Origin of the sequence: Nocardia ignorata NBRC 108230 (genome assembly GCF_001612905.1) — a bacterium.
Lineage (GTDB): Bacteria > Actinomycetota > Actinomycetes > Mycobacteriales > Mycobacteriaceae > Nocardia > Nocardia ignorata.
The window spans coordinates 172,012-229,682 of the sequence record NZ_BDBI01000026.1 but is presented as its reverse complement, the minus strand read 5'-3'; the positions used below and the strand labels follow the sequence as shown (position 1 = coordinate 229,682).

The following is a 57,671-nucleotide window of genomic DNA, read 5'->3' as shown; positions in this document are numbered from 1 at the left end:
GTGACGTGGCCGCCAAGGCGAAGGCACTGGCCGACGCGGGCGCCGACGTCCTCGTTCTCGACACCGCCCACGGTCACCAGACCAAGATGCTCGAATCCCTGCGCACCGTCGCCGATCTCGGCCTCGGGCTGCCGCTGGTGGCGGGCAACGTGGTCTCCGCCGAGGGCACCCGCGACCTGGCCGAGGCCGGCGCGACCATCATCAAGGTCGGTGTCGGGCCCGGCGCGATGTGCACCACCCGCATGATGACCGGCGTCGGCCGCCCCCAGTTCTCCGCGGTGGCCGAATGTGCCGCCGCCGCACAGGAACTCGGCGTGCACGTGTGGGCCGACGGCGGTGTCCGGCACCCCCGCGACGTGGCTCTCGCGCTGGCCGCCGGCGCGTCGAACGTGATGATCGGCTCCTGGTTCGCCGGCACCTACGAATCCCCCGGCGATCTGCGCGTCGACCGTGACGGCAACGCCTACAAGGAAAGCTTCGGCATGGCGTCCAAGCGTGCCGTCGCCGCCCGCACCGCCGCCGACAGCGGTTTCGACCGGGCCCGCAAGGCGCTGTTCGAGGAGGGCATCTCCAGTTCGCGGATGCGCCTGGACCCCGAACGGCCGGGCGTGGAGGACCTGATCGACCACATCTGCTCGGGTGTGCGCAGCTCCTGCACCTACGCGGGCGCCCGCACCCTGCCCGAGTTCCACGAGCGCGCGGTGCTCGGTGTGCAGTCCGCCGCCGGGTTCGCCGAGGGCAGGCCGCTGCCGAGCGGGTGGTGATCGACCGGCCGGCCGGACGCCCACGAGCGCCGGTCGGCCGCGCCGCTGACACATCAACCGAGGCGACGGATTACTATGGAGTTGCCGATCTCGGCACAGCTCGTTTTCCCACCTCGAAAGGATCCAGTTGTCACCCGCGTCCAAGGGCGCCACACAGGAGGGCTCCTCTACGGAGCCGGGTGACAAACCCGGCGTCCTCCTTTCCGCAGCGTCCGTCCGATCCACTGGTCTCGCCCCCGCACCGCATGGGTGGTGCTGAGGATGTCCACCGTGCTGACAGTGCTCAGCCTGCTCGGTTTCGCCGCATTGACCCTCGGTACCGCCCTGTTCGTGGCCGCCGAATTCTCCCTCACCGCCCTGGAACGCAGCGCCGTCGAATCGGCCGCGCGCTCCGGTGACACCCGGTCACGACTGGTCAAACAGGCGCACAACACCCTGTCGTTCCAGCTCTCGGGCGCCCAGCTCGGCATCACCATCACCACTCTGATCACCGGCTTCATCGCCGAGCCCGTGCTGGCACGGCTGCTGGCGCCGCTGCTCGACGGCATCGGCCTGAGCGAGGCCGCCGCGACCGGTGTCGCGCTCGCGCTGGCGCTGATCCTGGCGACCTCGCTGTCGATGATCTACGGCGAGCTGGTACCCAAGAACATCGCCATCGCCAAGCCGATGGCGACGGCCCGGCTCACCGCGGGCCCGATGATCGGGTTCTCCGTGTTCTTCAAATGGCTGATCCGATTCCTGAACAACGCCGCCAACTGGCTGGTCCGCAGGCTCGGCATCGAACCGGCCGAGGAACTGCGTTCGGCCAGGTCACCGCAGGAACTCGGGTCGCTGGTGCGCACCTCGGCCCAGCGCGGCGCGATGGATCAGCGCACCGCGCAGCTGATGGACCGCTCGCTGGAGTTCGGTGAACGCAGCGCCGAGGACCTGATGACCCCCCGGGTGAAGGTGGAGTCGCTCGACCGCGACGACACCATCGCCGACCTCATCGCCGCCTCGGCGCGCACCGGGTACTCCCGGTTCCCGGTGATCGACGGTGACCTGGACAACACCCTCGGCGTCGTCCACGTTAAACACGCCTTCACCCATCCGGCGCACCTGCGCAAGCAGATCCCGCTCGGGAAACTCGCCGTCGCGGTACCGATCGTGCCCGCCAGTCTCGACGGCGACGAGGTGCTCGAACGGGTCCGCGCCGACGGCATGCAGGTGGCGCTCGTCGTCGACGAGTACGGCGGCACCGCGGGCATGGTCACGATGGAAGACCTGATCGAGGAGATCCTCGGCGACGTGCGCGACGAGCACGACGAGGAGGAACGCGATGTGCGCCGGGTGAGCGACGGCTGGGACTGCTCGGGTCTGTTGCGCATCGACGAGGTGTCCCGCGCGACCGGCTACGACGCGCCCGAGGGCGAATACGAAACCCTCGGCGGACTCGTCCTCACCCAGCTGGGCCGCATTCCGATGGGCGGCGACGAGGTCGTCCTGCCCGAATCGCGTGGCGGTGCGGGCGGCTGGGTGGCCAGGGTGGAACGGATGGACGGACGACGGATCGACCGGGTGCGCCTGGTGCCCGTCGACGACGCGAACCTCGCGGCACGGGAGCACAACCATGGGTGATCTGTTCGGAATCGTCCTCACCGTGGTGCTGCTCGCGGGCAACGCCTTCTTCGTCGCCGCCGAGTTCGCGCTCATCTCGGCCCGTCGTGATCGCCTGGAAGCCCTTGTCGCACAGGGGAAGAAGAAGGCCGCGACGGTGATCGAGGCGGGCGAGAACCTGTCGATGATGCTGGCCGCCGCCCAGCTCGGCATCACCATCTGCTCGATCCTGCTCGGCCGGGTCGGCGAACCGGCCATCGCGCACCTGATCGAGCGGCCGTTCGAACTGCTCGGGTTGCCCGAGCAGCTGCTGCACCCGGTCGGGTTCGCGCTGGCGCTGACCTTGGTGGTGATCCTGCACATCCTGCTCGGCGAGATGGTCCCGAAGAACATCGCGCTGGCCGGTCCGGAACGCTCGGCGCTGCTGCTGGTACCGATCCACCTGATGTGGTTGCGGATCGCGCGCCCCCTCATCGCGCTCTACAACTACGCCGCGAACCTCACCCTGCGAATGCTGCGCATCGAACCCAAGGACGAACTCGACGCGACGGTGTCAACGGTGGAACTGGCCGAGATGATCGGCGAGTCGCGATCGGAGGGTCTGCTCGACGAGGAGGAACACCGCAGGCTCACCCAGGCACTCGGCACCTCCGAGCGGATCGTCGGTGATGTGATGGTGCCGCTGGCCGACGCGCGTTCGGTGCCGTTGCGCGGTGACGGAACCACCCTCGGCGACGTGGAAGCCGCCGTGGCCGAGACCGGGTTCTCCCGGTACCCGGTCCGCGCGGCCGACGGTTCGCTCGTCGGCTACCTGCACATCAAGGACGTGCTCGACGAGGTCGCCGACGACAACGCGGGCCCCGACACCAAGATCCCCCGCACCGACATCCGCCCCCTGCCGACGGTCACCACGACCACCGCGCTCTACGAGGCGCTGGCCCGGTTGCGCCGCACCAGCAGTCATCTGGGCCGGGTGGTGGATGCCCGCGGAAACACCGTCGGCGTCGTCGCGCTCGAGGATCTCGTGGAGGAGTTCGTCGGTACCGTGCGCGACGGGACTCACCGCAAACCAGAATGATCGTGCCGCGCAGGATTGATCCATCCACCTGCGCAGTCCGCCGGAACGTCTGAGGAGCGCCGCCCTCTACCTCGATCGGACGCACGCGCTCGACTGACTGTGTGCGTCCGACGGCGAATCAGTCTCGGCGCCAGTCGCTTTCGCTTCCACACCGGTCGTGGTGCAGGCGGGTCGGGTATGTTGGGCGGGTTCCGATCCGCGGACTGGGAGGGCGAACGGATGGACCCCACGATCATGGCGACGGCGACGGCGGCCGCCTCGGCGGTGTCGGCAGGGCTCGTCGCCGGAATCACCGACACGTCGAAAGCGGCGATCGCCGACGCATACCGGGGATTCAAGGATCTACTCACCCGCAAGTACGGGTCGGTCGATGTCGAGATCGTCGAACGGCGGCCGGACGCGCCCTCGCGACAAGTGGTACTCGCCGAGGAACTCGATGCCGCCGGGGCCGACGAGGATCCGGAGCTGATCGAGGCGGTCCAGCGGTTGTGGCGGGTCATCGCCGAGCAGGCACCGGCCGTGGCGGAAACGGTCGGCGTGCGACTCGACCGAGTCGAAGCAGACGCGGACATCGAAATCAGCGATATCACCACGAGTTCCGGCAACGCCGCCCATCTCACCGACGTCAAGGCGGGCCGGTCGATCACGATCACCGGGATCCGAACCGGGTACACACCGGACCCTTCGACGGCGCCCGAGTAGTCCCCGGCTCCAGCGCGTCGTTCGCCCCGGGGAACGGGCCGATCTTCGACTTCGACGGCGTCACCGTCGGCGGTGATCTGCGGATCGAGCACACCCAGCGGTTCGAGATCGCCTCGAACGCGGCCCTGCTCACCGGGGCGTCGCTGTACGTCACCCAGGTACGCGAATTCCTCGCGCCGACAAGCGGTCTGCTCGAACGCGACGACGAGTTGCGGATGCTCGCCGAATTCTGCCGCGGTGACGCGCCGTACCTGTGGATTCGCGCGAACCCATGGGCGGGCAAGTCCGCGCTGCTCGCGTGGTTCGCGCTGAACCCGCCCGATGACGTCACCGTGATCAGCTTCTTCATCACCGACCGCCTGGCCGACCAGAACAATCACACCGCCTTCACCGACGCCGTCCTCGACCAACTCGCGGCCCTACTCCCCGAGCAGCGGGCCTTGATCGCCGCGGCAACGATCAACCGCGACGGCCTGCGAAACGAATTGCTGGCCACCGCCGCCCGCGAACTCGCCGCCCACGGCAGACGACTCGTCCTCGTCGTCGACGGCCTCGACGAAGACATCGGCAAGCCACCGATCGTCAACCTCCTGCCACGACTGCCCGTGGCGAATCTGCGGGTGATCGTCGCCGGCAGACACGGTCCACATCTACGAATCGTCGCGGGCCACCCACTGCACGACGCCCCGATCCACCGCCTCACTCGATCGAAACACGCGGCTGGGATCCGCGAACGTGCCATCGAAGAACTCGACCAATTGCTGCGCGGCCCTGAGAGATTCCGCCGCCTGCTCGCCCTCGTCACCGCCGCCAACGGCCTCACTGCCAGCGAACTCGCCGAACTCACCGACCTCGCTCCCTATGAAATCGACGACCTGGTCCGCGGTGTCTCCGGACGCAGTTTCCGCGCCAGTTCCCGCTCACTCGAACTCGACGGTTCCCTCGATCCGATCCACGCCTTGGCGCACGAGACCCTCCAGCGCACCGCGGAACAGCGCCTTGGAACGCGACTGCTGCGAGAGAGCCGGGACCGTCTGCACGCCTGGGCGGACGAATACCGGGAAGCCGGGTGGCCACCCGAAACCCCCGATTTCCTACTGCGCCGGTATTTCTCGATCCTGGACCGGGCCGATGATTACGCGCGGATGGCGGAGCTGGCGCTGGATACGACCCGGCACGATCGCTTGCGGGCGCACACCGGCGGTGACTCTGTCTCGCTCACCGAGATTCGCACCGTCCAGCGGCGCATCTGTGAGCATCACGATCCCGACCTCACCACGACAGCACACCTGGCTCGGCTGCGCGATCAGCTCCGGGACCGCAACGACAAAGTTCCCGCCGCGCTTCCGGCGCTCTGGGCGCACCTCGGTCGAGTTGATCGGGCCGAAGCCCTGGCGCTGAGCCTGCCAGACCGCGCACGACAAGCCGATGCGCTGGTATACCTGGCCGAAGAGATCGCCGAGACCGAACCGCGGCGGGCCGATCGCCTCATCGAGCAGGCGGAGTCGATTGCTTTCGATGAGAGGACGACGACTCGAGACGCCGACCACCGTGCACAACTGCGGGCTCGAATAGCCGCGGCGATTGCCCGCCGTGACCCGGATCGCGCATTGCGTCTCGTTACATGGATACCTGTCTCGAGTCGGACAACCGCGACGATCGAGATCGCCGAGATCATCGCGCAATCCGACGCGGACCGCGCGGAAGCACTCGCACGGACTGCCGAGCGACCCGACATCGTCCTGCCGCGGGTGGCCGCCGTTGTGGCGATCTCCGACCCCGGCCGTGCCGAAGCCATCGCCAACACCATCGTGGACCCCCACCGGCGGGTCGTGGCACTGACGCGTATCTGCCTGGCGCTGGGGACCATCGATCCCCGCCGCGCCGTCCGACTCGCCGAGCGAGCCGAAGCAATTGTCGACGACGTCTCGGACGGGACTACGCGGGTCTACCTCCTCGCTGATATTGCCGCGGCTGTCGCGTCGGTCGACGCAGAGCTGGCCACGCATTCGGTCGCGCGCGCCGAAGAGCTCGTGTCAGCGCTCCTCGATCCCCAACAGCAACTCCGCGTTATCCCCTACTTGTCCTCCGCGATGCTCGAGATCGATCCCGACTGGGCAGCTCGAAGGGTGCTGCACGCCGAAACCCTGGTCGGCACCGACAACATCGGGAGCAACGAACTCATGGAGATGGCCGCGGTGGTCGGTCGAACGGATCCGGAACACGCCGAACGGCTGGCACGGTCTCTCCCCGACCCTGGATTGCAGTCGCTTGCACTTGTCCGGGCGGTCCGGGCGGTCGCGCACACCGCCCCCGACCGCGCCGAGTCGATGGCCGAGGGGATCGCCGATTTCGAGCAGCAGGCCGCCGCCCTGATTTCGGTCGCCTGGACAGTCGCGGACGGTCGTCCGGAACACGCCGCCCAGCTCGCGGAGCGTGCGGGAAACGTCGCCGCATCAGCAGCCCACCCGTCTCGGGACGCTGATGCGGTTTGCCGTGCTGCTCGGGCGCTATCGCCGCAGGACCAGGACCGAGCCGAAAGACTCGTGCGCAGAATCAGCCATCCGCGGCTTCGTGCCGACGCGCTCATTTCGGTCGTCAGGGAAGCGAGCGCCGATCCGGATCAGTCCATCCGCCTCGCCGAGCGTGGCGATGACCTGGTGGCCGACATGCCGGATCCGGAACTGCGCGACGCCATGCTGGCGAGCGTCCTGCCCGCCATCGCGGTCACCGATCCCGATCGTGCGATCTATCTCGCTCTCGGCTTCGCGGACCGAACTGCGCGGGCGGACTCGATCACCCGAGTCGCCGAGCGGATTGCCCGGCAAGATCCAGACCACGCCACAGTCGTCGCCCACCTGTTGGGCCCGACGGATCGGGCACTCGCCCTGGCCCGCATCGCTCGGGCCGTCGCCCCTACCGATCCGGACCGGGCATCGCGGCTGATCGACGATGCCGAGGAACTGGCAAGCCGAAACCAGCACTCCGGCGCGGCGAATCGCATCCTCGCAGCTGCGGCCGACTCGATCGTCGATATCGACGCGACGCGTGCCGCTGCGCTCGCCGAGCGCGCCGCATACACCCCGATCGTCCCAGCGGATGCTGCGGTTCATCTGGTCGGTTCGACGTCCTTGAATTACATGATCGTGGCTTCGGCGGCCCGCACCGACACCCAGTACGCCGAACAACTCGCGCACCGCCTGCACGATCCGCTCCGCCAGACCACCGTCGGGTCGCTGGCCCGTGTCTCACCGCAGGAAGCCGGATCGCTCGCGTACCGAATCCGGGACCCGTTCTGGCAGGCACACGCGCTGACCCTCGTTGCCGTCGGCCTCGCCGAATCCGATGCCGCGCAGGCCGAATCGCTCGCTTACGCCATCCACGACCCTGAGCACCGTGTCTACGCCTTCACTCGCGTCGCCGAGGAAATCGCCGCACGCTCGCCCGCACAGGCCAAGCGATTGCTAGCACGCGCCTGGCTCACCGGCAGGTGGGCGATCCCACTGTCCGGGCTGAGGGTAGTGGACCAACTTACGCTGCGTGCCCTGGTGTCGGAAATCTACGGCGAGGAGTAGCCACCTGCATAGTCGCCGATGAATTCCTCCCTGCTGCAGGGCAATCGGTCAGGCGGAATCGCCGGATGGTTCTGGTGTGACAGCCGCTTTCGCCGCCGTCTCGCATTCCGGGGAGTCGGAGGGCCTGGTGACCGCGTCGATCTGTTCGCCGAGATAGCGCAGGACCACCGCGATCATCGCGACCACCGGGACCGCGAGGAAGGCGCCGGTGATGCCGTAGAGTGAGCCGCCCGCGGTCACCGCGAGCAGCACGATCACGGGGTGCAACTCCATGCTGCGGCTCTGCAGGACCGGTTGCAGCACATTGCCTTCCAGCTGCTGCACCGCGATCACGACACCGAGCACGATCAGCGCGGTGGTGAAGCCGTTGCCGACCAACGCGACCAGGACGGCGAGCGCGCCCGCCACGAACGCGCCGACCATCGGGATGAAACCGCCGACGAAGGTGATCACCGACAGCACCAGCGCCAACGGCACGTCGAGGATGAACAGGGCCGCGCCGATGAGGGCGGCATCGACGAAGCTGACGATCGCCTGCGTGCGGATGAACCCGCCGAGGGTCCCCCAGACCCGTTCGAGCACAGCCTCGATGTGACGGCCGCTGCGGTTGCCGCACACGACATGCATCCAGGGCAGCAGGCGCGGACCGTCCTTCAGGAAGAAGAACACCAGAACCAGCACCAGGAATATCGTGATCAGGACCGACGTCGCGGTGGATACGCCGGTGAAGACACCGTTGGCGATCTGGGTACCGCTGGACTGCAGTCGCGACACGATCGCGTCGACAGCGGAGTCGAGCTGCTCGTCGCGGATGTTCAGCGGCGGACCTTGAGCCCAGTCACGCACCTGGTTCACACCGGCGGTCGCCTTGTCCGCCAGCTGCGGTGCCTGATCGGCGACCGACGGCACGATCAGTGCGATCACTCCCGCCACCACCGCGAGAAAACCGACCAGGGTGATCGTGGCGGCCAGCGAGGGTCGCATCCGGTGGGCAGTGAGCCATCGGGTCGCGGGCCACAGGATCGTGGTCACCACAACCGCGAGCGCGACCGGCAACAGCACCACCCACAGTTTTCCCGCGATCGTGCCGAGCACCCACGCGCCCGCCGCGATCGCGACGACACACAGTGCCCATTTGGCCAGCCACAGCAGTCCGCCACCGATCACCTCGCCTCGGTCGCGGCCCTGCTGCCCATCCGTTCGCGCCTCAGCGCTCGCATTCCCCATCGCGCCCACGCCGCTAGTCTGGCATGCGCCCCGGCGCCGCCGCATGATGAACATTCCTCGTCGGCGCGCCTCGACGGTGGTGAGATCCGTTTTTGCGCGGTACGCATTCGCGGAGTTCGGCGAGGATAATCGAAGTGGGACGAAGTTGCGGCACCACCACCAGGAGCGAGCAATGATCCACAGTCATCGGGCGTTTTCCCATTTGGTCCGCGCCACGGGCGAAGAGAATTTCGGCGACGATCAGTTACGGCACGCGGCCTGGGTCGCGCGATGCGTGGGCCGCCTGCGCACCTGCCCGCTGCGTCCCGAGGACTACGACGAATTCGCCGACCGTTTCGAGCCGAGACACCTGGCCGCCGGGTCGTTGCTGTTCGCCGCCGGCGCCGCATCGGAGGGGGTGTGGTTCGTCCGGCAGGGCCTGGTCGAGCTGTCGGTCGGCTCGGCGCAAGAACAAACGGTCATCGACGTCCTGCGCCCCGGCGACCTCGACGGCGATCTCGCCCTGCTACTCGAAACCCCACCGCCCTACACCGCCCGCGCCCACACCGATGCGCACTGCCTGTTCCTGCCTGCCGCCGCTTTCGACGCGCTCCTGGCCGAGCACCCCGCCATCGCCCGACGCTGGCTCACGAGCGTGGCGAAGCGCCTCGCCGCCGGTCAGGGCCGCCTCATCAACATGCTCGGCCGCCCGCTGCCGACCCAACTGGCCCAGCTCCTGCTCGACGAGGCCGTCGACAACACCGTCGAGCTGCCCCACCGCACCCTCGCCGCCATGCTCGGCACCTCTGTCTCCACCTTGAACAAAGCCCTCAAAGAATTCGACCGGGACAACCTGATCACCCTCCACGACCCGACGATCGCCCTCGCCTCCCCCGAGCGTCTCCACCACCTCGAGTCGTCGCACTGACCCGGGGCGGTCCGGCCGCGTGCCGCCGAACGACCCGGCGGGCGACACTCGCGCCCGCCGGGGCCGGAATTCGGCTCAGATCTCCGCCAGCTGGTGGTCGGTGACGTGGGCGGTCAGGTAACGCAGGTGATCACTCGAGTCGCCGAGGGTGTGTTCGATGGCGGTGAGGCGGGCGGTGTAGTGGCCGACCGGGTACTCGGCGGTCATGCCGATGCCACCGTGCATCTGGATGGCTTCCTGGCCGATGTGCCTGCCGGAGCGGCCGATTCGCAGTTTCGCCCGAGCGGCGACCAGCGGGTCGGCGATGCCGTCGGCCAGTGACATCGAGGCGTACAGGCTCATACTCCTGGCCAGTTCCAGCGAGACGTACATGTCGGCGGCGCGGTGGGTGAGCGTCTGGAAGGCACGCAGTGCGACCCCGAACTGTTTGCGGGTGCCCAGGTACTCGGTGGTCAGGCGCAGCGATTCGCTCATGGCGCCCACCGCTTCGGCGCCGAGCGCGGCCTGGGCGGTGACGATCGTTTCGCCGATCACATCGGCGGCGTCGACCGGGTTGCCGAGGGGTTCGGCGGCGGCGCCGTCGAAGGTGAGGTCGGCACCGCGGCGGCCGTCGTGGGTGCGGAAGGCGGTGACCGTGACGCCCGGATCGGTCGGTTCGACCAGGAACAGGCCGGTGCCGCCGTCGGGCAGTGCCGCGCTGACGATGAACTGATCGGCCGAATCCGCGGCGGCGACCGGATGCTTGCGCCCGGTCACCCGCCAACTGCCATCGTCGCGGGTCGCCCGGGTGGACACCGCGGCGGACGGTGGCCGCATCCCCGGCTCGACATGGGCGAAGACCGGCCTGCGCTCGCCTGCCGCGATCCCGGGCAGCAGCTGTTTGCGCTGTTGCGCGGAGCCTGCCCGGGTGATGACGGCGCCGGGGATCAGCGCGCAGTCGAGCACCGGTTCCGGCGCGAGCGCACGCCCGAGTTCTTCCAGCACGAGCATGGTCTCGATCGGGCCCGCGTCGAGTCCGCCGTCGTCGGCGGGGATGGTGAGGCCGAGCAGACCGATCTCGGCGAAAGTCGACCACACCTGCGGATCCCAGCCGGGGTCGGTGGCGACGACCGTGGCGCGCCGTTCGTGGGTGTAGTGCCGGGTGAGGACGCTACGGACGGTGTCGCGCAGCATGTCCTGTTCGGTGGTGAATTCGAAATCCATTGCGCTGTCTCACAGTCCGAGGATCGTCGAGGCGATGATGCTGCGCTGCACCTCGCTGGATCCTCCGTAGATCGAAGTCTTGCGGTAGTTGAGGTAGGTGGCGGTGCTGCGCCGCGCCCAGTCGGGCTCATCGGTCTCGCGGGCGAGCGAGTCCGGACCCGCGATGTCGACGAGCAGTTCGGTGACCGCCTGCTGGAGTTCGGTGCCGCGCAGTTTGAGAATCGAGGACACCGGGTTCGGTGCGCCGTCGGCGGAACCCGCGACGACACGCGCCTGCACGAGTTCGAGTGCGATGAGCTCGTTTTCGAGTTCGGCGATGCGGGCGGCGAACATCGGGTCGTCGAGCAGGGTGCCGGATCCGAGCCGGGTCTGCTTGGCGTGTTCCTTGGCCAGCCACAGCCGCACCTTGGTCTGCCCGACGGCGGCGATGCCGGTGCGTTCGTTGCCGAGCAGGAACTTGGCGTAGGTCCAGCCCTGGTTCTCCTGGCCGACGAGCTGGTCGGCGGGCACCCGCACGTCCTCGAGGAATACCTCGTTCACCTCGAAGCCGCCGTCGATCAGTTCGATCGGGCGGACGGTGACGCCCGGTGTGTCCAGCGGGAAGAGCAGCATCGAGATGCCTGCTTGCTTCTTGGGCGCGTTCGGATCGGTGCGGGCCAGGCAGAACATCCAGTCCGCGCTCTGCGCGGCGGTGGTCCAGGTCTTCTGGCCGTTGATCACGTAGTCGTCGCCGTCGCGGACGGCGACCGTGCGCAGCGAGGCGAGGTCGGATCCGGCCTCGGGTTCGGAGAAGCCCTGGCACCACCAGATGTCGAGATTCGCGGTCGCGGGCAGGAAGCGCTGCTTCATCTCCGGCGCACCGAACTGCGCGATGACCGGCCCGATCATGTTGGTGTTGAAGGTGAGCGGTTCGGGGACCGAGGCGAGCTGCATCTCGTCGTGCCAGATATGACGCTGCACAGGGGTCCAGTCACGGCCGCCCCATTCGACCGGCCAGTGCGGCACCGCGAGCCCGTGCGCGTTGAGGATGCGCTGGGTGGTGACGATGTCGTCCTTGCTGACCTCGGCCATGTGCCGGGTGCGATTACGGATGTCGTCGGGGATTTCCTGCCGGAAGAAGGCACGCAGCTCGTCGCGGAAGGCGAGCTCGTCCTCGGTGAGTGCCAATTGCATGCTCGGGAATGTTACACAGGCAGCGATATGTTTCAAATACCGTCGGCGGCCTATGCTGTCCCCTGTGACGCGAACCGAAGGGACACGCGCGCCCGGACGACCGGCCGCGGCCACCCGCGACGATGTGCTGCGCGTCGCGATCGACACGTTCCTCGCGGGCAAGCGCGTCGACGTCAACGCCATCGCCGCCCAGCTCGGCCTCGGGCGCACCAGCATCTACCGCTGGTTCGGCTCCCGCGACGGCCTGCTCGGAGCCGCGATCGCCCACCAGCTCGAGCGCATGGTCGCCCACACCGCCCGGACGTGCCGGGCGACCGGCGGAGAACGCCTCAACGAGGTTCTGGACCGCTGCATCCACTGGCTGGTCGAGGACGATTCGCTGCGCACCTATTTCGACAACGAGTCGACCAGCGCCCTGCGTCTGATCACGCGCAGCGACGGCATCGTCCACCAGACCGCGGTCGCGGTCGTGGCGGGCCTGATCGAACGCGCCGAAGCCGAGGGCTACCAGCCGCCCATCGTCCGCGACACCTTGGCCTACGCCCTGGTGCGGCTGTGGGAAGCGTTCCTGTACAACGACGCGGTCGCCGGTTTCCGCGGCGATGTGGATCGGCTCCGACAGGTGCAGGTAGCGCTCCTACGAGCCTGACCTGCGCCGGGTCGTCGGTGCCTCCGGCTGATACGGGACAATGACAAAGGTGAGCACGCACTACGACCTGGACTCCGCTCTCGAACCGCGGGTATTGCCCGAGGCCGAGTGGCAGGCCGCCGCGTCCGCACACCGGGAGCGACTCGATCGGCTGGTCGGTCCGTATCTGGAGCGGCGGGCGGCGGGGACCACGCATCCGGTCATCGATTTCCTGTTCACCTACTACGGGAACAAGCCCGCGCAGCTGCGGCGGTGGCATCCGGGGTTCGGGATCGGTTTGCGGGGAGCACGGGAGTACGCGGGTGCCCGCGGCTATCACCGGCTGGGCGACGATGTGTTCACGGCCGACCCGGCGTATCTGGTGAAGCGGCGGGAAACGGTGGAGTTCGTCGGGCGGTTGCTGACCGCTACCGCGGCGCGGCCCGCGCAGCTGTCGTGCTTCGGGTTGCACGAGTGGGCGATGGTGTACCGCACCGACGAGGTGCGCCATCAGCAGGTGCCGTTGCGGTTGGGGCATGCCGGGACCGATGCGGTGGTGGAGTCGATGTCGTTGCGGTGCACGCACTTCGACGCGTTCCGGTTCTTCACCCCTGACGCGGTGGGGCGCAATTCGGAACCGCTGACGCGGGCCGATCAGGTGCACCGGGAGCAGCCGGGCTGTCTGCACGCGAACATGGATTTGTACAAATGGGGTTTCAAGCTGGCCCCGCTGATTCCCTCGGATCTGCTGCTGGATTGTTTCGAACTCGCCTGCACCGCACGGGAACTCGACATGCGTGCCAGCCCATACGATCTGCGCGAATTCGGCTACGAACCGGTCCGCGTCGAAACCCCCAACGGCCGTGCGGAATACGTGCGCGCCCAAGCCGCCGTCGCCGAATCCGCCGACTCGCTCCGCACGCGATTACGCGACGCCTGCACCGAATTGTCGGCCGCCTTGGAGCAGCTCGCCACCTAACCGCCGCGCCGCAGCACGACAGCGCTCGCGCACAGCGCGACCGCCACCGCGACCCACGGCGCACTCCCCCCGGGCACCAGATCGATCAGCACACCGGTGACCACGGAGCCGATCAGCACACCCACCCCGCCGATGGACGCGAGCAACCCGTAGTACGACCCGAGCCGCCGCTCACCGGCGATGCGCCCCACCATGTCCCGCGACACCGGCAGCACGATCATCTGCCCGAGCGCCAGCAGCAGCACGAACACCGCCGCCGGAATCAGCCCCGCCACGCCGTGCCACCGGGCGGGCGCGCACACCGCCATCACCAGGAACGCGGTCGCCATCACCAGCAGCCCGACCGGCAGGGCGGCGGCCGAACGCGCCCGCCGGGTCACCGGCAACTGCGCGACCACCACGAACAGCGACGAGAGCGCGAAGAACCAGCCGAGCGGCGCCTGCGAACCCCACGCCCGTTCCACCTCGAGCGGCAGCAGCAGATACAGCTGGTTGTAGGCGACCAACTGCGTGCTCATCGCCACCGCGAACACGAGAAACCGCTTGTTGGCGAGCACTTCCCGCCAGCCCTCGCGCCAGGTGCTGTGCGCACCGGGTGTGCGGGGCAACCACCGCAGATGCGCGAGCAGGATCACCGCGAAGACCCCGGCCGCGACCAGGCATGCCACCGCGAAGTCGGCGGCGAGCAGCAAGGCCCCGAGCAACGGGCCGGTGAACGCCCCCACCTGCCCGAATGCGGAGAACAACGCGAACGCCTCGGTGCGTGCCCGCCCCGCGCTCCCGGCCGCGGTGGCGAGCGCGCTCTCGACGGCGGGCGAGAACAACGCGCCGGCGAACCCGATCAGCACGGTCGCCACCACGATCCCCGGCACCGAGGTGACCGCCGCCAGGCCGACGAACCCTGTTATGCGACAAAGGCAGCCGGCGACGACCACGGGTCGCACGCCCCACCGGTCGGCCAGCGAACCACCGACGAAGAACATCCCCTGCTGCGAGAAGGTGCGCAAGCCGAGCACCGCCCCGACGAACGCCGCGCGCAGCCCGAGATCCTCGGTCAGGTACACCGACAGGTACGGCAGCACCATGAAGAAGCCGACGTTGAACGCCAGCTGGGTGAGCACGAGCAACCGCACCGCCGGAGTCGCGGCGACCAGATCACGCGACAGCGACCACCGGTCGAGCAGTGGCCGACCCGAACCCGGCACCGCGGATCAGGGTGCGGGGACCGGGACCGGCCCCGGTTCGAACAGGATGGACAGCCGGCCCTTCGCCGCGTCGGTGATCACCTCGGCGCGCACGTTGTACACCTCGGCGATCAGATCGGCGGTCAGGACGTCGACCGGCGGACCACCCGCCACGACCCGGCCCTCCTTCAACACGACCACCGCATCGCAGAACATGGCGGCCAGATTCAGATCGTGCAGGGCGATCACGCTGGTCACCGGCAGCCGGGTGACCAGAGCGAGCAATTCGAGCTGATGGTGGATGTCGAGGTGATTGGTCGGCTCGTCGAGCAGGAGTTCACGCGGTTCCTGCGCCAGCGCCCGCGCGATCTGCACACGCTGCTTCTCACCGCCGGAGAGCCGGTGCCACAAGCGGTCCGCCTTCGCCGTGAGCCCGGTGTGTTCGAGCGCGGCGGCCACCGCGGCTTCGTCGGCGGCGGTGTTGCCGCCGAAGGTGCCGCGATGCGGGATGCGGCCGAGCCGAACCACGTCGGCGACGGTGATGTCGACGTCGGTGTCGGCGTGCTGACTCACCACGGCGACCGCCCGCGCGATCTGCCTGCGTTTGACGGCGGTGAGGTCGTCCCCGTCGAGGGTCACCACGCCCGAGGTCGGCCGCACCACTCCGTTGAGCAGCCGCAACAACGAGGACTTTCCGGACCCGTTGGGCCCGAGCAGGCCGACGGTCTGCCCCGGCGACGGCGTGAGACTCACCCCGTCGACGACGAGCGCCCCGCCCCGATCCCAGGTGACGTTCTGCGCGTGCAGCGTCATCGCACACTCCTTCGGCGCGACAGAATGACGATGAACGCGGGCACACCGATCAGGGCCGTCCCCACCCCGACGGGCAGCGGGGTCGGCGCGAACGCCACCCGTGAGATCGCGTCCACCCACACCATGAACACCGCGCCGAGCAGCGCGGTCGCCGGAACCAACCGGCTGTGGCGGGGACCGACGAGGAAGCGCGCCGCGTGCGGAAGGACCAGCCCGACGAATCCGATCGCGCCCGCGACGCTGACCAGGGTCGCGGTGATGAGCGCGGTCACGATGAGCAACAGCATGCGCACCTTGGCGACGGCGATGCCGAGCGAGGCGGCCACATCGTCACCGAAGGAGAAGGCGTCGAGCACGTAGGCGAAGTACAGGCACACCGCCGCACCCGCCAGCACGACGATCGCGCACAGCGTCACATCGTCCCAGCGCACCCCTTCCAGCGAGCCGAGCAGCCAGAACATCACGCCGCGTGTCTCGTCGGAGTCGGCGAACGCGAAGATGACGAACGAGGTGAGCGCCGAGAACAATTGGGTGCTCGCGACGCCCGCCAGGATCACCCGGTCGTTGCTGCCGCCGGACATGCGGGCCAGTAGCAGCACCAGCCCGAACGCGACGAGCGAACCGAGGAACGCCCCGCCCGACAACCCGAGCGCCGCCCCGCCCACCCCGAGCACACCGACGATCACCGCGCCGGTCGACGCACCGGAGGAGATACCGAGGACGAACGGGTCGGCCAGCGGGTTGCGCAGCAGCGACTGCATGATCACACCGCAGATGCCGAGCCCGGCACCGCACGCGGCGGCGACCAGCGCACGCGGCAGGCGTTCCTCCCAGACGATCGCGTTCTTCGACACCCGCACGGGGACATCGGTGAGCCCGAGGTGGTTCAGCAGCACGTCGCGCACGTTCACCGGCGAGATGTCGGCCGGGCCGAGGGTGACGGCGATCAGGATCGACACCGCGAGCGCGGCGAACCCACCGACGACGATCAGCGTCCAGAGCACCAGGGGACGCTCCCGAACCGGACCGAGGGTGGTGCGTGCCTGCTCGCGCACGGTACTCAGTTGGGCACCTTCAGTTCGCGCAGGCCCGCGGCCACCTTCTCCAGGCCGTCGACGGCGCGGATGGACGGATTCATCTCGGCGCCGTGCAGCGTGATGTAGCGCTCGGCGCGGACGGCTTCGAGGTCGCGGGTAACGGGGTCGGATCCGAGGAAGGCGGTCTTGTCGGCCAGCCGGTCACCGGGGAAACGGTTGCGGAGCAGGTCACCGAGGACGAGTACGTCGGGGTTGCGGTCGACCAGGATCTCCCAGCCGACGGCGGGCCAGTCGTCGGTGAGGTCGGCGAACACATTGGTCGCGCCGACCGTGGTGGCGAGCAGGTTCGCCGAGCCGAGACCGCCCGCGACATAGGGGCTCTTGGTGTCGGCGAACCAGAACGCCATCGACACGTTCGTCTTCGTGATCCCCGATACGGCCGCGTCCGCCCGGGTGCGCAGCTCGGCGATGAGCCGGTCGCCGCGGTCGGTGACGTCGAAGACCGTCGCCAGCTCGCGGATCTCCTGGTACAGCGATTCCATGGTCAGCGGGTTGGTTCGCTTGCCGCCGCCGTTGATGCTCACCCCGTTGTCGCAATCGGTGGGCGAGAGGTAGGTGTCGATGCCGGTTTCGGCGAACCGGGCGCGATCGGCGACGCCGCCCTGCTTGAAGTGCCGACCGAACGACGCGGTGACGAAGTCCGGGTCGGTGTCGAGGACGACCTCGTAGGTGGGGGCGTTGTCGGCCAGGCGCGGCACCGACTTGTTCGCCTCGGCCAGGTTGTCGCGCACCGGATCGGTCCAGGACGCGGTGCCGACGACCCGGTCGCCGAGCCCGAGCGACAGCAGGATCTCGGTGGATCCCTGGTCCAGCGACACCACCCGCTGCGGCGGCGCGTCGAGGGTGACGCTGGTCCCGCAGTTGTCCAGCGTGAGCGGATAGCTGGTGCGGCCTTCGCCGCCTGCCGCCGCGCCGGGACCCGCGACCTGCTCGGATTCGCCGCAGGCGACGAGCACGCTCGCCACCGCGGCGGTGACACAAACCAGACCGATCCGACCCACAGACAATTTCACGAAAGGCAGCCTAACCTAAAGTAACTGGTCAGTCGCTGGCGTCCTTCTTTTTCAGATCGATGACGATCTCGCCGGTGGAGGGCTCGGTGACCAGCGCGAAGTCGCCCTCGTGCATCTCGGTGCCCTTGTCGACGGCGATCTCGATCAGTTCCGCGCCCCGGTCGGCCCGCACGATCAGCGGGTCGTCGCGCAGGTCCTTGTAGAGGGAGAAACACATCGCGATCATCACCACGAGGAACGGCAGCGAGACGACCGTCGTCAGCGCCTGCAGGCCGGTCAGCGCGCCACCGAGATTGTCGGAATCGGCGATGACCAGCATGATCGCCGCGACCGCACCCGTCGCCGCACCCCAGAAGATGACGATCCACCGCGACGGTTCGATGCTGCCGCGTTCGGACAGCGTGCCCATCACGATGGAGGCGGCGTCGGCACCGGAGACGAAGAAGATCGCCACCAGGATCATCACCACCACGGTGGTGATCGAGGTGAGCGGGTACTGGTCGAGCAGGTGGAACAGGGCGAAGTTCGAGTCCACCGAACCGTCCGCTTCGGTGAGCGCGCGGTCCTTGGTCTGTTCGGCGATGCCCGCGCCACCGAAGACGGCGAACCACAGCAGGCTCACCACGCTCGGCACCAGCAACACACCCGTGACGAACTGGCGGATGGTCCGGCCGCGACTGATGCGAGCGATGAACATGCCGACGAACGGGGTCCACGAGATCCACCACGCCCAGTAGAAGATCGTCCAGCTCGACAGCCAGGCCTTCATCGCCTCGTCACCGGCGCCGGTGCGTGAGGCCATGGTCGGCAGCATCTCGATGTAGTCGCCGAGGGCGATCGGCAGCAGGTTCAGCACGAACAGCGTCGGCCCGGCGATGAACACGAACGCCGCGATGGCAAGGGCCAGCACCATATTGATGTTGGACAGCCACTGGATACCGCGTTCGATACCCGAGACGGCCGAGAACACGAACGCCACGGTGAGGCCCGAGATGACGGCGACGAGACCGATCTTGCCGACACCGTCGACCCAGCCGTTGAACTCCATGCCCGCACCGATCTGCAGGGCACCGAGGCCGAGAGAGGCGGCCGAGCCGAACAGCGTCGCGAAGATCGCCATCATGTCGATCGCGCGGCCACCGAGACCGTCGGCGTGGCGGCCGAGCAGCGGCCGGAACACCGAGGAGATCAACTGCGAGCGGCCTTTCCGGAACGTGCCGTAGGCGATGGCGAGGCCGGCGACGGCGTAGATCGCCCACGGGTGCAACGTCCAGTGGAACAGCGTGGTCGCCATCGCGACCTCGGCGGCGGCCGGTGAGCCCGGCTCGGCGGTATGCGGCGGCGGATTCACGAAGTGCGACAACGGTTCGGCCACGCCCCAGAACATCAACCCGATGCCCATGCCCGCGCTGAACATCATGGCGATCCAGGAGACCGTGCGGAACTCGGGTTTCTCGTCGTCGGCGCCGAGCGGGATACGACCGTAGCGGCTCGCCGCCAGCCAGATCACGAACACCACGAACGCGGTGGCGACCAGCACGAACAGCCAGCCGGTGTTGGTGATGACCCACTTCTGGGCGGAACTCGCCGCGGCGGCGAGGCTTTCGTCGTCGAGTGCACCCCAGGCGACGAAGGCCAGCGCGCCGATCGCGGTGGCGGCGAAGACGAATCGATCGAGTCCCGGTTTGCGCGATGCTCCCGGGGGTACCGCTCCCGGTGTCGCGTCGGCGTCACCGGATCTGTCGACAGCGTTGTAAGACATGGAGTCCGTAATCCTTTCCGGCCGCACGCACCCCGGCCCGCCCAGACGAACCGGCCGGTTGCAGCAACCGTACAGCGCATCGATGCGGACCTCGGGTAAGGCACGACCCAGCCTTGACTTGGTTCCCCGAAACCACCTCCGGCAATCTTTCGGTTGCTTTACGATTCGCACAGACGGCTGTCTGAGTCAGTAGTCGTCGGGGGCGGATCGAGGAGGCAACGATGCACCTGTGGACTCGGGTCGTGCGCGCGACGGCACCGGCGGCGGTGGCCGCGCTGATCGCGATCGGACTGCCGTCGGGCGCGGCCGCCGATCAGCCCTTCGATCAGCTGGTGCACGAATTCTTCGACATCGGGCGGACATCGGTGTCACGCGCGGAGTGCGGGCCGGGGTCCGCGCCGGAGACGGGGCTGCAGGGCGACGTGCCCGCCGCCGACCGGGACAGTGGTCGCAGCGCGCGGGGCTACCACTGCAATATGTCGATGGCAGGCGGATACACCGGGCGCGGAGCCGGAATCACCTCCACCAGTTTCGAACACTGCGTCTATGTCGGGTCGTTCTTTCCCGGCACCCTGCTCGGTGAACACCCGGGCGTGCAGGTGCTCGACGTGTCCGATCCGGCGAATCCACGGCACACCGCGACTCTCGCCGAGCCCGCGATGCTGGCCGGCACCTGGGAGACGTTGAAGGTCAACACGACGCGCAAACTGCTCGTCGGCACCGGCGTTCCGCTCGCCATCGGCGCGGGCTTCCTGTCGGTGTACGACATCTCCGATTGCGCGCATCCCCGGCTGCTGAATCCGGGACCTGGCACGAATCCCGCGATGCCGCTGCCGATCACGACGCATGAGGGCGGCTTCTCCCCCGACGGCCGCACCTACTGGGCCTCGGGCATCGCGCCCGGCTTGCTCAGCGCGATCGACCTGACCGATCCGGCGAATCCGCACGTGATCTGGCAGGGGCTCACCGGGATCGAGGCGCACGGCTTCGGGGTGAGCCCCGACGGGAACCGGCTCTACATCTCCGCGCTCGGCGGGTTCACCGTGCTCGACGTGAGCGCGGTGCAACGTCGCGATCCGAACCCGCAGGTCCCCCACCTCGGGCGCACCTTCTGGACCGACGGCTGGGCCACCCAGCACAGCGTGCCGGTGACCTATGACGGTGTGCCGCATCTTTTCACCGTCGACGAAGGCGGTTCCGGCGGGGTGAAACTCATCGATGTCTCCGACGACACCGCGCCGCGCATCGTGAACAAGATCAAACTCGAGATCAATCTCGGCGAGCACGTCGACGCCCAGATCGGTTCGGCCATGGGCAATTCGCTGTTCTCCTACGATCCGCACTACTGCACGGCGGATCGCCCGGCGAACCCGACCGCGCTCGCCTGTGGCTGGACCTCCTCGGGCATCCGGGTGTTCGACGTGCGTGACCCCGCCGCGATCCGTGAGATCGCCTACTTCAACCCGCCCGCCCGCACCGGACGCAACCTCGAGATCTGGAACTCCCCGCACGCGCTGGCCTCGATCATCGGTATCCCCGCGATGAGTGCGCCCGCCGCCCTGCGGGCAATGGCGGACGGGTTGTTCGATCCGGCGCAGGTGTTGTCGGCGCGGGCGGGGCGGGTCGCGTTCGGTGATCTGTCGGCGGACTGGTGCATGTCACCGCCCGAGTGGCGGGGAAATCAGCTGTACGTCACCTGTTCCGACAACGGGTTCATGGTGCTGAATCTGGACGAGTCGGTGTATCGGGCGCCCGCCGACCAGGTTTCGACGCTCGGGTCATGAGCACGTCCGCTGCTCGCCCGAGGGCGCTCGGGATGGCGGCCGCACTGGCGGCGGCCGTGTTCTGCTTCGTCGTCGGTGCGGCGTCGCGCCCGCTGCTCGCGCCCGAAAGATCCACGCCCGCACCGGTGCTGAACACGACCGAGCTGGGTTTCGTGCAGGACATGACGGCTCATCACCAGCAGGCCATGATCCTCGTGCAACGGCTCGACCCCGCCGCCGACGTGGGGGTTCGCGCGCTCGCCGAGCAGATCGCCGACACCCAGCGGGTCGAGATCGGCACCCTGCTCGGCTGGACACAGCTCGCCGGAGCCGCGCCGACCGCGACCACACCGATGAGCTGGCTGACGGAGCACCACCATTCGACCGGTCCCGCGACCATGCCGGGGCTGGCGACACAGGCCGACCTCGACGCCCTCACCACGGCCCGGGGTGCCGAGGCCGAGATCATGTTCCTTCGGCTGATGTACCACCACCACGCGGGCGGAATCACGATGGCCCGCGCCGCCGATGCCCTGCTCACCGAGGGACCGGTCAAGCAGGCGGCCAGGTCCATGGCGCAATCGCAGAGCCGCGAAATGGGCTCACTCGGTGTGCTTCTCGAGTTGCGCGGTGCGCGGCCCTGACCTACTCCCTCCGGAGGTCGCGGCGGGTGAACATGTCGTTCAGCGCGTCCTGACCGAGCTGGTTCTCGGCGTAGGTGAAGGTGCCGTGGTCGGCCAGCTCGCGGGCGGCGTCGAACAGATGGCGGTAGAGCATGCGGGCGATGCTGCCGCCGACCGTCACCCGTCGGACACCGAGGTCGGCGAGTTCGGCCATGGTGAGGCTGGCGGTGAGTCCCATGACGACGTTGAGGGGGCCGTCGAGCTCACGGACGAGGGTGGCGATGGTTTCGGTGTCGGCGGCACCGGGAACGAACACGCAGTCGGCGCCCGCCGCGAGATAGGCGTTGCCCCGGCGGATCGCCTCGTCCAGCCCGCCACCGACGAGCAGCACGTCGGTGCGGCCGACGAGCACGAACGGCGCACCGCTGGCCGCGACCGCCGCGCGGGCGGCACGCACCCGGTCGACGGCGTGCACCTCCTCGAACAGCGGGGCCGCGCGCTCACCGGTGAAGTCCTCGATATTGCCGCCCGCCGCCCCGGCCGCGATGGCCTCCGCGATGGTGGTGGCCACGGCCTGCGCGTCCGGCCCGTACCCCTCCTCGAGATCGGCGCTCACGGGTATCCCCACCGCACCGGTGATCTCCCCGATCCGGCGCATCATCGTGCCCTTGTCGACCCGCCCGTCCTCTTCGGAGGCGTGGAAGTCGTGGTCGGGTCTGCCGTAGGAGAACGCGATCCCCGCACTTGTCGTGGCGATCGCCGGGAATCCGGCGGCTTCCAGTACCCGCGCACTCCCCGCATCCCACGCATTGGGCAACAGAAAACACCCCGACCGATGCAGCTCGACAAACGCCTGTGCCCGCTTCCGCTGTCCCGTATCCACCCCTCCATTCAGCCACGCGAATCCGGTCCGCGCACCGAGACCACGCCGAACCGCATCGCACCGGCGGTGACCGGCGGGGGTGAGGACAACGTTATCGGGCGGCAACTGGGGAGAAAATCGCAGGCAATGGGGGGTGCGGACGATGGGCGGAGTATCGGCGGGCGGAAGGTTGGACGTGGTGGTGAGCGCGCGGGCGGAGATCGTCGCGGTGACGCGGTGCGGGCTGGAACAGGTGCGTGCGCGGATCGCGGCGGGTCTGGAGCCGGTGGGGGTGCGTGAGCTACCGGTGACCGAGGCGCTCGGCGGAACGCTGGCGGTGGCGTTGCGTGCGGCCACGCCGCTGCCGCGGGTGGATACGGCGGCCATGGACGGTTACGCGGTCGCGGGGCCGGGTCCGTGGTGGCGGGTGCACGAGCAGGTCGGGTACGCGGGGCGTCCATGTTCGGTGGTGCTCGCCCCGGGCGAGGCGGTGCGGATCGCGACCGGCGCCGCCACCCCGTTGGGCACCACGGCCACTCTGCGCGACGAACACATCGTCACCACCGTGGTGTCGGGCAAACCGGTGGTATTGCGCGCGCCCGATGCCCCGGTACGCGACGACACCCGGCGGCAGGGCGAGAACTGGTCCACCGGAACCCAATTGGCGCCCGCGGGCACACGGGTGTCGGCCGCGCTGGTCTCGGCCGCGCTCAGTGCCGAGGCCGAAACCGTCACGGTGCGTGGGCCGTTGCGCGCGGATGTGGTGATGACCGGTGACGAGATCCGTGCGGTCGGCCCGCTCGGTCCCGGCGAGACCCGCGATTCGCTCGGTCCGGTGCTGCCGGAGTTCCTGCGCTGTTGCGATATCGCGAGCACCGGGCTGTGGCATCTGGCCGACGAACGCGACCTGCTGCGTTCCTGGCTCGCCCTGAAATCGCACGCCGACCTGGTGGTGATGGTCGGGGCGACCGGCCGGGGCGCCGCCGACCACCTGCGCACCCTGCTCGCCGAGCTCGGTGCCCGCATCGTCGTCGACCGGGTCGCGATCCGCCCCGGCGGCTCGACCCTCGTCGCTCAGCTCCCCGACGGCCGTGTCCTGCTCGGCCTGCCCGGCAACCCGCTCGCCGCCGTAGCCGCCCTGCTGGCCGTCGGCCCCGCTGTCATCGACGCGCTCACCCTGCGCACCCCCGGCCCGACCATGTGGGGCAGGCTCTCCGACGCAGGAGTAATGGCGGGCGACGCCACCCGCATCGTCCCCGTCCAGCAACAGACCGGCGGCGTCTGGCGCAGCACCGGCCCCGCCCACACCCCCCACCTGGCCGGCCTCATCGGCTGCCAAGCCCTGGCAGTCCTCCCGCCCGGCACCGGCCGAGGCACCCTCGTCGAACTGCTTCCTCTCCCCCGCTGACCGCGAAGACCGGACCGGTGTCGAATGCCGACACCGTGGGTTACGTCTGCTGCGGCGGCTGCCAGGGGCGGCCGTACGGGTCGCCGGGCTGGGACTGGGCCGGGCCGACCGGCGGCGGTTCGGGGAGGTTGCGTTCCGGTTTGGGCGCAAGGTTTTTCGGCAGCGTCGGTTCGAAACCCTCGACCGGCTGACGGGCGGTGGCCTCGGCGGCGCGGACCGCTTGCTCGATCTTCGGGTCCGAGGCGGTCTCGAACCAGTCGGCCACGTCGGAGTCGTCCTCGATCTTCACCGGCGGTGTGTCCTCGGTGTTCGGTTCGTACCGGAACACCCCGTCCTCGCCCTTGGTGGCGAAGTTCTGAGCGAACCCCTCGAGTGCCTTGCCGAAGTCGCTGGGGACCAGCCACACCTTGTTGGCGTCGCCCTTCGCGACCATCGGCAACGTCTGCATGTACTGGTAGGCGAGCAGTTCCGGTGTCGGCTTGCCGTTCTTGATGGCGGCGAACACCTTCTCGATGGCCTTGGCCTGACCTTGCGCCTGCAGGTAGGACGCGGCCCGCTCACCCTGTGCCCGCAGGATGCGGCTCTGCCGCTCACCCTCGGCCGACAGGATCGCCGACTGCTTGGCACCCTCGGCGGACAGGATCTGGGCCTGCTTGGCGCCCTCGGCGGTCTTGATCTGCGACTCGCGGGTGCCCTCGGCGGTGAGGATCATGGCCCGCTTCTCGCGGTCGGCCTTCATCTGCTTTTCCATCGACTCCTGGATCGACGGCGGCGGATCGATGGACTTCAGCTCGACCCGGGCCACCCGAAGACCCCAGCGGCCGGTGGCTTCGTCGAGCACACCGCGCAGCTGGTTGTTGATCTGGTCGCGCGAGGTCAGCGTCTCCTCGAGCGTCATGCCACCGACCACGTTGCGCAAGGTGGTGACGGTGAGCTGCTCGACGGCGGCGATGTAGTTGCTGATCTCGTACACCGCGGCCTGCGGGCTGGTGACCTGGAAATACACCACCGAGTCGATCTGCAGGGTGAGGTTGTCCTGGGTGATCACCGGCTGCGGCGGGAACGACACGACCCGTTCACGCAGGTCGACTTTGGCACGCACCCGGTCGGCGAACGGGACGAGGAACGTGAGCTGACCCGACACCGTGCGCGAGTACCGGCCGAGCCGTTCGATCACCGCCGCCTCGGCTTGCGGAACGAGCGCAATAGATTTGAAAACCACCACCACGACCAGCAGGACGAGGACGGCGGCCACGATCAAGGCAACCATGGACTCTAAGGACCCTTCCAGACGACGGCAGTGGCGCCGTCGATCTTCATCACATAGACGGTCACACCGGCTTCGTAGACTTCGCTCGGATCGAGCGGACGCGCCGTCCACACTTCGCCACCGAGTTTGACCCGGCCCGAATACTCGGCGACGTCCTCGAGAACGAGCGCCGACTTCCCGGTCAGCGCATCGACATTCGTCGGTGTGGGCGGTGGGGTACCGAACCTGCGGCGCAGCGCCGGGCGAACCCCGAGGAACAACACCCCGGCCATCGCGCCGAAGACGAGCGCGTCACCCCACAGCGGCAGCTCCGCGGTGGCGCTGACGCCCGCGGTGGCCAACGCCGCCACTCCGAGCATGAGCAGCGTGAGATCCCCGGTGAGCATTTCGGCCGCCGCCAGCACTAGGCCCGCGATCAGCCAGATTATTGCGGCCACCACCCAAGCCTAGCCCCGATCGGGCCGTCGCGGGCGGGGTCGCCCGCCCCCGGAGCCGATCTTGTGGTCCAACGTTTTTCGCGCGCCGCTCCCGCTGCCCCGGCGCCGTCGGCTCTAAGCTCGGGCGGGTGAGTGCGCGTGACATGTACGGCGGCGATATCTACGCAGGCCACAACCGGACGAAGAAGACCCCGGTACCGCAGGTGGTGGCCGAACGGGATCTGGTGGTCGAGGACGCGGCGAGCGGATTCTGCGGTGCCGTAGTCGGTTTCGACCGCAGCTACGACGGCGAGTTCGTGAAACTCGAGGACGGGCGTGGGGCGGTGCGCCTGTTCGCGCTGCGCGAGGCGGCGTTCCTCATCGACGGCAAACCGGTGACGCTGGTCCGCCCGAAGGCCACCGCACCCAAGCCGCCGACCCGCTCCGCGTCCGGCTCGACGCGGGTAGAGGGCTTGCGCGCGCGGGTGGCCCGTGGCAGCCGCATCTGGGTGGAGGGCGTGCACGACGCCGCGCTCGTCGAGCGGGTGTGGGGCCACGACCTGCGGGTCGAGGGCGTAGTCGTGGAACATCTCGAGGGGCTCGACAAGCTCGGCGCCCGGCTCGCCGAGTTCGGGCCCGGTCCAGGGGCGCGAGTGGGGGTGCTCGTCGACCACCTGGTGACCGGTTCCAAGGAGTCCCAGCTCACCACCGGGCTCGGCCCGCACGTCCTGGTCACCGGGCACCCGTTCATCGATGTGTGGCAGGCGGTGCGCCCGGCCGCCGTCGGGATCGAGGCCTGGCCGACGGTGCCGCGCGGTGAGGACTGGAAGATTGGCATCTGTCGCAGGCTCGGCTGGGGCACCCCGCAGGAGGGGTGGCGCCGGGTGTACAACGCGGTCGACTCGTTCCGCGATCTCGAGGCACCGCTGATCGGCGCGGTGGAACGGCTCATCGACTTCGTCACCGAGCCCGAGTAGCTCGACCGCAGGTCAGACCCGGCACACGGATCCGGGCGAACCTTTATGCTCGATGATTATGTGCTCTCCCAGTGCCACGCTGACGGTCTGGGCCGGCTCCTGGCTGGCCGGTACCAGCGCGCCCGACGACGTGCTGGAGTCGCTGCACGCCTGGGCGCCACGCCACACCATCGCCGCAGGCGACCCGGCCACCGGTGGCCGCACCGACCTACCGTGGACCTCCCGCGGCGATCTTCCCGGCACCGGCGCCATGCCGCTGCTCAAGGTGATCCGTGAGGCGATGGCCCCTGCGGGCGCACACCTGCGCCTGGTCCTGCCCGCTCCCGGCGACGTGCGCGGCCTACCGGTGGGCAGCGCCTTCGCGGCGGACGCGATCGATGCGGAGGAAGGCATCCTGATCGGCGTCCCCGGCCAGGAAGGCACCGGCCTGATCCCGCACTGGGACGACGACGACACCCTGCAGTGGACCGTCTACAGCGTGATCGTCCCGCCCATAGGCGACCCGGACATGACCCTCGGTGCCGCCGAGTACACGATGCGTGAAGCGGTCCGCGACGCCGCCGACGCGCTCATGCAGCTGCACACCACCTCGATCGGTCCGTCCGACGCCGACCCGCGCGAGCAGATCGAAGCCCAGCTCGCCGCCTACGCCAAGCACGCGTACCCCGACTCGATCCCGTTGCGCGCCAAGCGCATTCTCGACACGGCCGACCACGTCGCGGCGATTCTCACTGTCGCCGAACACGAACCGGCATCGTCACCGACCTCGGCCACGGCCATCGGCGCCCACGAATCACTGCTGCGTCCGCTGTGGAACACGATCCGTCAGGCCCGGCTGGTCGCCATCCACGCGGCCGCGCGACCAACGGCCTGACACCGGAAACGGTTGCCCGACAACCGATCCGACGAGCGGTCAGCGATAAACGGGGCACCGCCGCTTCAGAATCCGTTCAGCGCGGTCTTCATGTCCGGGTAGTCGAGGACGGTGAGGGTGTCGGCGCGGACCTCGGGGCAGCTGCGGTCGGTGACCTCGTCGACCACGTAGCGGTCGTAGGAGACGGCGGCATTGGCGGTGGTGTCGCGCAGCGCCCACAGGCGCATGGCTCCGTTGAACGCCACCCGCCCGACCTCCGGGCCGAGCGCCTTCCAGGTGCCCTGCTGGGAGTCGAGGATGCTGCACAGGCTGTCGACGGTCGGTTGGGAAATGGTCGGTTCGGTCGGTTCCGGGCCGGTCTCGTACCCGGAATCACCGCCGCAGCCGGCCAGGGCGAACGTCCCGGCGACGGGCAGCAGGAGCAGCGCGGCCGCGTGACGGCGCTTTGTCGAGCGCATCGGATGCCTCCGATCTGTCGATCACAACAACCGCCCAGCCTACCCGCGTACGAGGCGCGGGCCGTGAATGGTTATGCGGTTGTGCTTACCGCACGCGCGGGCGCGGGGGCAGTTCGCAGCAGCCGGGGGCGCACAGCGCGCCGTCGACGGTGCAGCCGTAACCGGGGACTTCGCCCAACTCACGCACCTCCCCCGCGCTGAGACGCTCCTGGATCAATTCCACGATCATCCGGGAGAAGCGGGGATCGGTACCGGGTGTGGCGGCGCGCGCGAAGGCCATGCCGAGTTCACCGGCTCTGGTGGCCGCCTCGTTGTCGAGATCCCAGATCACCTCGAGATGATCGGAGACGAATCCCACGGGGCACACCACCACGGACTCGATTCCCTTACCGTGCAGCACATCCAGGTGATCGACGATGTCGGGTTCGAGCCACGGCACCTGCGGCGGGCCGGACCGCGACTGCCACACCACGTCGTATTCGGCGAAACTGGTTGCGGCGGCACACAATCGGGCCGATTCGGCCACCTGCCTGCTGTAGAGGCGGCCACCGTCGACGGGCGGTCCCGCGACATTGTCGGCGGCGACGGGGATGGAGTGCGCGGTGAACACCAAGCGCGCGCCCTCACGATGGTCGACCGGAAGCTGTTGCACCGCAGCGGTGATCGCGTCGGCGAACGAGGCGATCAGCAGCGGATGATCGAAATACTGGCGCAGCTTCACCAGTTCCGGCGCGCCGTCACCCACGGCGGCGCGTGCACGGGCGATGTCTTCGTTGTACTGGCGACAGCCGGAATATCCGCCCCACGCGGAGGTGGGGAAGACGAGGGCCGAGCGCACGCCGTCGGCCGTCATCGTGGCGACGGTGTCCTCCACCATCGGATGCCAGTTCCGGTTGCCGAAATACACCGGCAGGTCGAGTCCGGCGTCGGCCAGGTCGGCTTCCAGCGCGGTGATGATCTGCCGGTTGAGGGCGTTGATCGGCGAGACCCCGCCGAAATGCAGGTAGTGCTCGGCGACCTCGGCCAGCCGTTCCGGCGGCACCCCGCGGCCCCGGGTGACGTTCTCCAGGAACGGGAGCACGTCCTCGGGACCCTCGGGGCCGCCGAACGACAGCAGCAGCAGCGCGTCGGCCATCAGTTGGAGGTGAAGTTCTCCGGGAACCACATGTTGTGGCTCGCGCCGCCGTCGACGTAGATGATCGACCCGGTGGTGGCGGGCAGCCAATCCGAGAGCAGCGCCACGATCGACTTGCCCACGGCGCGCGCGTCGGCGCCGTCCCAGCCGATCGGTGACGCGCCGTCCCAGTACTCGTCGAGCTGACGCAACTGCTTGGCGTCGTCGGTGGCGGTACCGGCGATGGCCTTGGCGGCCAGGGTCTTCACCGGGCCTGCGGCGATCAGGTTGGAGCGGATCTTCTTGGCGTAGCCCACTTCCCGGGCCACGTACCGGTTCACCGACTCGAGCGCGGCCTTGGACACGCCCATCCAGTTGTAGTACGGCATCGCCACGCGCGGATCGAAGTCCATGCCGACGATCGAGCCGCCCTCGTTCATCACCGGCAGCACGGCGCGGGCCAGCGAGGCGTAGCTCCAGGCGGAGATCTCGAAGGACTTGGCCACATCGGGGCCGGGGCCCTCGAGGAACGGCACCGCGTCGGGACCCATCAGGGTCTTGGGCGCGAACGCGATCGAGTGCAGCACACCGTCGACGCCCTCGGGCGCCAGTTCACGGATGGCATCGGCCAGCGCGCCGAGGTTCTCCTCGTTGGTGACGTCCAGCGGAATGGCCGGGGGCACCTCCTGCGGGAGCCGCTTGGCGATGCGGTCGATGAGACGCAGCCGCTCGGGGATGCCGGTGATGATCACCTTCGCGCCCTGCTCCTGCGCGACCGCCGCCGCGCTGAACGCGATCGAGGAATCGGTGATGATGCCGGTGATCAGGATGGTCTTGCCTTCGAGCAGTCCGCCCATGGGTTTTCGGTTCTCCTGCGATTCGGGGATGCGGCGGGCTGATCGCCCGCCACGGGGAGTCGGTCAGCGGGTCAGTGGCCCATGCCCATGCCGCCGTCGACCGGGATGACGGCGCCGGAAACGTAGCGGGAGTCCTCGGACGCGAGGAAGCTGACGACAGCGGCGATGTCTTCGGGCTGACCGAGGCGCTGCAGCGGGATGAACTTCTTCGCCATCTCCTTCATGTCCTCGGGAAGATCCGCGGTCATGTCGGTCTCGATGAAACCGGGGGCGACGACATTGGCGGTGATGGAACGCGAACCCAGCTCACGGGTCACCGAACGCGCGAGGCCGATGACACCGGCCTTCGAGGACGCGTAGTTGATCTGACCGGCCTGACCGCTCATACCCACCACCGAACCGAGGAAGATCATCCGGCCCCAGCGGCCACGCAGCATGGCGCGGTTGGCGCGCTTGGCACAGCGGAACGCACCGGTGAGGTTCGCGTCGATGACCTTGGTGAACTGCTCCTCGGTCATGCGCATGAGCAGTGTGTCGTCGGTGATGCCCGCATTGGCGACCAGCACCTCCACCGGACCCTGGTGCTCCTCGACCTCGGTGAACGCCCGGTCGACCGACTCGCTGTCGGTGACATCGCATTTCACCCCGAACAGTCCCTCGGGCACGCCCGACCCGCGATGGGTGACGGCGACCTTGTGCCCGTCGGCGAGCAGGCGCTGGGCCACCGCGAGACCGATTCCGCGATTACCGCCGGTGACCAGCACCGACCGGGATGTGACGTTCGACATAGGGTCCAACCTATCTGTTCTGGTTCCAGGGCCCGGCGTCAGGGTCGCACCGTTGCGACTGCTCACAACGCCGAGTACGGCAAGCTAGGGCAGGCGTTGACGATAGAGCAAGCTGACGAGCACGCCCGCCGCGACGAACAACATGCCGCCGAGCAGCCACGGCCTGCTGGCATCGCCCCGCGTGGTCTCGTAGCCGATCTGCTCTTCGAGAGTGTCGTAGACGGCGGTGAGTTCGGCGAGTGAGGAGGCGGTGTAGAAGTCGCCGCCGGACAGCTCGGCGATCTCGCGCAGCGAGTCGTTGTCCACGGGGACCTTCACGCGCTGCGAGCCGCCGCCGTCGGAATCGGGGATCTCGACGGTGCCCCATTCGGTGCCGAAGGAGATCGTCGACACCGGGATGCCCTTGTTCTTGGCGAGGCGGGCGGCGGTGAAACCGTGGCGCGGGTTGTCGATGTCCTTGTCGTCGGGCACCGTCTGCTTGCCGTCCGACATGAGCACCACACGCGCGGGCGGCGGCGTTTCCGCACCACCGAGCACCGCGGCGAGGGTGTCGATGGACTGCAGGGCCGTCAGGATGCCCTCACCGGTGGCGGTGCGCTCGGCCAGCTTGATGTTGTCGATCGAGTGCTTGACCGCCTCACGATTGGTCGTGGGCGACACCATCACCGACGCGGTACCGGCGAACGTGACGAAACCGAGGTTGATACCCGGGGTCAGCCCCTCGACGAAGTCCTTGCCCGCTTCCTGAGCCACCTGCAGCCGGTTCGGCGGCACATCGGTGGCCTCCATCGACAGCGACACGTCCATGACCAGCACCACCGTCGCGCGGTTGCGCGGCACCTTCTGCACAGCGGTCGGCCCGGCGGCGGCGATGGTGAGCAGGATCAGCCCGACCAGGATCAGCGCGATCGGCACGTGCCGCACGGGGCTCGGCCGCGACGGCGCGACCCGCTCGAGCACAGTCATATTGCCGAACTGCAGCATCCGCTTGTGGCGGGCGCGCTGCACGAGCACGTAACCGAGGACGAGCAGCGCGACGACGAGGAGGAAACCGAGCCAGGCGGCGGCGGTGAAATGCGAAATACTCACTGGCGAGGCACCCGCCCGCTCGGGGCGCCGAGGTTATGGCGCCGGGTGGACACGAACCGGACCACGTCGGCGATCCAGTCCCGGTCGGTCTGCAGGGTCAGCACCGGCGCACCACAACTGCGCAGCGCCTGATGCACCTGTTCGCGCTGCGCGTTGGCCGCGGCAGCGAAATCCGCGCGCAGCGTGGGGGTGACGCTGAATTCGCGGGTGTGCCCGGTCTCGGGGTCGTGCAGCACGACGTCGCCGCCGTCGGGCAGGGCGATGTCGAGCGGGTCGAGCACCTCCACCGCGAGCAGGTCGTGGCGGGCCGAGATCGCGCGCAGCGAACGCTGCCAGTCCACGTCGCCGAGGAAGTCGCTGATCACCACGGCGAGACCGCGTTTGCGCTGCGGGCGGCGCAACGATTCGATGCCCGCCTTCAGGTCACCGCGCACACCGTCGCGGGCGTGCGGGGTGGTCGCGATGCCGCGCAGCATGGTCTGGGCGTGCAGGCGCCCGGCGCGCGCGGGAATCCGGACCAGATCTTGACCGGTCGCGACGACGGCGCCGATGCGGTTGCCGCCGCCGGAGGTGAGGTGGGTGATGGCCGCCGCCGCCGCGATCGCCAGATCGCGTTTCTGCACGCGCCCGGTGCCGAAATCCAGACTCGACGACAGGTCGACCACGAGCCAGGTCTCGAGCTCGCGGTCGGCGATCATCTGGCGCACGTGTGGATGGGTGGTGCGGGCGGTGACCGACCAATCCATCTGGCGCACATCGTCGCCCGGCTGGTACAGCCGCGCCTCCCCCGGCTCCGAACCCGGGCCGGGGATCAGGCCCTGGTGGTCGCCGTGCAGCACACCGTCGAGGCGGCGGCGCACCGTCAGCTCGAGTGTTTTCAGCGCGGCCGACAGTTTCGGATCGGTCAGCTCCCCCGCCCGGAACGACGGCGGTACGTGAGACGGCTCGGGCACGCGGGCAACGGGTTCCGGCGCACTCACTGGGGTGCGGCGTGGCCGGCGGGCTGGGACTGCTGCCCGTTCACCGGCTGCGGCGCAGGCTGGGACTGGGGAGCGGGCGGCTGGGGCACCGGCGGCTGCGAGTTCTGCGGGCCGCCGACGGCCTGCGGCGCGACCTGCGGCAGACCGACGGTCTGCAGCACCCGCTTGATGACGTCCTCGGGCGAAACCTCGTCGGCCAGTGCGTCGTAGGACAGCACCAGGCGGTGGCGCAGCACGTCCGGGATCACCTCGACCACGTCCTGGGGTACCACGTAGTCGCGGCCACGGATCAGCGCGACCGAGCGGGCGGCGGCGATGATGCCGAGGCTGGCACGCGGGGAGGCGCCGTAGGAGATCCAGCTCGCCACGTCGGGCATACCGAACTCGGCCGGGGTGCGGGTGGCGCTGATGACGCGGACCACGTAGTCGACGAGCGCGTGGTGCACGAAGACGTTGGCGGCCACCTTCTGCAGGCGGATGATGTCCTCGGGCTCGAGGATCTGCTTGGGTTCCGGCGCGCTCACACCCATCCGGTAGATGATCTCGCGTTCCTCCTCCACGGAGGGGTAGTCCACGACGACCTTGAACAGGAAGCGGTCGCGCTGCGCCTCGGGCAGCGGGTACACGCCTTCGCTCTCGATCGGGTTCTGGGTCGCCATGACCAGGAACGGATCGGGCATCGGGTAGGTCTTGCCGCCGATCGACAGCTTGCGCTCGGCCATCACCTCGAGCAGGGCCGACTGCACCTTGGCGGGCGCGCGGTTGATCTCGTCGGCGAGCACGAAGTTGGCGACCACCGGGCCGAGCTCGGTGTCGAACTCCTCGCGGCCCTGCCGGTAGATGCGGGTACCGATCAGGTCGGTCGGCACGAGGTCGGGGGTGAACTGCACCCGCGAGAACGAACCACCGACGACCTTGGCGAACGTTTCCACGGCAAGGGTCTTCGCGACGCCGGGCACACCCTCGAGCAGGACGTGGCCACGGGCGAGCACACCGACGAGCAACCGCTCGACGAGCCGATCCTGGCCGACGATAACCCGCTTGACCTCGTAGATCGCCTTCTCGAGAGTCTGGACGTCACGCTCCAGGGTGCTCGGCGTTGCCGTACCGGCGTCCTTCGCCAGCTTCGGCCCGCTCACACCTTCCGTCGAAGTCACCAACATCCCCGCTTTCGCTTTGGTCCTGTGCGTGCGGCCCCAACTATTCCATTGAATCGCCCGGTGCGCCGCAACCGGCCAGGAGTGAACGCGAATTCGTCGTACTACCCGGCCCGGCTCGATATGCCCGCCACCCTACGCACAGGGGCCACCGCTCGCCCGTCCGACGCGAGGGGAACGGCTGTGAGGAAGAGCGACGGATCACGGCCGCAAATAGTCGGCAACATGATTCGGCTCGCATTCGTTAACTCAGGTAACGGTTTGCGTTCGGTTGCCATGGAAACCGCAGGTCGCGTCGCGGTCCCGGTCGGCAGTGTTCTCAAACACACCATTACCTGGCATTTCACCGCGTTCGTGGCGAGTTTTATGGCGTGTATCCGGAGCTGGTTTCGGATATCGGACCAGTTTCGGTCTCGCGGATTGTTCTTTTCCAAGAAGGTGACCTTATGCAGCCGTACTCCCCCTTCAAGTTCCCCAGAAGTTTGCTGTCGTTGGCGGTTCTGGCCACTGCCACTACGTTCGCGCTCGCCGCGGCACCTCCCGCAGGCGCCGAGCCCCTGAACTTGCCCGGCATCATCGGGCTCGACACCGGCTCGGCTGGTCTCGGCTCCGCGCTCGGCGGCGTAAACCCGGGCGCGGGCGCCCAACTCGGCTCGGCCACGGGCAGTTCCGAACCTCTCGGTCTCGGTGTGGGCAGCGCCGGAGGAGCAGCTGACGCGCCGACCACCGGCAGCACTCTCGGAGCGGGCAGCTCCGCTCTGGATGCCGGTGGCGCCTTGGCCACCGGCAGCGCCGAAGCCCTCGGCACCGGCAGCGCACTCGGGGCCGGTAGTGCACTAGGCACCGGCAGCGCGGAATTACTCGGCACCGGTAGCGCAGTCGGTGCGGGCAGCGCCGGAGCGTTGGGCGCCGGTAGCGCACTCGGCGCAGGCAGCGCCGAAACACTCGGGGCCGGTAGCGGTCTGGCCGCGGGCAGCGCTGAAGCACTGGGTGCGGGAAGCGCGCTCGGCGCGGGATCCGCGGCGAGCCTGCTCGCCTCGGGCAGTGCCGCCACAGGCAGTAGCGCGGCATCCGACCTCGGGGTCCTGCTTGCTCTGCTCGACGGCGGCAGCGCGGCGGCGACCGGCAGCGGTGGGGTCGCCCTCGGTACCCTTTTGGGCACGGGAAGCGCGGCCGGTGCCCTCGGACTCGGCAGCAGCTCGGAAACGCTCGCACTGATCCTCGGAATCGGCAGCGCAGGCGTCGGCAGCGCGGCCGCCGGTAGCGCGGGCGTCGGAAGCGAAGCGCTCGGCGCAGGCAGCGCGGCCACCGGCAGCGCAGCACTCGGCGCAGGCAGCGCACTCGGGGCAGGCAGCGCGGCGACAGGGAGCGCGCTGGCGGCGGGCAGTGCGGCAGTCGGCAGCGCCGCAGTCGGCAGCGCGGCACTCGGGAGCCTGGGGGCCGGGGGTGCGCTACTGGGGGCGGGCTCCGGTGGTGCGACGCAGACGGCGCCGGAAGCGGGTGAGCCCGCGGCTCCGAGTGGCCCCGGAACCGCAGCCGTGCCCGCGCTGCCCGGGCATGCGTCGGGCGAGGGTGGCGCGGGACGCCAGGCGAGCAGCGGTGCAGACGGATCGCCGCGCAACCTGCCGACCGCAGCCGGCGACTCGCAGGCGTGGAACGGGTACGCGTCGGCGTCGGGCGCTCCGGAGACCGGCTCGGGTGGACGGCTGCTCGACGAGCGGTTGCCGCTGGCGGGACTGGGGCTGCTCGCACTGCTCGGCGCGGCCCTGGCGGCTGTGTGGAGCCGACGTTCCGGACAACGAAACAGCTTGGCATGACGGCCCATCCACCGACCTCGACGTGGTCCAGATCCTCGGTGGCCGCGCTGGTCGGGGCCACCCTGGTCGCGGTGGCGGCGGGGCTGTTCGTCCTCGCCGCGACCAGCGAGCCGCGACAGGCAGCATCGCCTCCGGCGGGCACGGCGACGACAGCCGCCGTCGCCGTGCCCGCCGCGCAGCCACTGGGCAGATCGGCACCGGTACGACTGCGCATCCCCGACCTCGAATTGGACACAACACTGGGCACCAGCGGCACCACCGCGACAGGAGCTCTCGCGGCACCGGCATATTTCGACCACGCGTCGTGGTTCTCGCCCGGTGCCAGTCCCGGTGAGACCGGTGCCGCGGTGATCCTCGGCCACGTCGACTCGGCGGACGGTCCCGCGGTCTTCTTCCACCTCGGTGAGCTGACCGCAGGTGCCGAAATCCTGGTGACCAGACAGGACGGCAGCGTCACCCGTTTCGTCGTCGACCGCACGGAAGTCGTGGCGAAGGACCGATTCCCCACCGATCGTGTGTTCGCCGCCGACGATGCCGCACACCTGCGACTCATCACCTGTGGCGGGTCGTTCGACCGAGACGAACGGCGGTACCTGTCGAACGTGATCGTCTCCGCGACGATGACCGAAGTCGTCCGCCCTCCCGCCGCGATCGGTCACTGAATACGGCGGGCTCGGCCGCGATCACCGCGCCGAGCCCGCTGCCGCTCACTCGGTGACGATGCGCACCGCGTACGGCATGATGCCACCTTCGCGCACGGGCGAAATCTTCACCACGTCACCGGATTCGGGGGCTTCGATCATCGTCCCGTCGCCGAGGTAGAGCGCGACGTGCTGGCTGCCGCCGGGACCCCAGAACAGCATGTCCCCGCGTTCGCGTTCCTCGACGGGGACGCGGGTGCCCGCGTTGTACTGGTAGCCGCTGTAGTGCGGCAGCGACACACCGATGCCCGCGAAGGCGTAGAGCATCAGGCCCGAGCAGTCGAAGCCGACCTTGTTGTAGTCGCCGTGCGAGTCGCCGACGCCGCCGTCGCGGATGCCGAGGGTCGGTCCTTCCTCGTCGCCACCGCCCCAGGCGTAGCTCACGCCGAGCTGGGACATGGCGCGGTCGATCACGGTCTCGATCGCGGCCGAGCCGGTGACCTGTGGTGTCGTCGATCGGGGTTTGGATTTTCGCGGTGCGGTCGGTGTCGATTCCAGGTCGGTGTGCGCGCGCTGGTCCTCGCCGAGGCGGGCGGCGCGGTCGCGGGCGGCCTGGTCGGCGGCGGCTCGGGCGGCGGCCGCGTTGGCGGCGGCGAGCAGGGCGGAGAGCTGGGCCTTCTGCTGATCGTTCCAGTCGAGGAAGATCTCGCGCTGACTCTGCAGGCCCGCCACCGTCGAGCGGGCGGTGTCGAGGGCGATCTGGGCGGCGGCGCGGTCGCGCTGGAGGGTGTCGCGGGCTGCCGCCTGGTTGTCGAACTCGGCCTTGGCGACGTCGACGGCGGCCTGGGCGGCGTGCTTCTTCTGTTCGGCCGCGCTCGCCGCGGCGTCGGCGTCGGCCTTGGCCTGGCGGGCGGCGGCGTTCTGGTTGGCCTGGGCGATCTGGGCGCGGCGCAGATCGTCGAGCACCTGGCGCTGATTCTTCGACACCATGCTCAGCACCTGCGCGCGGTCCATCGCCGCGTCCGGCGTGGAGGACGCGAAATAGGTGACCACGGAACTGGACGACGGACGCACATAGGCCTGGGTCGCGAGCTGATCGAAATCGCCTCGGGCGGCGACGACTTTCGCGCCGACGTCGGCGAGCCGGGTCTGGCTGTCGGCCACGGCGGCAGCGGCCGAGTCGGCGGCGTCACGGGCCGTCTGCAGATCGACGAGCGCCTGGTTCACGGCCTCGCGCTTCCCTGCGAGGGCGTCGTCGAGAGCACGCAGTTGTTGATCGGCGGCGGCGACCCGGTTGATGAGGGCGCCGATCTCGCCGACGCGCGCGTCGACCTCCGCGCCCGCGCCCGCGATCTCGCTGTCGGACGGGTTCGGCGGTGGCGGCGGCACGGCCGTCGTCGGCCCCGCGGTCACGACGACAGCGAGCACCGCCAGCAATCCGATCGCTACCCGTAACCGCCCTGGTTTATCCTGCCCGCTCGCACCGCGCACGGCACCTCCGAGTGACTCGACTCGACATACGCCACTGGCGCATCAGCCGACTCAGTGACCCCAAGGGTCGACCAATGCCCCCTGTACCACTGCTTTCCCGATCGCGATCATCGCTACCGTACGACACATATTTCACAAAGGAAACAACTGCCACGGCATGACGGGACATCAATTCGGCGATTGCCCGGCATTAGCCTGAGGTGCGCCATGTTTCGGCGCGCAGAAACAGACCGAAGGTCTGGAAATGTGACTGGAGAGAAACCAGTTAACGGAGAGAACCCGCATCGTCGCCCGCGACGACGACCGCGTCGTCCTCCGGGCAACGCCGGGCCTTCACGAAGTAGAGCCCCGCGATCACCAGGACGGTCAGCGCCAGCATCACGCCGGTGATGGCGCCCCACGAGACGCCCTCGGGCTGCTCGAGGCGGCCGACGAACGCCGACACGGCCTCCTCGGGGTGGTTGCCCCGGTACTTGGCCACGTCCTCGGCCCACTCGAGCCGGACGCGGCTGATGTCGTCGCTGTAGGTGCCGATCCAGTCGTCACTGAGCACCGCGACCGTGCCCTCGGTGTTCTCGCCCAGCTCGGTGGCCAGGTCACGTAGGCTCGAATCGTGGCCGGGATTACCGGGAACGACGACAACACTGAGCGGAATGCCGTCCGCACGCGCCTCGGCGACGATCGCGGCCAGTTCCTGCTGATCCTTGCCCTTGGGCGCGGCCACGTGGTTGTCGGCGAGGTCGGCGCGGAGACCGCCCAGATCCGTGTTCGGCGGCAGTTCGACGGCCATCGGCGCAAAGGTGTGCAAGACGGTCATTTTCCATCCGGTCTGTCGAGCCCCGGTCGCGATGCGACGGGCATCCAACACTGCCAAGGTGAGCGTCACTGCGTCTGTCCCCGACTCGCTCGACAGGCACAGTACGCGACGGCGCGCGGGAACCGGTCGCCACGGCACGCCGTGTGCTGACGCGGCGCCCCGATTATTTCATAGGACAAGCGTACTGTTAGGCTCGTACGGCGAGGAAACCGGCATCTCACGGCGCCGGATCCCCTCCGAAGACGCGAGCCGCCGGCACAGCCCCGCCGGCGGCACACCCTCACCAATGAGTGGAGCTGACGTGACGAAGAGTATCGATACCTTCGGCGCCAAAGGCACGCTCGAGGTCGGAAGCAACTCCTACGAGATCTTCCGTCTCTCGGCTGTTCCCGGCACCGAGAAGCTGCCCTACGCCCTGAAGGTGCTGGCGGAGAACCTGCTGCGCACCGAAGACGGCGCCAACATCACCGCCGATCACATCCGCGCGATCGCGAACTGGGACCCCTCGGCGCAGCCGAGCGTCGAGATCCAGTTCACCCCCGCGCGCGTGATCATGCAGGACTTCACCGGCGTGCCCTGCATCGTCGACCTGGCCACCATGCGTGAGGCCGTCACCGTCCTCGGTGGCGACCCGAGCAAGGTCAACCCGCTCTCCCCCGCCGACATGGTCATCGACCACTCGGTGATCCTCGACGTCTTCGGCCGCGCCGACGCCCTCGAGCGCAACGTCGACCTCGAGTACGAGCGCAACAGCGAGCGTTACCAGTTCCTGCGCTGGGGCCAGGGCGCCTTCGACGACTTCAAGGTCGTCCCCCCGGGCATGGGCATCGTGCACCAGGTCAACATCGAGTACCTGGCGCCCACCGTCATGGTCCGCAACGGCCAGGCCTACCCCGACACCTGTGTGGGCACCGACTCGCACACCACCATGGTCAACGGCCTCGGTGTGCTGGGCTGGGGCGTCGGCGGCATCGAGGCCGAGGCCGCGATGCTTGGTCAGCCGGTCTCCATGCTCATCCCGCGTGTCGTCGGCTTCAAGCTCAGCGGTGAGATCAAGCCGGGCGTCACCGCCACCGACGTGGTGCTCACCGTCACCGACATGCTGCGCAAGCACGGTGTGGTCGGCAAGTTCGTCGAGTTCTACGGCAAGGGCGTCTCCGAGGTCCCGCTGGCCAACCGCGCCACCCTGGGCAACATGAGCCCCGAGTTCGGTTCCACCGCGGCGATCTTCCCGATCGACGAGGAGACCATCAACTACCTGCGCCTGACCGGCCGGTCCGACGAGCAGCTCGCGCTCGTCGAGGCCTACGCCAAGGAACAGGGCATGTGGCACGACGCCGACAAGGAGCCGGCGTACTCGGAGTACCTGGAGCTGGACCTGAGCACCGTCGTGCCGTCCATCGCCGGCCCGAAGCGCCCGCAGGACCGCATCCTGCTCAGCGAGTCGAAGTCGGCCTTCCGCGCCGACATCGCCGACTACGTCAGCGGCGACTACACCGCGCTGGACGAGGGGGTCGACGAGACCTTCCCGGCCTCCGACCCGGTCGCCGTGTCGGCCGACCACGCCGGCGACTCCTCGCCCGCCCACTCGGCCGCCAACGGGGCCAAGGGCCGCCCGTCCAAGCCGGTCGCGGTGCGCTCCGCCGAGCACGGTGATTTCGTCCTCGACCACGGCGCCGTCGTCGTCGCGGGCATCACCTCCTGCACCAACACCTCGAACCCGTCGGTCATGCTCGGCGCCGCGCTGCTCGCCCGCAACGCCGTCGAGAAGGGCCTGTCGACCAAGCCGTGGGTGAAGACCAACATGGCGCCGGGTTCGCAGGTCGTCTCCGACTACTACGAGAAGGCCGGCCTGTGGCCCTACCTCGAGAAGCTCGGCTTCTACGTGGGTGGCTACGGCTGCACCACCTGCATCGGTAACACCGGCCCGCTGCCCGAGGAGATCTCGGCCGCGATCAACGACAACGACCTCTCGGTCACCGCCGTGCTGTCGGGTAACCGCAACTTCGAGGGCCGCATCTCCCCCGACGTGAAGATGAACTACCTGGCCTCCCCGCCGCTGGTCATCGCCTATGCGCTCGCGGGCACCATGGACTTCGACTTCGAGACCGACCCGCTCGGCAAGGATTCCGACGGCAACGATGTCTTCCTGAAGGACATCTGGCCCTCGGCCCAGGAGATCGACGACACCATCAAGTCCTCGATCAACCAGCAGATGTTCCGCGACTCGTACGCCACCATCTTCGACGGCGACCAGCGCTGGCAGAACCTGTCCACCCCGGAGGGCGACACCTTCGCGTGGGACGAGAACTCGACCTACGTCCGCAAGGCACCGTACTTCGAGGGCATGAAGATGGATCCCGACCCGGTCACCGACATCAAGGGCGCCCGCGTCCTCGCGCTGCTCGGCGACTCGGTCACCACCGACCACATCTCCCCGGCCGGTCCGATCAAGCCGGGCACCCCGGCCGCGCAGTACCTCGACTCGCACGGTGTGGCCCGCAAGGACTACAACTCGCTCGGCTCGCGGCGCGGTAACCACGAGGTCATGATCCGTGGCACCTTCGCCAACATCCGGCTGCGCAACCAGCTGCTCGACGACGTCTCGGGTGGTTACACCCGCGACTTCACCCAGGAAGGTGGCCCGCAGGCGTTCATCTACGACGCCTCGCAGAACTACCAGGCCGCGGGCATCCCGCTGGTCGTGCTGGGTGGCAAGGAATACGGTTCGGGCTCCTCGCGTGACTGGGCCGCCAAGGGCACCAGCCTGCTGGGCGTGAAGGCCGTCATCACCGAGTCGTTCGAGCGCATCCACCGCTCCAACCTCATCGGTATGGGCGTTGTGCCGCTGCAGTTCCCGCAGGGCGAGTCGGCTCGGTCGCTCGGCCTGACCGGCACCGAGACCTTCGACATCGAGGGCATCACCGCCCTCAACGAGGGTGTCACCCCCAAGACCGTCAAGGTCACCGCCACCGCCGAAGACGGCAAGGTCACCACCTTCGACGCGGTCGTCCGCATCGACACCCCCGGTGAGGCCGACTACTACCGCAACGGCGGCATCCTGCAGTACGTGCTGCGCAACATGATCCGCGGCTAGTTGCCCGATCGGTGGCGCGGTGTCGAACGACGCCGCGCCGCATGGGCATCCGCTCGGATGCTCTTCGTGCTGTGAGTCCCCCGCCTCGGTGTTCCGGGGCGGGGGTCCGCATATGGCGTCACTGGAGGAATCATGCCCAAGGTCAGCGACGACCACCTCGCCGCCCGCCGCAGCCAGATCCTCGACGGTGCCCGGCGCTGCTTCGCCGAATTCGGCTACGAGGGCGCCACGGTGCGCCGTCTGGAAGAGGCTATCGGCATGTCCCGTGGCGCCATCTTCCACCACTTCCGGGACAAGGACGCCCTGTTCTTCGCCCTGGCCAAGGACGACGCCGAACGCATGGCCGAGGTCGCGGCCAACCAGGGCATCGTCCAGGTGATGCGCGATATGCTCGCCCGCCCCGAAGAATTCAACTGGCTGGGCACCCGTCTCGAGATCGCCCGCCGCGTGCGCACCGATCCCGATTTCCGCGCGGGCTGGACCCAGCGCTCGGCCGAACTCACCGCCGCCACCCTCGCCCGCCTGGAGCGCCGCAAAGCCGCGGGCGCCCTGCGCGACGATGTCCCCACCGACGTCCTGCTCGGCTATCTCGACCTGGTCCTCGACGGCCTGATCGCGCGCATCGCCTCCGGCCACACCGACGAAAACCTTTCCGCTGTACTGGATCTCGTCGAAGCGTCCGTGCGGCGCAAGGAGTCCTGAGCTAGGCTCGACTCGGCCATGGAGTAGCTCAGTAGGTAGAGCGCCGACTTCCGCAGGACGGATGCCGCGGGTTCGATTCCCGCCTCCATGGCCACCCGAGCGCTCAGCGGGAAGACCGCGGACCTCTATCCCCCGGAGTGGGATCGGGTCCGCTCTCCCACTCTCCCAAAAGCTTTCGCGCGATCCTGTCGAGCGCTACCTGATCGTCGCGGTCCAGCACCGACAGCATGGCCGTCTCGTTCTCGGTGTGCGCGACGACGACCCGGTCGACCAGTTCTCGGCCCTCCTCGGTGAGCGCCACCCGCACGGCCCGCCGATCCACCCGATCCGCGATGCGCCGCACCAGCCCCGCCGCCTCCAGCCGGTCGATCCGCCCGGTCATGCCCGCACGCGACAGCATCAGGGTGTCCGCGAGCACCGAGGGGTTGAGTTCGAACGGCGCACCCGAACGGCGAAGTGCGGCAAGCACATCGAACTCCCCGCGCTGCAACCCGTGCGCGGTGAACACGGATTCGATACGGGCCGTGGCGACGTTCAGCAGTCGGCCGAGCCTGCCGAACACCGCCATCGCCGCCAGGTCGAGGTCGGGGCGTTCGCGGCGCCACTGTGCGGCGATCGCATCCACGGCATCGGCGGTCGAATCATCCATGGACAGGATTCTATTCGACGGAATATAGTTCGATAGCGAATTATCAACCGACGAACGGAACCGTCATGGACACACGCGATATCGCCCTCTGCCTGCCCGAGGACGCCGAGACACTGGGCACCGACGCCGTCCGCGTGCGACTGCTCACCGATTCCGACGCAAGCGACGGCACGGTGAGCACCGTGGAAGTGACCCTCGGCCAGGGCGCCGACGGGGCCGCGCCGCACTATCACACCCGCTCCGACGAGCTGTTCTACGTCGCCGACGGCGAGCTGCAGGTGATGGCGGGCGACCGCATCCTCACCGTGGGCGCGGGCGGATCGCTCGTCGTCCCCCGCCGGATGCCGCACGCCTTCGGCGCCACACCCGACAGCGGAGCCCGCATCCTCATCGCGCTGATGCCGGGCGTGCAGCGATTCGAGTACTTCCGCCTGCTCGACCGGCTCGCGAAGGGCACGGCGGAGCACACCGAATTCCTCGCCGCCCAGGCGGAATTCGACAACTACTTCATCGACGCGCCCGCATGGACAGCCGAACGAAACGCCCAGCGCCGCTGACCTATACGCCGGTGACGCGAATGTGGCCGAGGTTGCACCGGAATCGGGAACATTCCGCGCGAAGGCGCCGGTTGTACGCTGTATGACGTTCTCGGTACCGGTCCTCGTCCGCGGCTACGAGCTCGACACCCAAGGCCACCTGAACCACGCCGTCTACCACCAGTACGGCGAGCACGCGCGCTGGGAACTGCTGCGCGCGGCGGGGATCCCGCAGGACAAGTTCATCGCCAGCGGTATCGGCGCGGAGGTGCTCGAGTCGACGATCAAGTACAAGCGCGAACTGCGCGGCGGCGACGAGGTCACCGTGACCTGCGCCTTCGACTGGCGCGACGGCGAGAAGGTGTTTCGCTTCCACCACCAGATCATCAAACTCGACGGCACTGTCGCCGCCGAGATCACCGTCACCGCGGGCGCGATGGACCTGACAACCCGCCGACTCGTCGCCGACCCCGCAGGCCACTTCCGCTCCCTCGCCGAGAACCCCGACATCCTCGGGCTGTGACATAGCGGCTGGCGCCGCGGGTTCTCGGCCCGGGGGGCCGAGAACCGGGACATAGCAGGCGGCGCGGCAGGTATCGGTCGGCAACTTCGCCGGGGTGCCTGTCGCGCCGTTGTTGTTTTCGTTTGCTGATCGATTGCCCGTGTCGGATACCTGCGCGCACTGCGGTTGCCCGAAATTCTCGTCCTGCTAGGCGATCACGCGCCGCTCGGCGGTTTGCCCGGCGCTCCGTAAATCTCGCGAACACCCTCGGTGAAAGGTTCGCTCACGTTATGATCCGAAGCGCCTAGAGGGGTTCTGGCAAATCGCGAGCAGACGAGAAGATCGGAGTGAGTCCCCATGACCGACGCCATCCACCTCCCCGCTACCGCGCCGTCCCGAAGCCGGGGCCCCGCCTTGCGCGGACAGCTGGTGGCCGAGTCCGAGCGCGATGTCTCGGTCCGCGTCGACGGCGGGACCTGGACCTTCGATCGTCGCGATATCCTGCGGCTCACCGAGGAGCGCGCGGCGGAGGGGCGGCAGGTGCAGGTCGACATCCGGCCCGGCGCCACCGCGGATTTCACCCGCCGGATGCGCGTGGAACTCGTCGAACGACCCATCACGCTGGCCCCGGCACCGTCGGAGGCCCTCGGCGACGAGCAGCTCGCCGAAGCCACCCGCAGCTGGGCGGCGAAACTGCGGATCGCCGAGCGTGGCGGCACCTCCGGGGCGACGTTCACCTTCCACGACGGCATCAACTGCGACAGTCTCGACTGAAACGGCCGACACAGTCATGGAACGCGCGACCGACGCGGTGCTCATCGTCTCCGAAACCGACGACCTGCACGCCGACGCACTGGCCGTCACGTTGCGCGAGCACCACCGCATCGATCCCATCCGGCTCGACCTGCGCGACTTCCCTTCCGAGACAGGCAGTTTCCGTCTCGACAAGGCCGGAACCAATCGGGCGTTGTCGCATGTGCACGGCCTGGACGACGTACGCGCGGTGTGGTGGCGCAGGCCGCACCCGTGCCGCGTCCCGCACGGCGTGCGCGCCGCCGACGACGAATTCCGCCAAGCCGAATGCGACGGTTTCCTGCAGGGAATGCTGTGGTCGATCCCGGCCTACTGGGTGAACGACCCGGCCGCCGAACGCACCGCGAGCCGCAAGATCGTGCAGCTCGAAACGGCACACCGGGCCGGTTTCGCCGTCCCGGAAACGCTCGTCACCAACGACCCGGACGAAGCCCGCAGTTTCGTCGAATCCCGGTCGGTGCCCGTGGTTTACAAACGCACCGGCACGAGCCGTGGCGAGTTCTCCGAGACACGCATCATCACCCGGCCCGAGCTGGGCCGGCTCACATCGATCCGTTCGACGCCGACGACCTTCCAGGATTATGTGGACGCCACCTGCGATCTGCGGGTGGTGTGGGTCGACGGCGTCGAATGGGCGGTGCGCATCGATTCACAGGCGGGTGTCGGCCGGGTCGATTCGCGGCTCGACACCTCGGTGGCGTTCGCCCCCGACCGGCTGCCCGCTTCGGTGAGCAAGTCGCTGGCCACCCTGATGGGCGCGCTCGGCCTGAGTTTCGGCGTGGTCGACCTGCGCTTGGGCGTCGACGGCGAGTACTACTTCCTCGAGGTGAATCCGCAGGGCCAGTTCGCCTACCTGGAGATCAAGACGGGACTGCCCCTGTTCACCAGCCTGGCGAATCTGCTGGTGCAGGGTGACGGGGCGGTACCCGGCTGGTGATCAATCGGCAGGATTCTTGCGGCGGTTGGCACCGCCGCGGCCGCGCAGCTCGACATGCGATTCGACCAGCACATTGTGAATGAAGCCGTACGAGCGGCCGGTCGCCCTGGCCAGGGAGCGGATGCTGGCACCCGCCTCGTACTGCTTCTTCAGCTGGGACTGCAGCCTGTCACGGGACTTGCCCGTGACCCGGGTGCCCTTCCCCAGCGCGGTCTTACCTGTCGATGTTGCCTTGGCCGATCGAGCGGCCTGTCTCGCACTGTCGCTCATGGCTTCCTCCGAGTCGCCGAGCAGCTCATTCCAGGCTAGACACTCCGCACCCGGTGATCAACGGAAAACAGTGACGAACCTCACGAAAACCCCGCGAGTTCCCTCGCGACACACCGATCTCCTGGCCGAAGGCCGCTCAACTCAGGCGAGATCGATGAGTTCGGCGTACTCGGCCGACCAGTGGTCCTCGGTGCCGTCGGGCAGCAGGATCACCCGTTCCGGGTTCAGCGCCTCGGCCGCGCCCGGGTCGTGGGTCACCAGCACCACCGCGCCCGCGTAGGTGCGCAGCGCGTCGAGGACCTGTTCGCGCGAGACCGGGTCGAGGTTGTTGGTCGGCTCGTCGAGCAGCAGCACATTGGCCGCCGAGGAGACGAGACCGGCCAGCGCGAGACGGGTCTTCTCACCACCGGACAGGGTGCCCGCCGGCTGCTCGAGCTGCGGGCCGCTGAACATGAAGGCGCCGAGCAGACTTCGCAGTTCCTGTTCGCCCGCGTCCGGGGAGGCGTGGCGGATGTTCTCCCACACCGTCGCCTGGTCGTCGAGGGTGTCGTGTTCCTGGGCGAAGTAGCCGACCTTGAGACCACGGCCCTGTTCGACTCCACCGGCGGTCGGTGTCTCCACCCCGGCGAGCAGTTTCAGCATGGTCGTCTTACCGGCACCGTTGAGGCCGAGCACCACGACGCGAGATCCCTTGTCCACGGCGAAGTTCACGCCGGTGAAGATCTCGAGCGAACCGTAGAGCTTGGTCAGGTCCTTGACCATGAGCGGAGTCTTGCTGCACGGCGCGGGTTCGGGGAACCGGATGCGGGCCACCTTGTCGGCCACGCGCACGTCGTCGAGTTCGGAGATCAACCGTTCGGCGCGTCGCACCATCTGGTGTGCCGCAGCGGCTTTGGTGGCCTTGGCGCCGAGCTTGGCGGCCTGCTGACGCAGCGCGCTCGCCTTCTTCTCCGCGTTGGCGCGCTCGCGGACGCGGCGCTGCTCATCGGTGGCGCGGGCGTCGAGGTACTTCTTCCAGCCCATGTTGTACACGTCGGGCTCACCGCGCACGGCGTCGAGGAACCACACCTTGTTCACCACGGCGTCGAGCAGGTCCACGTCGTGGCTGATGACGATGAGGCCGCCGTCGTGGTTCTGCAGGAACCCGCGCAGCCAGGTGATGGAGTCGGCGTCGAGGTGGTTGGTCGGCTCGTCGAGCAGCAGGATGCGGTCGGAGCGGCCGCCGCTGCCGTCGGAGGCGGAGAACAGGATGCGGGCCAGCTCGATGCGGCGGCGCTGACCACCGGACAGGGTGCGCAGCTGCTGGTCGAGGATCCGGTCGGGCAGGCCGAGGCTGTTGCAGATGCGCGCGGCCTCGCTCTCGGCGACGTAGCCGCCGAGGGAGGAGAACTGGTCTTCCAGGCGCCCGTACTTGCGGATGGCCTTCTCGCGTTCGGCGTCGTCGGCGACCTCGGCCATGCGCAGCTGCTGCTTTTCCATGTCGCGGATCAGCGCGTCGAGACCGCGGGCCGACAGCACCCGGTCGCGGGCGATCACGTCGAGATCGCCCTCCTTGGGATCCTGCGGCAGATAACCGATCTCGCTGGAGCGCGTGATCTTCCCGGCGTAGGGCTCGCCCTCACCCGCGAGGATGCGCAGGGTGGTGGTCTTGCCCGCGCCATTGCGCCCGACCAGTCCGATCCGGTCGCCGGACTGCACCCGCAGCGCCGGCCCGGGGGCCGAGAGCAGGGTGCGGACTCCGGCCCGGACCTCCAGGTCGGTCGCCGTGATCACAGAGCTTCTCCTCGATGTCGAAAGCAGATGGTCGCCGAACCGTCTCCATGGTGCACCGACGGTTCCGGCAAGAACTACTTATTTTACCGCCCCGCCGCCGGCGCCTCGAACCTGGCGCCGACGGATGTGAGCGTGGTTACTCTCGTCGCATGACTACCGATCTAGTTGGCCGTACCGCTCTCGTCACCGGCGCCAGCCGGGGCATCGGCTTGGCGACGGCCGCCGAACTGCTGCGTGCGGGCGCGAATGTGCTGATCACCGCTCGCAAACCCGAACCGCTGGAAGCCGCCGCGCAGGAGTTGCGCGCCCTCGGGCACAAGGGTCAAGTGAGCACCGTCGCGGGCAACTCCGGTGATGCCGACGCACGGGCCGAGGCCGTGTCCCGGGCGGTCACCGAGTTCGGTTCGCTCGACATCCTGATCAACAACACCGGGATCAACCCGGTGTTCGGTGCGCTGATGGACGCCGATCTCGGTGCGGTGAGCAAGATCTTCGACGTGAACGTCGTGGCCGCGCTCGGCTATGTCCAGCAGGCCTACAAGGCGTGGATGGCTGAGCACGGCGGTGCGGTGGTGAACGTGGCGAGCGTGGCCGGTATCCGCTCCTCGGGGGTGATCTCGGCCTACGGCGCCTCCAAGGCGGCGCTGATCCGGCTCACCGAGGAGCTGGCGTGGCAGCTCGGCCCGAACATCCGGGTGAACGCGGTCGCTCCCGGTGTGGTGAAGACCAAGTTCGCCGACGCCCTGTTCTCCGCCGACGAGGAACGGGCGGCGAGCGTGTACCCGATGAAGCGCCTGGGCTCCCCAGAGGACGTGGCGCGCCTGATCACCTTCCTGGTGTCGGACGAGGCGTCCTGGATCACCGGCGACTGTGTCCGCGTCGACGGCGGGTTGCTGGCCACCGGCGGAATCTGAGACGGGAACGGGGCGGCCGTTGCCCGGCCGCCCCGTTCGGCTCATTCCTCGCGGGCGCCCGCCAGCGCCTCGCCACCCTTGGCAGCGGCACGCTCGGCGTCGGCGCGCGCGAGCGGGTCGTCACCCTTGGCAGCGGCGCGCTCGGCCTCGGCGCGGGCGAGCGGGTCGATCACCTCGACGGTCGGCTTTCCGGTGACGCCGAGCGGATCACGCACCGGTACCGGGTGATTCGCGCGCGAGCCACCCTCGTCGAGACCCCACCGGTCGTGCAGCCTGCGCAGGAAATCCGGTGCGTACCAGTTGGCCTCGCCGAGCACCTTCATCGCGGCGGGCAGCAGGAACCCGCGAACCAGGGTGGCGTCCACGATCACCGCCAGCGGCAAGCCGATGCCGAACGCCTTCATGAACGTGATGTCGGAGGCCAGGAAACCGAGGAACACCAGCGAGATCAGGATGGCGGCCGCGGTGACGATGCGCCCGATCCGTTCCAGACCGAGCGCGACGGCCGCCTCGTTCTTGCCGGTGCGGTCGTATTCCTCGCGGATGCGCGAGAGCAGGAACACCTGGTAGTCCATCGCCAGGCCGAACGCGGCGGCGAACAGCATCACCGGAACGGTGGCCGAGAGGTCACCGGTGACGGTGAAGCCGAGGACCCCCGACAGATGCCCGTCCTGGAAGATCCAGACCAGCGCACCGAAGGTCGCGGTGAGGCTGAGCGCGCTGAGGATCACCGCGAGCACCGGGAGCACCACGCTGCCGGTGAGCAGGAACAGCACGATCAGCATCAGGATCACCACGAAGGCGAGGGCCCACGGCAGGGCGTCTTCGATGGCGTTCACCGAGTCGACATTGGCCGCCGCGACCCCGCCGATCAGGATCTCGCTCGGAACCTCCTGGGCGCGAAGCTGTTCCACCAGGGTGCCGAGTTCGTGGCTGTCACCCGTGGACGGGACGATCGACAGGTAGGCGGCCCGCTCGGCCCGGAAGCGGGCGTTGAGCGCGGTCGGTTCGGCCAGCCGCCCGCCCTGGGCGTAGCTGCCGGTCGCGGTGTCGACGCGGCGCACATTGTCCAGGTCCGACATCGTGCGCGCGATGGCGTCCAATCCCTCGGCGCTGTAGGCACTGTCGGGCAGGACCGCGACCAGGGTGTCCTGGTCGCTGTCGCCGAAGTCGCGCTGCACGATCTCGGCGACCTGCCGCGAGTTCATCGACGGAGGCAGCACCCGTTCGTCCGGGAAGCCGAGTTTCACCCCGAGGAACGGGGTGCCCAGCAGCAACAGCACCGCGGCGACGGCGAGCCCGATCGGGATCGGTTTGCCCATGACGGCGGTGGCCAGTTTGTGCCAGGCGCCCTCGCCCGGTGCGGGCCGTGGCGCACGCAGGAACCACCAACCGAGCTGACCACGGTCGATATTGGTGCCGAGCAGCAGCAGGATCGCGGGCAGCACGGTCAGCGAGACCAGGGCGGCCAGGCCCGCGACGATCACGCCCGCGTACCCCATCGACCGGATGGCCAGCAGCGGGAAGAACACCAGACCGGCCAGCGCCACCGCGACGGTGAGCGCCGAGAACGCGACGGTGCGGCCCGCCGTGCGCAGGGTGGCGCGCACGGCGTCGGCCGGGGCGCGGCCCTCGGTGAGCTCGTCGCGGTAGCGGTTGACGATCAGCAGGCTGTAGTCGATGGCCAGGCCGAGCCCGAGCAGGGTCGCCACATTGGTGGCGGTGACCGCGAGCGGGGTGAACACCGCGAGCAACCACAGCGTGCCCATCGTCATCAGCACGGTGACCACGGCGACCAGCAGCGGCAGGCTCGCCGCGACCAGCCCACCGAACACGAACAGCAGCGCCAGCAGCGTGAGCGGGAACGCGATGGCCTCGCCCTTGACGATGTCGGTCTTGCTCTGTTCGACGGTCTCGTGCATGAGCATCGCGAAACCGCCCACGCGGACCCGCAGTTCGCCCTGGGTGCCCGCGAGATCGGCGGCGACGGCGGCGACCCGTTCGTCGATCTCGCGTTCGCTGCCGAGGACCGTGGCCACGATCAGGCCCTGTTTGTTGTCGAGGCTGCGCAGCGCGGGCTGGTGGGTCGTCCAGTAGGACAACACGTCGGTGATACCGGCGCGTTCCTGCAGGTTGGCGACGAGCGCTGTCGCGGCGGCGGTGGACTCGGGGTCGTCGACCGAGTCCTCGGTTTCCACCAGCAGCACCAGATTCGGTGGGCCCTGGCCGAATTCGTCGCGCAGCACGTCGAGCGCCCGGCTGGACTCGCTGCCGCTGTCGGTGTAGCCGCCGCCCTCCACCCGGTCGAACAGCGTCGCGCCGAGTGCTCCGAGCACCAGCGCGAGCACCGCGAAAACACCGAGCACCCAGCGGCCGCGCCGCTTGGTGAATTCGAACACCGGTATACCCCTGTCTCGTCGAGCAACACTGCGGCACGCATCTCGACGTGCGGTATTCGGTGTCACCCGGTCGGCCCGCCTCGTCGGCCCGATCCTGCTGGCGGGTCGGCGCGTTCGCCCGGCGATGTTAGCAACCCCGCGACGTTCGCGCCGTCGCTCCGATATCCCCGTTACCGCTGTCGCTCAACCGAGTCCGAGCGAGGAGCTCGCCAGGGTGCGCCGCACCCGAGGCGGAAGGCCTGCGAACAGGGTGGCCATCGCGGCGAGGGTGCCGGTCAGGTCGTCGTGGCCGGACAGGTACGAGCGCTGCTCGGCCGCTGGGAGATCGAAGAACGCCTCGAAGAAGACCGGTACGTCGCGGGGTGGAAGGGCCAGCAGCGACCGTAGCCCGGCCCGGCGCAGGGCCGCGACGGCGCGTGCGCGTGCGGTCCACAAACGGTTGCCCTCGACGACGGTGTCGGCGGCGGCGAGTGAGGCGGCGACGCTGTATCCGGTGGCGGGGTGGACCAGGCCGCCCGCGGCTCCGAACCGGCCGCCGCCGGGCTTGCCGCCTTCCACCGGGAACCGCACCCGCTCAACCGATTCCGTGCCGTCGAGTTCGATGCCGCGTTGCCGGAGCCGGTGTTCCAGTCGGGTGCGCAGCAGCTCGGGTGTCAGTGCCGGGCGCCCGGCAAGGCATGTCTCCTCGAACAGCATCCGGCCCTTCGCCACCGGCACCGTGTAGAGAAACGACCGGGGTTCGTCGGGTCCGGCGCCGTTGTCGAGCCGCCAGTCCATGAACACGCAGGGCTCGTCCGCTTCGACGACCACCCCGTAGGCGGTCTGCTCGGCCAGCTCCGGCGCGCGCCCGACTCCCCGCGCGTCGATCACCCGGCCGTGGAAGACTTGCCCTCCCGCCGTCCGTACCGAGCCCGCTCGCGCGTCCGCCTGGGTGACCCGGTCCGCGATCACCCGCACCCCGTCCACCGCCAGGGCGTTCTGCAACCGCGGCGTATCGAACACCCGGTACTCCCGCCCGATCCGGTGCTTTCCCATGGCCCACACCGTCGGTTCCACTCCGTCCCCGGCGAAAACCTCGTCCCCCACCCACTCCGGAACCTCGTCCACCCACGCCGCGTACGTCGCCGTCCACGTCCGCTCCGGACGGGGATCGATCGCCACCACCGACAAACCCCGCACGGCCGCCCGGTGGGCCACGGCCCTGCCCGCGGGCCCCAACCCACAAACGATCAACTCAGCGCACACGCCCACAATTTGACCAGACCCGTCATGGAATCAAGCGCTCGCGCATTACGACGGGGCACCGGTTGTGCATCGCCCGCTCGCCCCGGGAGCACGAATCGATCATGATGGGGTCTATGAGGTCGATCTGGAAGGGCTCGATCGCTTTCGGGCTGGTCAACGTCCCGGTCAAGGTCTATACCGCGACCGAGGACCATGACATCCGGTTTCATCAGGTCCACGCCAAGGACGGGGGCCGGATCAAATACGACCGGGTCTGCCAGGTGTGCGGCAAATCGGTGCAGTATTCCGATATCGACAAGGCGTATGTGTCACCCGACGGCGAGCAGGTAGTGCTCACCGACGAGGACTTCGCCAAATTGCCCGCGGCGGAGAAACACGAGATCCCGGTGCTGGAATTCGTGCCGTCGGATCAGATCGACCCCGTGCTGTTCGACAAGAGTTACTACCTGGAACCCGATTCGGCGACGCCGAAGGCGTATCAGCTGCTTGCCGCGACACTCGAACGGATCGACAAAACGGCACTCGTGCATTTCACGTTGCGGCAGAAGACCCGGTTGGCGGCGCTGCGCGTGCGTGAGGGCGTACTGGTGCTGCAGACATTGCTGTGGCCCGACGAGGTACGCGCGGTCGACTTCCCTTCGCTCGAGGACGCGCCGACTCCGCGCCCGCAGGAATTGAAGATGGCCGAAACGCTGGTCGAGTCGATGTCGGGTGATTTCGATCCTGGCGAATACACCGACGAATACCAGATCGAATTGCAGAAATTGCTGGACGAGGCGATCGCCAGCGGCACCGGCAAGGTCGAATCGACCGCCGCCGAACCGGCCGAGCAGCCCGATGCCGAGGTGGTCGATCTGGTGGCCGCCTTGCAGCGCAGCCTCGAGGCGAGCGGGCGGCGGGAAGGCGAGTCGGCCGCCCCGAAGAAGAAGCCGGCGAAGAAGGCCGCGGCCAAGAAAGCGGCACCGCGCAAGACGGCGAGCAAATCCACGGCGAGCAAGTCCACCGCCCGCAAGGGGGCCTAGGGCACACTGGCCCCATGGACCGAGCGATCGCTGTCGTACCGATGGGTCTGGGGCACCTGCGTCAGGTCCTCGACCTCGGACATCAGGTTTTCGACACGACGACCAAGCCGTATACGTCCTGGTCGCTGACGGCCGTCGCCGAGCATCTGGACAGCCCCGACAACGCCTGCTGGGTAGCCCTGGACTCCGATCGGGTGGTCGGCTTCGTGCTCGGTTCCATGGAGTTCGAGCACCGTGACGACTGGGCCTACCTCGAGTGGATCGCGGTGGCGCCGGATATGCAGGGGCACGGCATCGCCCGGCGATTGGTCGACGTTTGTTCGGAGGCGTTGTTCGCGCGAGGTGCCCAGCACATCGTCACCGACGTGGAGGAGCGCAACGGTGCCTCGGCGGCGCTGATGCGGCGCAGCGGCTTCGTGCCCGCCGCGACCGTCACCCTGCTGGTTCGCACCAATCCCGAGACGCCGGGCGACGACCCGCTGCCGCCGATCGCCAAACACGACCTCGTCCGGCGCGGCCGTCTGTCGCTCGACCACCCGCGACGATGAGAAGGGGCGCGAACCCTTCGGTTCGCGCCCCTTGTCGAGGAATGCGTCAGACGTTCGCCGTGCAGGCGGACAGGATGACCCGCGCGGGACGCGGCGACGCCGAGCCCAGGTCGGGGAACGGCGGGGCGCTCAGACCGAGCACATCCACCGCCGAACGCTCGGCGGCGGCCAGCGAGTAGTCCCACGACCAGCCGAACCGGTAGTCGGCGCCCTGGGCTACCGCACCGCAGGCATTGCGGAACGAGACGACCACCTGGCAGTCCCACACACCGCATTCCGCGAGCGCGGCGTGCTGGGCGTCGGCCCAGCTGCCGTAGTTCACCGCGGACGCGACCACGGCCTCGTCCGACGACAGCGCGAGCGCGCCGTAGAGGTCACCGGCGGCGGCCTGGAAACCGCCATCACGTGACACGGCGGTGTAGCCGGGCGCTTCGGCGATCGCCACACCGCTGGCACCGGCGGCGGCCGGACCCGCGGCGACCACCGTGAACGCGGCCACCGCGGATACGGCGGCCGCACCGAGGGCGTACTTGCCCACAACAGACATCAGAATTCTCCCCATCGAAAGTTCGGTCCCAGACCGGGACCACCCCCAATCATGAACGCCCACAGCCCCACCGAGAAATGCCTTTCCCGAATAGCTCTACCCAGCGAGTTCCTCGCGCGCCCGCATCAACGCGAACCCCAGCAGATTCAGCCCCCGCCATCGCGTGGGATCACCCGCCCGCTCGTCCTTCGCCGACAGCCCGATCCCCCACACCCGGTCCATCGGACTCGCCTCCACGAGCACCCGCCCCGCCGTGCCCGCCAGATACGACCGCAACCCCGCATCCGATCCGAACTTGGCCACACTGCCCGCCACGACGATGTCGAATCGCGCTTCCTCCCAGATACATTGGTCGAACCCGCGGACGAGCCTGCCCATCTTCTTCGCCTCGGCGGGATGGGCCACCTCGAGTACTTGCCCGGCCACCTCGGAATCGCCGAACAGCAGCGCCTTGCGCCACATCATGTAGTGCTCGGCGGTGGCGAACCGCTCCCCGTCGATCGAGAAGGGCGCTGGCCACCACTGGCTCAGGCAGCCCGAGCCGAGCGTCCCGTCCACGCGCGGCCGATGCCCCCAGAACAGCAGGTATTTCGGCACAGCTCCCTGCTCGACAGCCGCACACAATTCTTCGACCGATCGCACGGCCCACCCCATCTCTAGTTTTGGTCAAACGAACTATATAGGCTGTCCCAGTTTCGGGCCAAGGACTTTTCGTGGCGTCACCGAGCGCGTCAAGCAGGAGACCCGTACCTCGCAAGGCACCGCAAGTTAGACGGGCGTCTAACTATTGGTGAGGCTCTGGCTCGAGGCAATTCGAACAGTTGTGGAGAAGCCCACGTCGGGCACAGTCACGATCTCGGGCATCCCGATCACCGAGGTGCCGGAGTCGGCCGTGCGCACGCCGCGCCGCGATATCGGCATGGTGTTCCAGCAGTTCAATCTCTTCCGATCGCGCACGGCCGCGGGCAATGTGGAGTACCCGGTGAAGGTGGCGGGCTGGAAGCGCACCGAGCGCAAGGCGCGGGTGCCCGAACCGCTGGAATTCGTCGGCCTCACCGACAAAGCCCGTGCCTATCCCGATCAGCTCTCGGGCGGGCAGAAGCAGCGCTGGGAATCGCCAGGGCGCTGGCCACCTCCCCGTCGCTGCTGCTCGCCGACGAGGCAACCTCCGCGCTCGACCCGGAAACCACCGGTGAGGTGCTGCGGCTGTCGAAGAAGGTCGATCCGAACTCGGGGTGACCATCGTGGTGATCACCCACGAGATGGATGTGATCCGCGCGGTCGCCGACCGGGTCGCGGTGCTCGCCGAGGGCCGGATCGTCGAATTGGCGCCCACCTTCGATGTTTTCGCGGCGCCGCGGGCCGAGTCGACGCGCTCGTTCGTCGGCACCGTGCTGCACAACCGGCCCGACGGCCGCGAACTGGACCGGCCGCGGGAGTTGCACGGCGGCAATGATCATCATCGCCGGCGTCCAGGCCGTCCAGTTCCTCGGCAACTGGCCGGCCCGGAAGGTGTTGCGCCGCTGAATCACCCGGTGCCCGGAGTCAGGCCGAGCGCACGCCGCCGAGTCCCGGTGCGGGACAGACCTCGGCGTCCGCCCGGGCCCGGCGCGGGCCGCTGGTACCCACCGGGCCGCCGAGGCCGGTCGAGGCCACCTGCTCGGCGGGCACTCTCGGACCGGTGTGGAAGCTGCGGGCGATCATCGCCGACCGCAACTGCCACAGCCCCGAGGCCTGCGCCGGGTCGAGCCCGGTGAGCTGGGCGACGCGCCGCAGCCGGTAGTCGACGGTGTTGGTGTGGATGTGCAGCAGGCGGGCCGTGCGCTGCCGGTTCATGTTGTTGGCGATGTGCACGCGCAGCGTTTCGTACAGCTCGGGGTGCTTGTCCAGCGGGGCGAGCAGTTCACCGAGCCGGGCGCGGCCGGGACCGGGCCTGGTGAGCTGGTATTCCAGCGCCAGATCGCCGAAGCGGTACAGGCCGGGTTCGCAATCGAGCCGCTCCACCATGTCGAGCAATTCGTGGGCGCGCTGCGCCGCGTCGGGGATCTCGGCCGCGGGCGAAGTCACCAGCGCCGCGGTCACATCCACGCGGGCGGCCCGCGACAGGGCCTCGACGAGGCCGTCGAGCTGATCGTCGGCGAGCAGGTCGGCCGGAATGAGCAGCGTGCCACCGTCGACCGACAGCAGCGACAGCGCCTGCTCCCCGCAGCGGTGCGCCAGCGCGGCCTGCACCCGGCGCAGCTTGCGCCGCGCGACCACCGAGGAGTTCAGCCGGGCATCGTGCTCGTCGGGATGCTCCCCGATCGAAAGGGCGAGCACCGCATACGATTCGGCCACCGAGATCCCGCACTCGCGGGCCATCGTGATGGTCGGCTGCCCGGCGAGCAGGGCGGAGGTGAGCGTGTGCACGGCGGTGTGGTGCTCACCGGCGATCTCGCGGTGCTCGCGGATGTAGGCGCGAGTCACGGTGGTGCACAGGACATCCGAGATGGCGATCAGCCGGCGGAACTCGTCGGGCAGGCTCATCCCGGCGCAGGCCGCGTCGAAACCGATCCGGAAACCCTCGTGCAGCGCGTGCAGGATCGTGTCGATGGGCACGCCCTCGCGCGCCCAC

Annotated in this window: 52 protein-coding genes, 1 tRNA gene and 1 pseudogene (2 of these 54 only partly in view); 26 read left to right on the top strand and 28 right to left on the bottom strand. The window is 68.8% G+C overall.

Going from position 1 to position 57,671, the window contains the following annotated elements:
- The 5 genes from NI2_RS22730 to NI2_RS22710 form a co-directional block, all read left to right on the top strand.
- Positions 1-764, top strand: partial view of a GuaB1 family IMP dehydrogenase-related protein gene (locus tag NI2_RS22730; RefSeq protein WP_067493809.1) — the 3' portion only. Its footprint begins 673 nt before the window's first position; only the last 764 of its 1,437 coding nucleotides appear in the window; its start codon lies beyond the left edge, outside the window; the stop codon is at positions 762-764.
- 261 nt (positions 765-1,025) lie between these two features.
- A complete protein-coding gene (locus tag NI2_RS22725; protein ID WP_067493915.1) occupies positions 1,026-2,381 on the top strand; it encodes a hemolysin family protein in 1,356 nt (451 codons plus the stop codon).
- Positions 2,374-3,438 (top strand): hemolysin family protein, encoded by a 1,065-nt coding sequence (locus NI2_RS22720; RefSeq protein WP_067493807.1) that lies wholly within the window; start codon positions 2,374-2,376, stop codon positions 3,436-3,438. The genes NI2_RS22725 and NI2_RS22720 overlap by 8 nt, the downstream gene beginning before the upstream one ends.
- A gap of 219 nt (positions 3,439-3,657) precedes the next feature.
- On the top strand, positions 3,658-4,140 hold the full coding sequence (locus NI2_RS22715; RefSeq protein ID WP_067493805.1) for a Het-E N-terminal domain-containing protein: 483 nt from the start codon (positions 3,658-3,660) through the stop codon (positions 4,138-4,140).
- Positions 4,141-4,355: 215 nt separating this feature from the next.
- Entirely contained in the window at positions 4,356-7,715 is a 3,360-nt protein-coding gene (locus NI2_RS22710) for a P-loop domain-containing protein (protein ID WP_067493803.1), read from the top strand.
- 48 nt (positions 7,716-7,763) lie between these two features.
- On the opposite strand, the gene NI2_RS22705 is transcribed toward NI2_RS22710, so the two are convergent.
- Positions 7,764-8,942, bottom strand: coding sequence for an AI-2E family transporter (locus NI2_RS22705; RefSeq protein ID WP_067493801.1), 1,179 nt, complete (start codon positions 8,940-8,942; stop codon positions 7,764-7,766).
- Positions 8,943-9,114: 172 nt separating this feature from the next.
- On the opposite strand from NI2_RS22705, the gene NI2_RS22700 reads away from it, so the two are divergent.
- Positions 9,115-9,849 (top strand): Crp/Fnr family transcriptional regulator, encoded by a 735-nt coding sequence (locus NI2_RS22700; protein WP_067493799.1) that lies wholly within the window; start codon positions 9,115-9,117, stop codon positions 9,847-9,849.
- Positions 9,850-9,924: 75 nt separating this feature from the next.
- Here NI2_RS22700 and NI2_RS22695 read toward each other — a convergent pair whose 3' ends face one another.
- Positions 9,925-11,052, bottom strand: a complete 1,128-nt coding sequence (locus NI2_RS22695; protein ID WP_067493797.1) for an acyl-CoA dehydrogenase family protein — start codon at positions 11,050-11,052, stop codon at positions 9,925-9,927.
- Between the two features lie 9 nt (positions 11,053-11,061).
- On the bottom strand, positions 11,062-12,225 hold the full coding sequence (locus NI2_RS22690) for an acyl-CoA dehydrogenase family protein (protein ID WP_067493795.1): 1,164 nt from the start codon (positions 12,223-12,225) through the stop codon (positions 11,062-11,064).
- A 64-nt stretch (positions 12,226-12,289) separates the two neighbouring features.
- Here NI2_RS22690 and NI2_RS22685 point away from each other — a divergent pair, with 64 nt between their 5' ends.
- Together NI2_RS22685 and NI2_RS22680 are read left to right on the top strand one after the other, a co-directional pair.
- Complete coding sequence (locus tag NI2_RS22685) at positions 12,290-12,874, top strand: QsdR family transcriptional regulator (protein WP_243749675.1); 585 nt, start codon at positions 12,290-12,292, stop codon at positions 12,872-12,874.
- Positions 12,875-12,914: 40 nt separating this feature from the next.
- Complete coding sequence (locus NI2_RS22680; protein WP_084476623.1) at positions 12,915-13,832, top strand: 3-methyladenine DNA glycosylase; 918 nt, start codon at positions 12,915-12,917, stop codon at positions 13,830-13,832.
- Here NI2_RS22680 and NI2_RS22675 read toward each other — a convergent pair.
- The 5 genes from NI2_RS22675 to NI2_RS22655 are packed head-to-tail and all read right to left on the bottom strand — an operon-like array spanning position 13,829 to position 19,701.
- Positions 13,829-15,037, bottom strand: a complete 1,209-nt coding sequence (locus tag NI2_RS22675; protein ID WP_067493791.1) for an MFS transporter — start codon at positions 15,035-15,037, stop codon at positions 13,829-13,831. The genes NI2_RS22680 and NI2_RS22675 overlap by 4 nt on opposite strands.
- A gap of 6 nt (positions 15,038-15,043) precedes the next feature.
- Entirely contained in the window at positions 15,044-15,829 is a 786-nt protein-coding gene (locus NI2_RS22670) for an ABC transporter ATP-binding protein (RefSeq protein WP_067493789.1), read from the bottom strand.
- On the bottom strand, positions 15,826-16,884 hold the full coding sequence (locus NI2_RS22665) for a FecCD family ABC transporter permease (RefSeq protein ID WP_084476622.1): 1,059 nt from the start codon (positions 16,882-16,884) through the stop codon (positions 15,826-15,828). The genes NI2_RS22670 and NI2_RS22665 overlap by 4 nt, the downstream gene beginning before the upstream one ends.
- 5 nt (positions 16,885-16,889) lie before the next feature.
- A complete protein-coding gene (locus NI2_RS22660; protein ID WP_067493787.1) occupies positions 16,890-17,939 on the bottom strand; it encodes an ABC transporter substrate-binding protein in 1,050 nt (349 codons plus the stop codon).
- A 28-nt stretch (positions 17,940-17,967) separates the two neighbouring features.
- Positions 17,968-19,701 carry a BCCT family transporter gene (locus NI2_RS22655; RefSeq protein ID WP_067493785.1) on the bottom strand — a complete coding sequence of 578 codons (1,734 nt, stop codon included), beginning with the start codon at positions 19,699-19,701 and terminating at the stop codon, positions 17,968-17,970.
- Between the two features lie 221 nt (positions 19,702-19,922).
- Here NI2_RS22655 and NI2_RS22650 point away from each other — a divergent pair, with 221 nt between their 5' ends.
- Positions 19,923-21,485 (top strand): LVIVD repeat-containing protein, encoded by a 1,563-nt coding sequence (locus NI2_RS22650; protein ID WP_067493783.1) that lies wholly within the window; start codon positions 19,923-19,925, stop codon positions 21,483-21,485.
- The gene (locus NI2_RS22645) at positions 21,482-22,108 is read left to right on the top strand and encodes a DUF305 domain-containing protein (RefSeq protein ID WP_067493781.1); all 627 of its coding nucleotides are present in this window, start codon (positions 21,482-21,484) and stop codon (positions 22,106-22,108) included. The genes NI2_RS22650 and NI2_RS22645 overlap by 4 nt, the downstream gene beginning before the upstream one ends.
- 1 nt (position 22,109) lies before the next feature.
- Here NI2_RS22645 and NI2_RS22640 read toward each other — a convergent pair whose 3' ends face one another.
- The gene (locus NI2_RS22640) at positions 22,110-22,970 is read right to left on the bottom strand and encodes an isocitrate lyase/PEP mutase family protein (protein WP_067493779.1); all 861 of its coding nucleotides are present in this window, start codon (positions 22,968-22,970) and stop codon (positions 22,110-22,112) included.
- Between the two features lie 142 nt (positions 22,971-23,112).
- Here NI2_RS22640 and NI2_RS22635 point away from each other — a divergent pair, with 142 nt between their 5' ends.
- Positions 23,113-24,357 carry a molybdopterin-binding protein gene (locus tag NI2_RS22635; RefSeq protein WP_084476621.1) on the top strand — a complete coding sequence of 415 codons (1,245 nt, stop codon included), beginning with the start codon at positions 23,113-23,115 and terminating at the stop codon, positions 24,355-24,357.
- A gap of 40 nt (positions 24,358-24,397) precedes the next feature.
- On the opposite strand, the gene NI2_RS22630 is transcribed toward NI2_RS22635, so the two are convergent.
- Positions 24,398-25,627: an SPFH domain-containing protein gene (locus NI2_RS22630; protein ID WP_067493775.1), complete on the bottom strand. Its 1,230-nt coding sequence runs from the start codon at positions 25,625-25,627 to the stop codon at positions 24,398-24,400.
- 5 nt (positions 25,628-25,632) lie between these two features.
- Positions 25,633-26,064, bottom strand: a complete 432-nt coding sequence (locus NI2_RS22625; protein WP_067493773.1) for an NfeD family protein — start codon at positions 26,062-26,064, stop codon at positions 25,633-25,635.
- 143 nt (positions 26,065-26,207) lie between these two features.
- On the opposite strand from NI2_RS22625, the gene NI2_RS22620 reads away from it, so the two are divergent.
- Both NI2_RS22620 and NI2_RS22615 read left to right on the top strand, forming a co-directional pair.
- A complete protein-coding gene (locus NI2_RS22620) occupies positions 26,208-27,020 on the top strand; it encodes a DUF3097 domain-containing protein (protein ID WP_067493771.1) in 813 nt (270 codons plus the stop codon).
- 58 nt (positions 27,021-27,078) lie between these two features.
- Positions 27,079-27,894: an Rv1486c family protein gene (locus tag NI2_RS22615; RefSeq protein WP_067493769.1), complete on the top strand. Its 816-nt coding sequence runs from the start codon at positions 27,079-27,081 to the stop codon at positions 27,892-27,894.
- Between the two features lie 65 nt (positions 27,895-27,959).
- Here the strand turns inward: NI2_RS22615 and NI2_RS22610 are convergent, their stop codons facing one another.
- The 7 genes from NI2_RS22610 to moxR1 all read right to left on the bottom strand — a co-directional run bounded on the left by NI2_RS22610 (position 27,960) and on the right by moxR1 (position 34,343).
- On the bottom strand, positions 27,960-28,352 hold the full coding sequence (locus NI2_RS22610) for a hypothetical protein (RefSeq protein WP_067493767.1): 393 nt from the start codon (positions 28,350-28,352) through the stop codon (positions 27,960-27,962).
- 85 nt (positions 28,353-28,437) lie between these two features.
- Positions 28,438-29,487: a ferrochelatase gene (locus NI2_RS22605; protein ID WP_067493765.1), complete on the bottom strand. Its 1,050-nt coding sequence runs from the start codon at positions 29,485-29,487 to the stop codon at positions 28,438-28,440.
- Positions 29,487-30,323 (bottom strand): NADH-dependent enoyl-ACP reductase InhA, encoded by an 837-nt coding sequence (gene inhA / locus NI2_RS22600; RefSeq protein WP_067493763.1) that lies wholly within the window; start codon positions 30,321-30,323, stop codon positions 29,487-29,489. The genes NI2_RS22605 and inhA overlap by 1 nt, the downstream gene beginning before the upstream one ends.
- Before the next feature lie 71 nt (positions 30,324-30,394).
- On the bottom strand, positions 30,395-31,111 hold the full coding sequence (gene fabG1 / locus NI2_RS22595; protein ID WP_067493761.1) for a 3-oxoacyl-ACP reductase FabG1: 717 nt from the start codon (positions 31,109-31,111) through the stop codon (positions 30,395-30,397).
- Positions 31,112-31,195: 84 nt separating this feature from the next.
- Positions 31,196-32,200, bottom strand: coding sequence for a VWA domain-containing protein (locus NI2_RS22590; protein WP_067493759.1), 1,005 nt, complete (start codon positions 32,198-32,200; stop codon positions 31,196-31,198).
- The gene (locus NI2_RS22585; protein ID WP_067493757.1) at positions 32,197-33,153 is read right to left on the bottom strand and encodes a DUF58 domain-containing protein; all 957 of its coding nucleotides are present in this window, start codon (positions 33,151-33,153) and stop codon (positions 32,197-32,199) included. Before NI2_RS22585 ends, NI2_RS22590 begins: the two co-directional genes overlap by 4 nt.
- Before the next feature lie 23 nt (positions 33,154-33,176).
- A complete protein-coding gene (moxR1, locus tag NI2_RS22580) occupies positions 33,177-34,343 on the bottom strand; it encodes a chaperone MoxR1 (RefSeq protein WP_067493755.1) in 1,167 nt (388 codons plus the stop codon).
- Between the two features lie 440 nt (positions 34,344-34,783).
- On the opposite strand from moxR1, the gene NI2_RS22575 reads away from it, so the two are divergent.
- Both NI2_RS22575 and NI2_RS22570 read left to right on the top strand, forming a co-directional pair.
- Complete coding sequence (locus NI2_RS22575) at positions 34,784-36,154, top strand: hypothetical protein (RefSeq protein ID WP_067493753.1); 1,371 nt, start codon at positions 34,784-34,786, stop codon at positions 36,152-36,154.
- Entirely contained in the window at positions 36,151-36,816 is a 666-nt protein-coding gene (locus NI2_RS22570; RefSeq protein WP_084476620.1) for a class F sortase, read from the top strand. The genes NI2_RS22575 and NI2_RS22570 overlap by 4 nt, the downstream gene beginning before the upstream one ends.
- A gap of 45 nt (positions 36,817-36,861) precedes the next feature.
- Here the strand turns inward: NI2_RS22570 and NI2_RS22565 are convergent, their stop codons facing one another.
- Together NI2_RS22565 and NI2_RS22560 are read right to left on the bottom strand one after the other, a co-directional pair.
- Positions 36,862-38,229 carry an NlpC/P60 family protein gene (locus NI2_RS22565; RefSeq protein WP_371852000.1) on the bottom strand — a complete coding sequence of 456 codons (1,368 nt, stop codon included), beginning with the start codon at positions 38,227-38,229 and terminating at the stop codon, positions 36,862-36,864.
- 322 nt (positions 38,230-38,551) lie between these two features.
- Positions 38,552-39,103 carry an Rv1476 family membrane protein gene (locus NI2_RS22560; RefSeq protein WP_067493747.1) on the bottom strand — a complete coding sequence of 184 codons (552 nt, stop codon included), beginning with the start codon at positions 39,101-39,103 and terminating at the stop codon, positions 38,552-38,554.
- 301 nt (positions 39,104-39,404) lie between these two features.
- Here NI2_RS22560 and acnA point away from each other — a divergent pair, with 301 nt between their 5' ends.
- From acnA to NI2_RS22545, 3 genes are all read left to right on the top strand, one after another.
- A complete protein-coding gene (gene acnA / locus NI2_RS22555; protein ID WP_067493746.1) occupies positions 39,405-42,200 on the top strand; it encodes an aconitate hydratase AcnA in 2,796 nt (931 codons plus the stop codon).
- A gap of 132 nt (positions 42,201-42,332) precedes the next feature.
- Positions 42,333-42,902 carry a TetR/AcrR family transcriptional regulator gene (locus tag NI2_RS22550; protein WP_067493744.1) on the top strand — a complete coding sequence of 190 codons (570 nt, stop codon included), beginning with the start codon at positions 42,333-42,335 and terminating at the stop codon, positions 42,900-42,902.
- A gap of 17 nt (positions 42,903-42,919) precedes the next feature.
- Positions 42,920-42,996: transfer RNA gene (locus NI2_RS22545), tRNA-OTHER, on the top strand.
- Between the two features lie 9 nt (positions 42,997-43,005).
- Here NI2_RS22545 and NI2_RS22540 read toward each other — a convergent pair.
- The gene (locus tag NI2_RS22540) at positions 43,006-43,551 is read right to left on the bottom strand and encodes a MarR family winged helix-turn-helix transcriptional regulator (protein WP_067493742.1); all 546 of its coding nucleotides are present in this window, start codon (positions 43,549-43,551) and stop codon (positions 43,006-43,008) included.
- Positions 43,552-43,616: 65 nt separating this feature from the next.
- Here NI2_RS22540 and NI2_RS22535 point away from each other — a divergent pair, with 65 nt between their 5' ends.
- From NI2_RS22535 to NI2_RS22520, 4 genes are all read left to right on the top strand, one after another.
- Entirely contained in the window at positions 43,617-44,108 is a 492-nt protein-coding gene (locus tag NI2_RS22535) for a cupin domain-containing protein (RefSeq protein ID WP_067493740.1), read from the top strand.
- An 82-nt stretch (positions 44,109-44,190) separates the two neighbouring features.
- A complete protein-coding gene (locus tag NI2_RS22530; RefSeq protein ID WP_067493738.1) occupies positions 44,191-44,610 on the top strand; it encodes an acyl-CoA thioesterase in 420 nt (139 codons plus the stop codon).
- Between the two features lie 336 nt (positions 44,611-44,946).
- Complete coding sequence (locus tag NI2_RS22525; protein ID WP_067493736.1) at positions 44,947-45,363, top strand: hypothetical protein; 417 nt, start codon at positions 44,947-44,949, stop codon at positions 45,361-45,363.
- A gap of 16 nt (positions 45,364-45,379) precedes the next feature.
- Positions 45,380-46,339 carry an MvdC/MvdD family ATP grasp protein gene (locus tag NI2_RS22520; protein ID WP_067493734.1) on the top strand — a complete coding sequence of 320 codons (960 nt, stop codon included), beginning with the start codon at positions 45,380-45,382 and terminating at the stop codon, positions 46,337-46,339.
- Here NI2_RS22520 and NI2_RS22515 read toward each other — a convergent pair whose 3' ends face one another.
- Positions 46,340-46,609 (bottom strand): helix-turn-helix domain-containing protein, encoded by a 270-nt coding sequence (locus NI2_RS22515; protein ID WP_084456389.1) that lies wholly within the window; start codon positions 46,607-46,609, stop codon positions 46,340-46,342. It lies immediately after the preceding gene.
- Positions 46,610-46,750: 141 nt separating this feature from the next.
- A complete protein-coding gene (locus tag NI2_RS22510) occupies positions 46,751-48,382 on the bottom strand; it encodes an ABC-F family ATP-binding cassette domain-containing protein (RefSeq protein ID WP_067493732.1) in 1,632 nt (543 codons plus the stop codon).
- Positions 48,383-48,531: 149 nt separating this feature from the next.
- Between NI2_RS22510 and NI2_RS22505 the strand changes: the two genes are divergently transcribed.
- A complete protein-coding gene (locus NI2_RS22505; protein ID WP_067493730.1) occupies positions 48,532-49,296 on the top strand; it encodes an SDR family oxidoreductase in 765 nt (254 codons plus the stop codon).
- A 41-nt stretch (positions 49,297-49,337) separates the two neighbouring features.
- Here the strand turns inward: NI2_RS22505 and NI2_RS22500 are convergent, their stop codons facing one another.
- Together NI2_RS22500 and NI2_RS22495 are read right to left on the bottom strand one after the other, a co-directional pair.
- Positions 49,338-51,695: an MMPL family transporter gene (locus NI2_RS22500; RefSeq protein ID WP_084476617.1), complete on the bottom strand. Its 2,358-nt coding sequence runs from the start codon at positions 51,693-51,695 to the stop codon at positions 49,338-49,340.
- A 183-nt stretch (positions 51,696-51,878) separates the two neighbouring features.
- Complete coding sequence (locus tag NI2_RS22495; protein WP_067493728.1) at positions 51,879-52,949, bottom strand: lycopene cyclase family protein; 1,071 nt, start codon at positions 52,947-52,949, stop codon at positions 51,879-51,881.
- A gap of 104 nt (positions 52,950-53,053) precedes the next feature.
- On the opposite strand from NI2_RS22495, the gene ku reads away from it, so the two are divergent.
- The gene (gene ku / locus NI2_RS22490; RefSeq protein WP_067493726.1) at positions 53,054-53,962 is read left to right on the top strand and encodes a non-homologous end joining protein Ku; all 909 of its coding nucleotides are present in this window, start codon (positions 53,054-53,056) and stop codon (positions 53,960-53,962) included.
- 14 nt (positions 53,963-53,976) lie between these two features.
- Positions 53,977-54,510, top strand: a complete 534-nt coding sequence (locus NI2_RS22485) for a GNAT family N-acetyltransferase (protein ID WP_067493724.1) — start codon at positions 53,977-53,979, stop codon at positions 54,508-54,510.
- A gap of 46 nt (positions 54,511-54,556) precedes the next feature.
- Here NI2_RS22485 and NI2_RS22480 read toward each other — a convergent pair whose 3' ends face one another.
- Together NI2_RS22480 and ybiA are read right to left on the bottom strand one after the other, a co-directional pair.
- A complete protein-coding gene (locus NI2_RS22480; RefSeq protein WP_243749676.1) occupies positions 54,557-55,057 on the bottom strand; it encodes a DUF4189 domain-containing protein in 501 nt (166 codons plus the stop codon).
- Between the two features lie 96 nt (positions 55,058-55,153).
- Positions 55,154-55,699: a riboflavin biosynthesis intermediates N-glycosidase gene (gene ybiA, locus NI2_RS22475; protein ID WP_243749677.1), complete on the bottom strand. Its 546-nt coding sequence runs from the start codon at positions 55,697-55,699 to the stop codon at positions 55,154-55,156.
- 181 nt (positions 55,700-55,880) lie between these two features.
- Between ybiA and NI2_RS33220 the strand changes: the two are divergent.
- Positions 55,881-56,508 (top strand): annotated as a pseudogene (locus NI2_RS33220) (methionine ABC transporter ATP-binding protein); the annotation flags it as partial.
- A 94-nt stretch (positions 56,509-56,602) separates the two neighbouring features.
- Here NI2_RS33220 and NI2_RS22460 read toward each other — a convergent pair.
- On the bottom strand, positions 56,603-57,671 hold the 3' portion of the coding sequence (locus NI2_RS22460; protein ID WP_084476634.1) for a PucR family transcriptional regulator. It continues 206 nt past the right edge of the window; 1,069 of the gene's 1,275 nt are visible here — the last part of the coding sequence; its start codon lies off the right edge, out of view — the gene reads right to left on this strand; it ends in the stop codon at positions 56,603-56,605.

Bases quoted from the DNA above. Each gene is read 5' to 3' on its own strand.
- NI2_RS22615 (WP_067493769.1), top strand. From the start codon at position 27,079: ATGTGCTCTCCCAGTGCCACGCTGACGGTCTGGGCCGGCTCCTGGCTG.
- NI2_RS22605 (WP_067493765.1), bottom strand. From the start codon at position 29,487: ATGGCCGACGCGCTGCTGCTGCTGTCGTTCGGCGGCCCCGAGGGTCCC.
- NI2_RS22715 (WP_067493805.1), top strand. From the start codon at position 3,658: ATGGACCCCACGATCATGGCGACGGCGACGGCGGCCGCCTCGGCGGTG.
- inhA (WP_067493763.1), bottom strand. From the start codon at position 30,323: ATGGGCGGACTGCTCGAAGGCAAGACCATCCTGATCACCGGCATCATC.
- NI2_RS22720 (WP_067493807.1), top strand. From the start codon at position 2,374: ATGGGTGATCTGTTCGGAATCGTCCTCACCGTGGTGCTGCTCGCGGGC.
- NI2_RS22725 (WP_067493915.1), top strand. From the start codon at position 1,026: ATGTCCACCGTGCTGACAGTGCTCAGCCTGCTCGGTTTCGCCGCATTG.
- NI2_RS22550 (WP_067493744.1), top strand. From the start codon at position 42,333: ATGCCCAAGGTCAGCGACGACCACCTCGCCGCCCGCCGCAGCCAGATC.
- NI2_RS22680 (WP_084476623.1), top strand. From the start codon at position 12,915: ATGACAAAGGTGAGCACGCACTACGACCTGGACTCCGCTCTCGAACCG.
- NI2_RS22710 (WP_067493803.1), top strand. From the start codon at position 4,356: ATGCTCGCCGAATTCTGCCGCGGTGACGCGCCGTACCTGTGGATTCGC.
- NI2_RS22635 (WP_084476621.1), top strand. From the start codon at position 23,113: ATGGGCGGAGTATCGGCGGGCGGAAGGTTGGACGTGGTGGTGAGCGCG.
- NI2_RS22515 (WP_084456389.1), bottom strand. From the start codon at position 46,609: ATGAGCGACAGTGCGAGACAGGCCGCTCGATCGGCCAAGGCAACATCG.
- NI2_RS22705 (WP_067493801.1), bottom strand. From the start codon at position 8,942: ATGGGGAATGCGAGCGCTGAGGCGCGAACGGATGGGCAGCAGGGCCGC.
- NI2_RS22480 (WP_243749676.1), bottom strand. From the start codon at position 55,057: ATGTCTGTTGTGGGCAAGTACGCCCTCGGTGCGGCCGCCGTATCCGCG.
- NI2_RS22700 (WP_067493799.1), top strand. From the start codon at position 9,115: ATGATCCACAGTCATCGGGCGTTTTCCCATTTGGTCCGCGCCACGGGC.
- NI2_RS22530 (WP_067493738.1), top strand. From the start codon at position 44,191: ATGACGTTCTCGGTACCGGTCCTCGTCCGCGGCTACGAGCTCGACACC.
- NI2_RS22520 (WP_067493734.1), top strand. From the start codon at position 45,380: ATGGAACGCGCGACCGACGCGGTGCTCATCGTCTCCGAAACCGACGAC.
- NI2_RS22645 (WP_067493781.1), top strand. From the start codon at position 21,482: ATGAGCACGTCCGCTGCTCGCCCGAGGGCGCTCGGGATGGCGGCCGCA.
- NI2_RS22655 (WP_067493785.1), bottom strand. From the start codon at position 19,701: ATGTCTTACAACGCTGTCGACAGATCCGGTGACGCCGACGCGACACCG.
- NI2_RS22535 (WP_067493740.1), top strand. From the start codon at position 43,617: ATGGACACACGCGATATCGCCCTCTGCCTGCCCGAGGACGCCGAGACA.
- NI2_RS22620 (WP_067493771.1), top strand. From the start codon at position 26,208: ATGTACGGCGGCGATATCTACGCAGGCCACAACCGGACGAAGAAGACC.
- NI2_RS22485 (WP_067493724.1), top strand. From the start codon at position 53,977: ATGGACCGAGCGATCGCTGTCGTACCGATGGGTCTGGGGCACCTGCGT.
- ku (WP_067493726.1), top strand. From the start codon at position 53,054: ATGAGGTCGATCTGGAAGGGCTCGATCGCTTTCGGGCTGGTCAACGTC.
- moxR1 (WP_067493755.1), bottom strand. From the start codon at position 34,343: ATGTTGGTGACTTCGACGGAAGGTGTGAGCGGGCCGAAGCTGGCGAAG.
- NI2_RS22670 (WP_067493789.1), bottom strand. From the start codon at position 15,829: ATGACGCTGCACGCGCAGAACGTCACCTGGGATCGGGGCGGGGCGCTC.
- NI2_RS22525 (WP_067493736.1), top strand. From the start codon at position 44,947: ATGACCGACGCCATCCACCTCCCCGCTACCGCGCCGTCCCGAAGCCGG.
- NI2_RS22540 (WP_067493742.1), bottom strand. From the start codon at position 43,551: ATGGATGATTCGACCGCCGATGCCGTGGATGCGATCGCCGCACAGTGG.
- NI2_RS22650 (WP_067493783.1), top strand. From the start codon at position 19,923: ATGCACCTGTGGACTCGGGTCGTGCGCGCGACGGCACCGGCGGCGGTG.
- NI2_RS22560 (WP_067493747.1), bottom strand. From the start codon at position 39,103: ATGACCGTCTTGCACACCTTTGCGCCGATGGCCGTCGAACTGCCGCCG.
- NI2_RS22610 (WP_067493767.1), bottom strand. From the start codon at position 28,352: ATGCGCTCGACAAAGCGCCGTCACGCGGCCGCGCTGCTCCTGCTGCCC.
- NI2_RS22505 (WP_067493730.1), top strand. From the start codon at position 48,532: ATGACTACCGATCTAGTTGGCCGTACCGCTCTCGTCACCGGCGCCAGC.
- fabG1 (WP_067493761.1), bottom strand. From the start codon at position 31,111: ATGTCGAACGTCACATCCCGGTCGGTGCTGGTCACCGGCGGTAATCGC.
- NI2_RS22575 (WP_067493753.1), top strand. From the start codon at position 34,784: ATGCAGCCGTACTCCCCCTTCAAGTTCCCCAGAAGTTTGCTGTCGTTG.
- NI2_RS22630 (WP_067493775.1), bottom strand. From the start codon at position 25,627: ATGGTTGCCTTGATCGTGGCCGCCGTCCTCGTCCTGCTGGTCGTGGTG.
- NI2_RS22570 (WP_084476620.1), top strand. From the start codon at position 36,151: ATGACGGCCCATCCACCGACCTCGACGTGGTCCAGATCCTCGGTGGCC.
- NI2_RS22695 (WP_067493797.1), bottom strand. From the start codon at position 11,052: ATGGATTTCGAATTCACCACCGAACAGGACATGCTGCGCGACACCGTC.
- NI2_RS22690 (WP_067493795.1), bottom strand. From the start codon at position 12,225: ATGCAATTGGCACTCACCGAGGACGAGCTCGCCTTCCGCGACGAGCTG.